The organism is Paenibacillus sp. FSL W8-0194 (assembly GCF_037969745.1).
Lineage (GTDB): Bacteria > Bacillota > Bacilli > Paenibacillales > Paenibacillaceae > Paenibacillus_AQ > Paenibacillus_AQ cookii.
Map to the genome: position 1 here is coordinate 3,294,836 of NZ_CP150205.1, position 57,671 is coordinate 3,352,506.

Sequence of the window (57,671 nt, forward strand, 5' to 3'; positions counted from 1 at the left end):
ATCTTTTCACATACGCGCTGCCGAAAGACCGGGCCTAAAGCCGTTATCTCCCCCGAAAAAGCAAGCGGGGCGAAGCAGTATTTCACCTCTGCTTACGCCCCGGTTATGAAAGCCCTTTTGAATCTTATTGAACCGTTTTTCCGTTGTTCACATTACAACTTCGGCAGCTCGCCGGCCTGTACAGGCGTCAGCGCCCCGTCATAAATGCGAAGGTCGTCGATCAGCCCTTTGAACGGCGCATCCCACCAGTTGACTCCCAGGCTGAACACCGCATCCCCTCCGCTAAATACGTCAGGGAAGTTTGCCCCTTTAAATTTCTGAACCCCGTTCACGTAGAGCGTTAACGTGCCGCGGTCCACGGAAAATGCCAGATGGGTCCATTCCCCAGCCGGAACCGTCATTCCAGCCGGTCCGTCGTACCAGCTCGCGCTGCCGGACCATACCATCGTGTTGTCCTTCACCGGACCGCGCGGCACCAGGCTTACCCAATGCTCGCTGTCTTTGGCGCCGAAGAAGGTCGGGGTATAGGTCGTCAGCTCCTCCGGTTTCACCCAGAGGGAGACGGAATAGGTATTGCTTGCAATGAGCCCTTTCGGCAGCCGGATTCCGGTTTTGCCGTCAAATCGCGCCGCTTGACCGTTTTTACCTTCGGCAAACGTAATGCTGCCCCCGGTCTTGTCGATCCGGTCCCCGGAAACGGTGCCCGCTTCAAAGCGTCCGGCTTCTTCGGACAGGTTTCCGTCAAACCCGTAACGCGCGCTTAGCTCCGCCTTGACGTACGGAAGGACGGTAACGTCAAAACGCTTCGTCAGCTTCTCTTTCCCGCGCGTGATCGTTGCGGTTAGAACCGCCGAAACCGCGGAGCCCTCTTCCGGACGGTGCACTTCCCCTTTGGAGGACACGACGGACGGGTCGGAGCTCTCCCAGGAAATGGCCGTATGCCGCGTACCTTCGGCAGGCAGGGCCAAATCGGAAACGACCTTCGACGTATCCCCGAGGTTCAAATCTTGATAAACGGCCTGGATGATTTGTTTGTCGGTTTGGTCTTCCAGCTTGCTTCCCCATACGGCTACGCCTTCGCTTGAGGTAGCCGTAAACGTCATGACCCGGCGTTCGGACACCGGATCCCATTCCCCGACGAATACGCCCGTATAGGTCTTGCCGCCAATCGTAAGCTCGGCCGCGTTATGCCCCGTCTTTTTCCATGTGCCGGTTGCGTCGCCGGAGACGGTATTGTTTTTCTCCAGCTTGATATATTGCGCCCGCTCAATCGCTGGGTTCGTTTCTTTGCCGTGGTTGATGAATTTGTATTCGCCGATCAGCTCCTGACGGTCAACCTTATCCAAGGTTTCGCCCGTATAACGGTATGGAGCGACGACCGGCCAGCCGTCCGCATTCATGAAAATCTGATGCACCCGCAGCTCATGCGCCTCGCCCATGTTCGGGAAACGGGTATGGAATACCAGAAAGCGCTTGCCGGTTTTTTCGTCGATCATGACGGAGTTGTGTCCGGGAGAAACGTACCCCACGCCGATGCCCGTCCCCGGACGCCTATGTCGCGCTGGAACAGGTAGTTCCCCATCAGTTTGTTCCCGTAAAGCGCGTTGTCGGTATCGCCCGGCAGAACGGCGCTTTGTCCGCCGGCATCCACATAAGGCCCGTCCGGATTTTTCGAACGGAATACGCGCATGTTGTACCCGCCGTCGGCGCCCAGCCATCCGTAGGTCATATACAGGTAATAGTATCCGGTCTCCTTGTCGTAAATGACGTAAGGTCCTTCGCCGGATTTGCCGAATCCGCCGGCGATTTTCGTTCCGAAATACCGGTCGACGAGGCGTCCGTCAGCCGTTTTGCCGTCTTTTCCCGGATATATCGCTTTGCCGGTTTTCTCGTCGATCTCAAGCACGAAAATGCCGCCGGACCACGAGCCGTAACTCATCCAAAGCTTGCCGTCCTTGTCGCGGAACAGGTTCGGATCGATCGCGTTCGGATAGGTGCCGTTGGCGTAAGAACCGTCCGGGTTAAACCAGTGTTCGCTGGCTCCGGACAACGTACCGCCTTCGATCAGCTTTTGGATGTTCGTATTCGTCCATTTTTTGTTGACCTGGCTGTCTTTGTCCTTGGCATCGTCCCGGGTGAATCCGGAGTAGACGAGGGTGCCTGCATCTTTGTACGGGCCTTCGATGTTTTGCGACACTGCAAAACCGATCGCGGACCGGATATACGTCGAGGACGTGCAGTAATAGATCATGTAAGCGCCTTTGGAGCCGTCGGCGTTGATGTAGTTTTCATTCCAGAACACTTCGGGCGCCCAGACCGCAAATCCCCCTTTGCTGTCCGAATCGTTCTCGCCCGCCCAAGCAAATGACTCCGCGAGATTTTTGGACAGATCCCCGTACAGCGCATTCCCCGGCGTCGCATAGCCGTTCGTAAAGCGGGTCCAGTTCTGCAAATCCTTCGATTTGGCCGCCTCGATATGCGAACCGAATACATAATAGGTGTCTCCGTCCTTCACGATCGATGGGTCGTGCACGGATACGTTCGTAAACACGGGTTTGGTTCCTCCCTGGTTTTCCGTTTTCTCCGCTTTGCCGCTGCTGGCAGCAGCTCCTGCCGCATTTTGTCCGAACGCCGACCCCGTTAACGATGCAAACAGCATCAACGCGGCGAGCGCCGATACGCTTTTTCTTTTCATTTATGCCTCTCCTCTCTTGTCCTTGCTTAACTGAACGATTCCTTTCTGCACCGCATTTCCTCTATGTACCCCGGCTGCATCCCCTTTCTTTCATCCCTTTGAATAATGAAACGCTTACAACTAAAGATGCATTTTATTTGAAACTAATTAAAACATTTTAGATAATAGTATATTAAATCAATTTAAAATTCAATACTGCAGCACATATCTTTTTACGACCTATGGTTAGAAATCAAGCTACGATAACCCGAAAAAGAATGCAACTCATGATCGCCTTGGCATTATATTTTTGCACGCCCATAATGACGTTCGTTTTTCATTTAACAAATAACTAAAATAAAAAATGGATGATGCCGCATCACCCCGTTTAAGGAGGATCAACACATCACATTCCGCAGATTTTTATATTGACATTCGATATAACTGATCTTAATATATCGTTATATGATATATCGAAACTCATTATATTCCGGAGGAGAACACCGTTGAAACCACCTCAACAGATGCTGCCGCTGACCGAAGCTTTTTATTATATATTGATTGCCTTGTACAAAGAGCCCGCGCACGGTTACGGGATCATGCAGGATACGGAAAAAATGAGCGGCGGCAGAGTGAAAATCGGCGCGGGAACGCTGTACACAGCGCTGAATACGCTGCTGAAAAAAGGACTGATCGATCATTTTCCTATGCCTGAAGGCTCGGACCCCCGGCGTAAAATGTACCAAATTACATCAGACGGAAAAACCGTCGTCGCTGCGGAAATCGTTCGGCTGAAGGAACTTCTGGCGGCAGGCGAACAGGCAGTAAATGAAACGAAGGAGTGACGAATGCATGGGTGAGCATGTGGAGAAAAGATTCCGCTTCACGACAAGCTGGAATTATGAGAAAGAAGAAGAATGGTTAAATGAATTGTCCGCTCAAGGGCTCCACTTTAAGAAAGCGGAGACATTCAATAGTTTTTTCACGCGCAATCCTTCGGTACGATACACCTACCGTTTGGATTATCAGCCCGGACTCGGGAAAGAGCGACTGCAGGAATACAAGGATCTGTATGAAGACGCCGGATGGGAATATGTATCTTCTTACAAAGGCGCGTGGCATTATTTCCGCACGGAATGGGAATCGGGTGACCTCCCGAAGCTGTATACGGATACCGAATCTTTGACCGAGCATTACAAAAAAATTCAGCGCGTCATCGGAATATTGATGCTTACGAATGTCATCATTTTCTCAACCAATATGGTCAATGTATTGAACCACTACAGCGGGGAGTGGGGAATCATCCTTCCTGTAGCCTGCATTTACGTGCTTTTATTCGGTTTGCTGGGGTACGGTTATGTGAAAACAGGGAAAAAGATCAAAAAAATAACCTCCTAAAGGCGGCGCGTCGTCTATGTACGATGGATGACTTTGGGGCTGAAAATGGCTGCAGCAGAACCTTCTCGGCGTGATGAATACAGGAGAAAGTCTGCTGCGGTTCATCACCGCGAGAAAATGTCTGCGAACTCCTTTCACGGAATACCGAACTTGTACCAAGATTTTGCAAAATCCTTGTATAGCAAAAAACGAATGAAACACTAGGCTTCATCCGTTTTGCCATCATCATGCGTGAGCGCGCTCATCAAAAACTTGTATACTTCCGCTTCGTCGATATGGTCGTCGGCACCGATAATGCGCTGAATCTGCAGTCCATTCTTGAACAACGCCAACATGCGTGAAGCCTTTTTCGCATCGATCGTGGCAGGAATGCCTCCGTGCTGCTGCCCGGCTTCGATCCATTTCGTGGAAGACTCGATGGAAGCTTCGTAATGTCGTTTCAAAATATCCGCCACGGCGGGTTTATCTTTGTTGCTCAGCAAATACATGAAGATCAGGGTGTTTGCGTTGTCTGCCGCCCCGACCCTCCCGATCCGCTGCGACAGCGCGTTCATCGGGCCCTGAAGCCCTTCGTCGCCGCCCGGAGATTTTTCGACGGATTCATAAAAACGCTGGTTCGTTTTTTCCAATCCCGCCTCCAAAATCATGCCGAAAAGCTCATCTTTGCTTTTGACGTAATGATAAATCGCCCCTTTGGTCAATCCGGCCCGGTCCGCGATATCCTGAAGCGTCGTCGCCCGGCAACCTTTTTCCAATATCATCTCCTCCGCAGTGTCTAGCAGCAGTTTTAAGCTTTCATTCATTGTTTTGTCTCTGGACATGATATGGTTAACCTCCCTATTACTGTGTCACGCCGGTATTGCGCGCAGCTTGCTTTTTTATCTTTCTGACATAAGCGATATTCCACCAAATCGTCAAGGCGATGATGCCGTACGTGAAAAACGGCGAGATCGCGAGGAAAGCCGGTACCGACAAACTGTAAACAAGAACCACTTTGACGCATGCCTCCAGCAGCAAGCATATGCCCCAGACTCCGGTCATCAAACGGAACCTGCGCCGATATGCCGGAGATTGGTTCCACTTCTGTTCCATGTTCGGATCATGACCCGCAAATCTGTCGGCAAAATAATAAATGAGCGGCCTTGCAAAACAGAGCGAACCTAAAAACAGGATCCCCATGATCCCGGTCACATAAGATTCGCGCAGCAGGATGAAACGTTCGTCGCCGCCAATGAGAACGGCAATGACCCCGAGAATAAGGCCCAGAAAGACGAAGCTGGAGAATGCATCCACTTTGCGCGATTTGATCAGGCTGTAAATGGAATCGAAAAGCGGAACGACGGAAGCGACGGACAAGGCGACAATGCTGCTAGTATGCGGGATAAGCATGGTGTAAATCAAGTATGGCAGCACAATATTCATAACCAGCGTAACGATGATGGCTCGACGAGTTTTCATAATTATACCCCTTCCTCTTCATTAAATAATTCGTTCGTGTACAAACCGTGAAACCCATACGGAATATGATGCGGGACGACTGCCCTGCCAAGCTCTTCAAACGTAATCGCATCAAGCGCAAGAAGGTATGAGCTTCCGGCATCGCCGTCCAATACGACGGACAAAATGACGCCATCGTCTTCGCTCGAAGCTTCGGGTGAGGCCACAAATACGGGCTCCCCCGGATAATGCCCTTCCTGAAACCAGCTTTTCGCCGTTCCGAAGTGTGTATCCACCTTGACCAACTGATTCTCTATGCTTTCGGGACTATTCCGGTTGGTGCTGGTACCATAGGCGTATCGGTATTCCGACGCATTCGACCAGCGATAATGAATCCCCGGAAATTCCATCGTTTCTACGATTAAGCGTTCAGCGGCCGCCACGGTTTTCCCGGGCGACAATCTGAACCGCAGCATAGCCGGCTGATTCGAGGGGTTATACGCCGGATCGCTCAGATGCCCGGGGTTGATCGAGCCCATGGAGACTTTTTTCATCGCGCACGCATCAATAAAAATGTCGCCTTGCTTTTCGAAAGCATTGATCAGATGGAACGAAAAATAAGAATCGCTTTCGAAAACACGTTCAAGCTTGCCGCTGTTCTTGCCGACCACGAGAAAACGGGTTCCTCTTTCAGGCATCCAGTGCATGCTGTCCGCGATCGATTTCTCGCCTTGCATCAATTCGAGTGGATTGAAGATCAACGGAAATTCCACGAGGACGATATAGTTTTCCGTCATGGCAAAGCTGTGCATATACGCCGGCGCTGTCGTCTCCACCGTGCCGATCCGCTTGCGGCGGCGGGTTCCATCAGGCAACCCGTACACATGGTAGGAACAAGTTCGGCCAAACTGGACGGTGAAATTGAACATGCTTTTCTGGCGAAAATCGTAATGAGGATGAGCCGTTGTGTAATGTGCGGGCAGGTCGTCCTCATAAGGGAGTACGCCGATCGTTCCTAGTGTGCAAGGATTGAAGGCGACGATATCGGGCGATTCGGTCATGGCTGCAAAGTGATGGTCAATCCGGGCAATGCTGACATTGGCGTTATAGCCTTTGGCCCCGGAAGCTGAAGGGGAAGCGAATCCCGATAACGCCTGCCCGTTTGTCATGGCCTGATCGTAGGCCGGCGTACGCAGAAAACGATTCGAGTACGTCACGCAGCCGTGGTCAATCGTAAATTTATGAATCATCGCGAGCCCATCGAACAGATGGCCTTCCATAGACTTGGCCGGTCCGTTCCGGAACAAAGTTCCCGACAGCCATTCCGGGAAAATTCCTTGAATGTGAAGCGGTTCCCGTTCAAGTTCTTGTTTTAAATCGGTAAACAGCCATTTCGATCCGTTGCTCAACCTGGATCATCCTCTCCCACTGATTTTTAAACGTCATTCTAGTCTGCTGCATTGAATTATTCGACTGAAGCCTCAACATACCTTCGGTAGGTATTTCAAATTTAACCTACCTACCGAAGGTATGTCAATGGGTTTTGGAAAGTTTTTTACTACCCGCATTTGGATCGCTTCAAAAAAAAACGAGCTAACCAGGCGCAGGACTTTCGTAGGTAGGTTTGCGCTGGTTAGCTTCAGTTTTGCGGTCGTTCAATTTTTCGCTCACTTCACATTACTTAATAGGAATCGCTCTCGTGACCTTTGCGCTCCGCCTCTTGCACCGCTTCATGCGTGCCGGTCGCCCCTAGCGGGCCGTGATCCTTGCTGGCTCCATGCTGCTTGAGACCTTCGGCGACGCGGCGGCCGTAATTCGGATCGCATTTGGTCAAATGCTCGATCATTTTGTTCTGGATGACCGGTTTGCAGGAAGATAGACCGTTCACAAGGTTGCTGATCAGCTCGTCTTTTTCGAAATCGCTGAACGCCCGGTACGTTTCCCCCGCCTGCTTGTAATCGTTCGTCCGGTCGATGCTCTCGCGCACCAGCTTGCCTTCGACGTGAGGGGTATAATCGGCGCTCGATCGGGATGCTTCCTGCAGCCCATTTAACGAAGATGGCTCGTAATTCACGTGCGGGTTTTGGCCAGGAGCCAGGTCCACATGGTACGTCATCTGCCCGTCGCGCTGGTTGGTCGCCACCCGCTTTTTCGGCGCGTTGATCGGCAGCTGCAAGTAGTTCGCGCCCACGCGGTAACGTTGGGTGTCCGAATAAGATAACGTGCGGCCTTGGAGCATTTTGTCATCGGAAAAATCCAGCCCGTCCACGAGAACGCCGGTTCCGAACGCCGCTTGCTCGACCTCCGCAAAATAATTCTCCGGATTTTTGTTCAGCACCATCCGTCCGACCGGAAGCCACGGAATTTGTTCTTTCGGCCACAGCTTCGTATCGTCCAGCGGATCAAAATCCAGTTCCGGGTGTTCATCGTCGCTCAAAATCTGCACGAACAGCTCCCATTCCGGATAGTCGCCGCGCTCGATCGCTTCATACAAATCCTGCGTGGCATGGTTGAAGTTTTTCGCCTGAATCGCTTCGGCTTCCTTCTGGGTCAAATTTTTGATGCCCTGCTTCGGCTCCCAATGGTATTTGACGAGCACCGCTTCCCCCTTGTCATTCACCCATTTGTAGGTATTCACGCCGGAGCCCTGCATTTGCCGGTAATTCGCCGGGATTCCCCACGGGGAGTAGACAAACGTCACCATATGCATCGTTTCCGGCGAGTTCGAGCAAAAATCGAAAAAACGCTCGTTATCCTGAATGTTCGTCACCGGATCGGGTTTGAAGGCGTGGATCATATCGGGGAATTTGATGGCGTCTCGGATGAAAAAGATTTTCAAATTGTTGCCCACCAGATCCCAGTTCCCGTCTTCCGTATAAAATTTGACCGCAAACCCCCGCGGGTCGCGCAGCGTTTCCGGGGAATGCCCGCCGTGAATCACCGTGGAAAACCGGACAAAAACAGGGGTTCTTTTGCCTTCGCCCTGAAACAATTTGGCCCGGGTATATTTCGAAATCGGCTCGTCGCCTACTTTCCCGTAGGATTCGAAATACCCGTGCGCACCTGCGCCGCGGGCATGCACCACCCGTTCCGGCACGCGTTCCCGGTCGAAATGGGTGATTTTTTCGATGAATTGGTAATTTTCCAGCGTTGCAGGCCCGCGGTTGCCCACGGTCCGGATGCTTTGATTGTTGGTAACCGGATGGCCCTGACGCGTAGTCAACGTCATGTCGTCTTCTCCGGTGCCCATCCGCCGATCCAGCGCATCGCCCGCGCCCGTGACCGAAGTTCCGTGTTCTGATGGTTTTTGTTCGTTCGCCATTAGGTCGTCGCCCTCCATAAAAGCAAAATTTTGCCTTGTATACTCTCGTCTAAGGTAGATTTGCCCAAGGGATTTCTTTTTATACGGAAAGACCCAGGTTCACCAGGCAGCCTCCGGAATAACAACTTCCACGGCTCCGGAATGAACATGCATAAGCTAAAGGGTATTGACATGAATCCCGCAGCAGGGGTCGTCATGACGGACATCTATAGCCAGGGCAGCTTTTGCAATTATATTTTCGCCGATATTAACGGCATTCAAATCGAAGCCGCATAGGAGGTTAAAAATGCGTTTGAACCATTTGAATTCACTATTCTGTTGTACGGCCGAGCGGCCGGCGCTGAAAGCGGGGGAAGGCTGTCGCGGGATCGAGCAAGATGCCCGATATCGGCCTTCTTTTTGTTGGTTTTTGTTTTCCCAAGAAGATGGAATGTCTGATTTTTAACGAAAATGGACGGTTTTTTGCATGTGAATCCAGCCGTGAACGTCCTATCATGTGATTGTGATTCGCTTTTGCCAATTTTTGCATAGGGGGGATGCCCGGTCCGGAATACGTGACGTTTGGGTTTTGTTGATGCGCTCTGGAACCGCATTTTGTTTTGCAAACGCTTTCCATCGATATCGTGCTGTCGCAGACTCTACTAAGAAAGAGGGTATGACCGTAATATGCGAACTTTGTTTTTGAAGCGTCCTTTTTTGACGCTCCTAAGCACCGCCTTGATCCTCATCCCTATGCTTCCTTCGGGCGCCGGGCGCGCCCATGCGGAAGAACCAAGCCCGCAGCATGTGCCGGAAGCGACCGTCACCGATTCCGTCTACGGTCCCTCCTCCCCTTCCCCGCTTGCCGGCGATGGCGAGTGGCGCTTTGACTTCGGTCCCGGGGCTGTCGCGGACGGATACATACAAGTTCAGGCATCCACGGCTTACTCCGCAGAGCTGAAATACGGCTTTGCAGACCCGGCCAAAGTCACCGGCGCTGACAGAGGCATCCCCGATCCGGTCCGGACAGACTTTGTCATGCCGCAGGACACATCGTTTATGGTCGACCTGCCGAACGGAGATTACACGGTGTCGCTGATCGCCGGGGACGAAGCGGAACCGACCGACATCGCGATCAAAGCCGAACGGATGCAAAAGGTCCAGCCCGCCTCGAAGCCGGCCGGCCAATATTTGGAGATGGATTTTGACGTGGCACTGGTCGACGGCCAGCTGAATCTGGAGTTTTCCGGATCAGCCCCGAAAATCAACGCCCTCGTAATCCGCAAGTTGCCTGACCGGCAGCCGGGCGGCGTCCCAACCGCATACATCGCTAGCGATTCCACGGCTCAAACCTATGATCCGTATTGGGATCCTCAAGCGGGATGGGGGCAAATGATCGACCGTTATTTCACGGGGGATGTCCGCTTTGATAACCGGGCCATCGGCGGCCGCAGCTCCAAAACGTTTATTACCGAGGGGCGGCTTGACGAAATTTTGCGGAGCATCGTCCCCGGAGACTATTTGCTGATTCAATTCGGGCACAACGACGCGACGATCAGCCGCCCGGACCGTTACGCGTCTCCGGAGGATTACAAGGGGTATTTAAAAACCTACGTGCTTGGCACGAGGGAACGCGGCGCAACGCCGATCCTGATCACGCCGGTCGGCCGCAGGGATTTTAACGCCGATACGGGCAAATTCAACGTCAGCTTTCCGGAATACGTACAGGCGATGAAGGAAGTCGCGCAAGAGCTCGACGTCAAGCTGGTCGATCTCAGCTCGCTCAGCGTCGCCTATTACGATTCCATCGGTCCGGAGGCCGCTAAATCGGTGTTCCTGTTCGCCGACCCGGGCGTGTACCAGGCGTTCCCGAACGGCGTGACGGACAATACCCACTTTCAGAAATACGGCGCCATCCAAATCGCCCGGCTTGTTGCAGGGGGCGTGAAGGAGCTGGGTTTGCCTCTGTCCGGGTACGTCAAGGAGACCGACATGCCGGAAACCGTTCCCGCCAAACCGGAAGGGCTTACGGCCGGGAGCATCAGCAATGCCGGGGCAGTGCTCAAATGGAATCCGGTGGACGCGGCGGAAATGTATAAAGTCTACCGCAAACTCGCATCCGAGCCGGAAACGTCCTACGCCATGATCGGCACGACGACGGTTCCGACGATGACGATCGGAGGCATGGCGGAAGGCGCGGCATACACCGTCCGCGTAACGGCCGTCAACGGACGCGGCGAATCGCCGGCCTCGGACGAAGTGCGGATCGGGACGAAATCGGCCGAATACCGGTTTGATTTCGGACCTGTCGGCTCCCCGGTCGCTGAAGGTTATACCGAGGTCAACCGCAACGTTTTGTATACTCCGGAACGCGGATACGGATTGACTTCAAGCGCCGGCATGGCCGACCGCGACCGCGGCAGCGTGACGGATGCCCTCCGGAGGGATTTTGTCATTTATTTCGGCGGCAGCTACGAATTCAAAGTCGATCTCCCGAACGGCTCCTACGCCGTCAAAACCTATACCGGGGATTGGATCGGCTCGACGAAAACGAACGTGAACATCGAGGGCAAAGACTACGGAACGGTCTCCTCCGGGAAAGAAAACATCGCCGAAAAAGTGTTCAACCAAATCGCGGTGACCGACGGCCAGATGAATCTCGTTTTCAGCGGCCAAACCGCCCATTTGAACGGGTTGGAGATTACCCCGATCCTGCTTGCGCCCGCGTCGTTGAAGGCCGACGAAGTCGATCTGGCAAACGATCCGGTGACAGTAAAGCTGTCATGGCAGGCCTCGGAAGATGCAGCCAAATACCGCATTTACCGGCAGACGGAGGGTTCCGCGTCTCCCGCGCTGATCGGCGAAACGTCCGATACGGCCTTTGCCGACGCGACGGCCGATGTCGGGCAAACGTATGTTTACACAGTCACTTCCGTTGACGGCGCGGGCTTCGAATCGGTTCCGTCCGCCGGGCTAAAGGTCGCGACGATCGACCCGGGCGTGCCGACGGCAGCCCCGCCGAAAGGGCTGAAAGTCGAAGCCATTCATAAAAACGACGTCACGCTTGTCTGGACGAAAGCCGACGGCGCCCGGTTGTATAACGTATACCGCGCCGATCAAGAAAACGGGGAATATACGTTTGTCGGCCAGACCAAAACGAACGCCTACACGGACGCAACCGTGCTGACCACCATTCCTTATTATTATAAGGTGGCCTCGGTCAACGCGGGCGGCATCTCGCCGATGTCGGAACCGTTGAAGACCGAAGCGGTCACGACGCTCCATCGGGATATGGAATATCTGGACCGCGCCCCCGTTGCCGTGCGCACCGGTAAGGGCAATTACATCGGCTGGCGGATGCTTGGGCTGGATCCGGACGGCATCGCCTTTAACGTCTATCGGGACGGCGTGAAGCTGAACAAACAGCCGATCAAAGACCGCACGAATATGATCGATGCCAAAGGCAAAGCGGACTCGGTTTACAAGCTGACGACGGTCATCCAAGGCAAGGAACAGGCTGCGAGTGCCGAATTCGGCGTATGGCAGCAGCAATACCTTTCGGTTCCGCTGCAAAAGCCGGCCGACGCTTATACGAAAGACGGCCAGCCTTACACGTATGCGGCCGGCGACGCCAGCGTCGGCGACCTCGACGGGGACGGCGCCTACGAAATCGTAATGTTGTGGTCGCCGTCCAATGCGAAGGACAATTCGCAGAGCGGTTATACCGGCATCGTTTACATGGACGCATATAAGCTGGACGGCACGCGGCTGTGGAGAATCAATCTCGGGCCAAACATCCGCGCGGGAGCGCATTATTCCCCGTTTCTCGTCTATGATCTGGACGGCGATGGAAAAGCCGAAGTGGCGCTGAAAACTGCCGACGGCACGGTGGACGGCCAAGGCAAGGTCATCGGAGATCCGAAAGCGGATCACCGGAACAGCTCCGGATACGTGCTGCTCGGCGACGAATTCCTCACGGTGTTTGAAGGGCCGACGGGCAAAGCGCTTTCGACGATCCCGTACGATCCGCCCCGGGGAGACGTCGGGTCTTGGGGCGACGCATACGGAAACCGCGTCGACCGCTTCTTGGCCGGCGTCGCCTATTTGGACGGCGAGCATCCAAGCATCATTTTCAGCCGCGGTTATTATACGCGCACCGTCCTGGCCGCCTACCGCTTCCAGGACGGCAAACTGACGCAGCAATGGCGGTTCGACACGAACGACAAAGGCTACGAAAGCTATGTCGGGCAAGGCAATCATAATCTGTCGATCGGAGACGTCGACCAAGACGGCAAGGATGAGGTGCTCTTCGGCGCCCTTGCAATCGACGATAACGGGAAACCGCTGTACAGCACCCAGCTTGGACATGGCGACGCGATGCACTTCGGCGATCTCGATCCGGAGCGTCCGGGACTTGAAGTGTTCGGCGTACATGAACATAAAGACGCGACGTACGGGATGGAAATGCATGATGCCGCTACCGGAGAAATCCTTTGGGGCGTGTATACCGGCATGGATACAGGCCGGGGTCTGACAGCGGATATCGATCCCCATTATCCGGGCGAGGAAGCTTGGGCTTCCACCATCACGAAAGAACAGCATGTTCCGATTTCGGGGCTCTACAGCGCCAAAGGAGAACTCATCGGCGAAACCCTTCCTTCTTCCACGAATTTCGCGATCTGGTGGGACGGGGACCTGCTGCGCGAGCTGCTGAACCATCAATGGAATAGCGAGCTCGGGGCCGGTCCGGGAACGATCGACAAATGGGATTACGAAAACAAAAAAACGGTCAATCTCCTGACGGCGGACGGCACGCTCTCCAACAATTTCACGAAAGGCAATCCGATGATCCAGGCCGACCTGTTCGGCGATTGGCGCGAAGAAGCCGTTTGGCGCTCCGCCGACAGCACCGAGCTTCGAATCTACACGACGGTCGATCCGACGGAACACCGTCTGAGCACGTTGATGCACGATCCGGTGTACCGGCTTGGCGTGGCCTGGCAGAACGTCGGCTACAACCAGCCGCCCCATCCAAGCTTTTACCTCGGAGCGGGCATGAAGGAGCCTGCGGCGCCGCTGATTCGCTACGTCGGCGGGCCGGAAGATCCTGCGAAGGCGGAAGGCGTGCCCGGCAAGCCGGTCCTGTCCGACGATAACGGTCATGATACCGGCCTTCTGGACGGCGACTACACGATCGTCATGAATATGTGGTGGGGCAACAACGGCACGGAATATAAGCTGTACGAAAACGGAAAGCTGATCGATTCGCAAAAGCTGAAGGACGATTCCCCTGCCGCCCAGGCGGCGTCAACGCCGGTTTCGGGACGTGCGGACGGCATCTACCAATATACCTGCGAGCTCACGAACGCCTTCGGAACGACCGTTTGCGAACCGCATACGGTAACCGTCAAGCATGCCGCCCCGGGCAAGCCGGTGCTGTCGGATGACAATTGGGACGGCGACGGCAGCTATCAGCTGACGATGAATCTTTGGTGGGGAACCAACGGGAACGTTTACCGCCTATACGAAAACGGCGTCCTCATCGACACCCAGACGCTGACGTTCGCCACGCCGCGAGCGCAGACCGCCGTCACCAGGGTCGAAGGGCGGACTCCGGGCGTGTACGAATACCAAGTCGAGCTGGAAAACGGCAGCGGAGTCACCAAGAGCGATATTCTAAAAGTGACTGTCAAATAGAAGGTGAAGCGGTTTTTCATAAAACAAGAGACTCGATCAAAAAACAGGGCTGCAGCCGGATGTCCGGCTGCAGCCTCTTTTAAATCATTTATTGTTTTTTTGGAGGTTGTATCATCATAAATGGCAGCTTTTCAACTCCGACCATCCTTGCATATGTAAACAATTGGCCTTTATGGTGGATTTCGTGGTCCTTTGCTGTTTCCAGCCATAATCTTCCGGTACCGATATAACCGTTAAACTCGAGTTCTTTTTCCAACTGTTCATCCTGGATCGAATTCAAATCTCTACGGGTCACTTCCGTCAATTCCCGGACGATGTTTCCGATTTCTTCCATCGTTTCGCATGGATTGATTTTTGCCGGCGGAGTAAACGTGCCGTTTTTGACCGTTTTTACGAACATGTCCGTTGCAGTGACGATATGTATGATTAAAGAACCCATTGATATGGCATTCTCCCAAGGTTTAAAGCCGATGTGTTCATCGGGAACCAATGCAACCATTTCTTGAAGCACCAAACGATGCCGGAGCCATTCCTCAATATACTTCTCTACCCATGTCATGATCCATTTGCCTCCCTACATTTCGTTGTTGCAACTCGGTCATTGCATATCTCTTTTTCGACGCTGCCTCCCGTAATCCTTGCGGTCTCTCCGCAATACGGCGACAACCCGCCATCATGTACGTACGAACTTTGCGGGCTTGTAGACGCCGCGTGAAATCAAATAAGCCTTGGCCGCTCCATCCTCTTGGAATCGATTCCTTGGGGCATGGCAACGGCTAAGGCTTGATGAGTTGTATGTTTTCTGGGGGAATTTCAGTCCGGGCTTCTTATTTCAAAATGTTCTTGAACGCTTCGGTCTGCTGCTTGATGCCCACCTCCGTCGCAAAACGTTCGATGCTCGACGCTCCGAAAAAGCCCTCGACGCCTTTTGTCCGGGACAGCACGTATTCCGCGTCTTCCGGTTCGGCAATCGGGCCGCCATGGCACAGGACCATGATGTCCGGATTAACCGCCTTGCCCGCGTCGCAAATCGCCTGGATTTTTTCAACGCAATCGTCCAAAGTAAGCGCCGTTTTCGCGCCGATGGTTCCTTTCGTCGTCAATCCCATATGCGCAACCAAAATATCCGCTCCGGCTTCGGCCATTTTTTTCGCTTGTTCCTCGTCAAACACGTATGGCGTGGTCAGCAGATCCAGTTCATGCGCTTTGCGGATCATGTCGACCTCCAGGTCGTACCCCATACCGGTTTCCTCAAGGTTGGCCCGGAACACGCCGTCGATCAGACCGACCGTCGGGAAGTTTTGTACGCCTGCAAAACCTTGTTCTTTCAGCTGTTTCAAGAAAATATCCATGATCCGGAACGGATCGGTTCCGCAGACGCCCGCCAGCACCGGCGTTTCTTTGACGACCGGCAGCACTTCATTCCCCATGTCCACGACGATTTGGTTCGCATCCCCGTAAGCCATCAGTCCGGCAAGCGAACCCCGTCCCGCCATGCGGTACCGGCCGGAGTTATAAATGATGATGAGATCCACGCCGCCGGCTTCGGCGCTTTTCGCCGAAATGCCCGTTCCCGCTCCTGCGCCCAACAGCACGTTGCCTGCAGCAACCTCCGCTTTTAATTTTTTCAAAATTTCAGTTCTGGTTTTCATCGTATGTTTCCTCCTCCATATCGCGTTTGTTTCAGGTGGTTGTCCGGTTCGCTTTTTTCATCAGTTCGATCAATTTCTTCGCCGCCGCCACGGCAAAAGCTTTGTCGTTGATGTCGGTGTCGAGCTCGATCAGCTCTACCGTTTGGCGGTCAATCCGCTGTCTTAACGTGTCAAACAGCATTTCGTCCTCTTGCGTTCCATGGAACGGCTGCCCTTCCACGTCAAGCATGGACACGCCCTTCAGCGGAAGCATGAGCGCCGTCGGCCCCTGCGCCCGGTTTAATTTCTCCGCGATCACTTCGCCAAGCTTCCGGTTTTCCTCCACGGTCGTCCGCATTAAGGTTACCGATGGATTATGTTTGTACAAATTGCGGTTTTTGAACGCAGCCGGCACGGTATCGTACGGCCCGAAGTTGACCATGTCGAGCGCGCCCGTCGATACGACCTGGGGCACTTGGCAGCGGCCTGCCGCCTCAAGGCGATGCGGTCCTGCGGCAAGCACCCCGCCGACAAGCTCGTCGCACCATTCGGTCGTGGTCAGGTCCAGGACGCCGTCGACGAAGCCGCCTTCGATCAGGCTTTCCATCGTTTTGCCGCCGGTACCTGTCGCGTGGAAAACAAGCACCTCATAGCCCTGCTGCTCCAAATATTCTCTGGCATAATTAACGCACGGGGTCGTCACCCCGAACATCGTCGCTGCGACCAGCTGCTTTTTATCCCGCGGCGGAGCCGATTCGAACTGCACCATGCCCGCGATGGCATGCGCCGCGTTCGCAAAGATCGTGGTCGAAAAAGAGTTCAGCCCGGACACGTCCACGATCGACGGAAACATGACGATGTCGCTGGTGCCCACATACGGTTCGGTATGGCCGGAGGCGACGGTCGAAACCATCAGCTTCGGAACGCCGATCGGCAACCCCCTCATGCCTGCGGTAACGATGGACGTGCCGCCGGTGCCGCCGGTGCCGCCGAACGACAGGATGCCGTCGAACTTCCCTTCCGCATAAAGCTGCGGAACGATCCGTTCCATTCCCCTGGCAAGCGTCTCCGTCCCGGCGGACCGGTCCTTCCTTGCGGCAATCTCCCGGATGTCCGCTCCAGCCGCCTGCGCCACTTCAATGTTGGACACGTCGGGCGTAAACATCGGCTCGAATACGCCGCAGTGGATCGTAAACGTGGTTAAGCCAAGGTTTTCAATGACCGATTTCACGTACAAAAACTCTTCGCCTTTCGAATCGAACGTTCCGGCAATCGCAATCGTTTTCATGAAAACAACCTCCTTCACTTGAGCCTCAGGCGGCTACCCGGATCGGGCAGCCGTTCATGCCCTTACAAGTTAAGGATACAGCGCTTTCATCAAAAAAGGATCGTATTCATGTACGATCTTTATGTATATTTGTCTTATGTTTGTCGGCGGTAGGCTTGAGGAGTCATGCCCGTATATTTTTTGAACGTTTTGCTGAAATGGACGTAGTCCGGATATCCTACCGTTTCGGCGATCCGCGAAAGCGGCAGCCTGGTATGCTTGATCACTTCCTGCGCCTTATGGATGCGGTATTTCGCGATGTATTCCGGAAAGCTGCAGCCGACCTCCTTATTGAACAAAGCGCTCAAATGGGTCCGCGATACATGAATCCGTTCCGCCAGCTCGGTGAGCGAAATATTGTTCATGTAATGCTCCGCGACGTATTCTTTGACAAAAGCGACATAGTCGTACGGTTCGCCCGCATGCGACAGCCTGTCCATCAGCTGCTTGTCCTGCTCCAGCTGCCCGGTCAGCTTAAAGCGGTGCGTCGTTTCCACGATCGCTTCTTCCGTCGGAATCCGCTCGAAGCTGGACCCGCCGACATACCCCATTGCCGACGTATTGTCGTACATATATTGCACATCGATGGGAGCATGAACGGGACCGCCGTAGACGAGCTTGACCGGCCGCTTTCCCGAAGCGTCGCAAACGGCGAAAATTTGCCGGGCGAGCTCGGCCCCCTTTTCCAGGGACAGCACTCTTTTCGTGCCCATCCTCCCGCCTCCGGTGACGCCCAAATGAGCGCAGATGCAATCGGCGCCAGCCTTCAGCATCAGCGATGCCTGCTCCGCGTCAAAAACGAAAGCCATCGTAAAAAGCCCCAGCTCGTGCGCCAGCCTGACGGCTTCCACCTCCTGCAGATACGTCATGCCCTCTTCCTCCAGCGCTTCGCGGAACTTCCCGTCGATCAAGCCCACGGTCGGGTAGTTGATGATGCCCGCAAAGCCGCTCTCCTTAATCCGTTTCAAAAAAGCTTCCGTTTCCATCGTCGGGTCCGTCGCGCACAGGCCGAAAATGACCGGCGTTTCTCCCACTACGGATAAAATTTCCCGCGACCCGAATTCCATGACCATGTCGTTGCTGCTTGCAAAAGGCAAAAAGCCGGCGACGGAGCCGAGCCCCATCTGTCTGAAACGCCCCGAATTCAGCGCCAAAATGAGATCCGCTCCGCCTTTGACGGCGTATTTGGCCGAGATGCCTGCCCCTGCCGCCACGCCGATGATATGCTCATCCGCCTGTATTTGCTTGTATAACCGCTGCAATATTTCCTCTCTTTGTGCCGCCAATTCCAAATCCCCTTCGTTCGCATCGCCCGCCGGCCTTGTTTTTTTTCCTGCGGTGTCTTATCTATATATTATAAGGGAATGTTCGGATTATAGGTAATTCAGCCATGGCTCAAGTTCGTTTTTCAGCTGCTCGGAAATCGGCATCAGCGGCAGCCGGAGGCGATCCGTGGCGATTTGGCCCAAGCTCGCCAACAACCACTTGAGCGGAGCGGGGTTCGGTTCCCGGAAAAGGCCTTGGACCAAAGGAATCAGGGCGTCAAAGGTTTGTTTGGCCGCAAGGATCTCCCCCTTTTGAACCAGGTTATATACCTCGATGAAACGCTGCGTGTTTACGTTCGCGGAGGCCAATATTCCCCCGCCTGCCCCGAGTGCCAATTTGGCGAAATAATGCAGGTCGTCCCCGCAAAGGACCGGACCGGCGTTATGCCTCGTCAGTTCCCCGATCAGCTCCAGGCTGTCGGAACTGTCCTTGATGCCGATGACCCCGTCCAATTCCATGATGGCTCTGGCCGTATCCATGCTGAGGCGGATCCCCGTACGGGAAGGAATTTCATAGGCAATGACCGGCACCCCGACCCGGGCCACGGTCCGAAAATGCTCCAGGATCCCTTCCTGCGACGGTTTGCTGTAATAAGGAACGACAACGAGTACCGCATCGGCGCCCATGTTCGCCGCGCTTTCGGTTCGTTCGACGGTCGATGCCGTATCGTTGGTTCCGGTTCCGATGACGACGGGCACCGCCCTTTTTTTATTTTTCAAAAGCGACTGCGTCGCTTCCGTCAGCTGCCGCACCTCTTCCCACCGGACCGTCGGGGCTTCCCCCGTCGTTCCGTCCACGATCAGTCCTGCAATATCCTGCTCTGCCAGCTGCCCGGCATAGTTTTGGTAAGAAGCCAAATCGAGCTCCCCGCCTTGCGTAAACGGCGTAACGACGGGCACGAAAACGCCCCGCAAATCTTCTCTTTTCAACATCAGGATGACCTCCTATCGGTTTGTGCATCCAATTTACCATAGGAATTGCCATCGGTGTTATCTATAATAATCGATGAGTATTATCAATATTATTGATGGAGTTGAAACGGATGGATCTCACTTACCTGAACACGTTTCGCGAGGTCGCCCTCCGCCAAAGCTTTACCCGGGCGGCCGAGGAACTTGGATACGCGCAGTCCAGCGTCACGACGCAAATCCAAAAACTGGAAAAAGCCTACGGCGTCCAGCTTTTCGAGCGCTTCGGCAAAGGGTTGCGCCTCACTTCCGCGGGAGAAGAACTGCTGCGGTTCACGGTCCAAATGCTGGATCTCCACCAACAATCCAAAGAAAAGCTGGGCAATCAAAGCGGGGGCACCCTCTCCATCGGCACCATCGATTCGCTGGCCGCCTATTTCCTCCCCCCTTTCCTGCAGGAAGTCCGGGTGCGCTACGAAGGGCTGTCCGTCCGGCTGCAGACCGGCCGCGAGACGCATATTCTCAAGCAAGTCAAAGAAGGCGAACTGGATCTCGGCCTGATCCTGGACGGCGAGCCTTCCGATCCGTCATTGGCATGGCAAACGATCCGCGACGAACCCCTCTTGCTGCTGGCAAGCCCGGGGCATCCCCTTTGTAGGATGAAGCAAATCGAGTTGGAGCATGTGGCGGGCGCCGAGTGGATCATGCCCGAGGAGAGCTGCAATTACCGGATCATGCTCGAAAACATTTTAAAGAAAAACGGCATCCCCTATGCGATCGGCCTTGAACTCGGCAATCCTGAGTCCATCAAACGGTGCGTGATGAGCGGCTCAGGCATATCGCTCCTGCCGAGGATGGCTGCCGCAGCCGAAATCGGCCGCGGGGAACTGGTCAGCCTCCCGTTTGCGCATCCCGATCTCCGGTTAACTTTGCTGCTGGCCTTGCATCCCAAAAAGTGGATTTCGACCCCGCTTCGCGGTTTCATCGAACGGATCGGGAATGCGGTTAATTAAAAACAGGCCGGGGTTTTCATGCCCGGCCTGCCGATTTTGATTCCATGGATGCCTTATGCGCAGGTTTGCCCGCTTTTTTGCATCCGGGTGTTCGGTTCGCGTTCCTTCAGGAGATACGGCACAAGGGACAAGAGCCCGAGAATCGCCAATACGACCCCTACCCAGAGCGGAGAAGACAGGCCGAAACCTTGGTCAATGGCGAGCCCGCCGAACGTCGATCCGACCACGATGCCGAAGTTGACGATGGAAACGTGGACCGTGCTCACCAGGGAGCCGCTGTTGGACGTCCGCGATACCCGCGTCACCATGGCAGGGTTCATGGGCACTCCGGCAAGGCCGATGACGATCACGGCTGTCATCGCGACGGCCGGATTGCCCGCAAACAAGCCGAAGATGATCAGCGCCGCGGCAAGGACCGTAAGTCCGATCGTCAGGATCGGCATCATGAAGCGGTCAGCAAGCCGCCCCGTGATCAGGTTGCCGACCACCGTCGCCACGCCATAAATGCCGAGAAGAAGCGGAACGAGCTTCGCATCGAAACCGGTCACGTCGGTCAGGATCGGCGAAAAATAACTGAAAGCGGCAAAAGTGGCGCCGATAATCAGCATGCTCGTCAAATAAGCGGCCCACAGGTGCCGGTTTTTAAAGGCGGCCATTTCGCCGCGGAGGCTCACTGACCCGACCGCAGGCGATGCCGGAATGAGACGCTGCGCCATGATTCCGGACAGCAATACGAGTATGGCGACCGCCCAGAAGCTGGAGCGCCAGCCGAAATATTGATCGAACAGCATTGCGATCGGCAGGCCCACGGCCGTGGCGACCATCAATCCGCCGAGCACGATCGAAGCCGCGCGGCCGCTGGATTCCGGCCGGACAAGCGTCAAAGCAATTTCGATGGCAACCCCGAAGCAGGCCGAAGAGGCAATGCCCGTGATGATCCTTGCCGCCATCATCAGCTCATAGTTCGGAGCCAATGCACCCAAGGTCTGGCCGGCAAGAAAAATGAACGCCAAGCTCATGAAGGCGGTTTTTCGCGGAAGCTTGAGAAGCCCGATCGTCAGCAGCGGTCCCCCGACGATCATCCCGGCGGCATAAGCGGAAATCAGATAACCGATCGCCGCGATCGATACCCCGAAATCCGAAGCAAGCGAGGGCATAATCCCCGCGACCATAAATTCGGACGTCGTCATGGAAAAAATCATCAGTCCCAGTACGTAAATAGCCAATGGCATAAACATCACTCCCGGATTTTCAATATTGTAATGAACAGTACAAAACTAAGGCTAAAAAAGCGTCCCTTCGTTCAAAAGGGATGTTCTGCAAAATTCAGAAGACACTTTTGTACATCCCAGTACAAAATCAATCGAAAAAAGGTTCCTCGGGCAGCAGCCTATCCGCCTCTTGCCCGCTCCATCGCAGCCGCGGCCGGCGTTCGCGCTTCCCAAACCCGGAAAGCGCATGCCGTGCCTAAACTAGCGACGATAACGTTCCTTCAATGATGCGTTCCGCCAAGCTTCGGTTCAACGTCGCGGGATAAATGACGCCAAGACCGTATAGGCTGCTGAGAAACATGTCAGCCAGTTCGGAAGCTTTATGGTTCTGCGTAATTTCCCCCGCCTCCTGACCTTGGATGATCGCTTTTTCGATCGCGTTCTCCAGCAGGTCGACGTGTTTTTTGAAAATGCGTTCGACGGCCGGATCGGTTTTGGCCCGCTCCGCAGCGGCATTAATCAAAAGGCATCCCCTGTTGTTGGCCCTGGAATCGCCCCGAATTTGCCACTCCAATAATGCCCTCAAGCGATCTTTTACCGGAACCTCCCTCTCCAGAATTTCCATCTGCTCCTGGATTCCCAGCTCATGATATCTCCGAAGGGCCTGTTCATACAGCTCGTGTTTGCTGCCGAATGCATTGTACAGGCTTCCCCGGCCGAGGCCGGTTTTATTGCACAGCGCTTCGGTCGAGCATGCTTCATAGCCGTTGTCCCAGAACACTTCCATCGCGGCGTCGATCACGGCGTTATCCTTAAACTCGCGCGGTCTTCCGCTTTTGCTCATCTGGCCTAAACTCCTTTCGGAAAATATTGGTGGTATTAGCATACTTATTTTGTACTGATCTGTCAAATATTATTGAGGTGTCCCTCCGGTTTGATTCCCCCCAAACGCAAAACAGGCCCGTGCGAAACATCCTCGCACAGGCCCTCAAAACGGTTGTTATTACAGCGTCAATCCGCCATCGACCGGAACGATCGAGCCGGTCATGTAGCTGTTTTTCGGCGAAGCGAGGAACGTAACTACTTCCGCCAGCTCCTCCGGTTTGGCGTAACGTCCGATTCGCATGTTCGGCAGTTCCTCAGGAACGTATCCGGATTCCTGCATCATGGACGGAACGGCTTGGGTCAAGGACGTATCCACGCCGCCGGGGCAGATCGCGTTTACGCGGATTCCTTTTTTCACGTATTCAAGCGCCGCGGATTTCGTAAGCGCAACGACGGCATGTTTGCTTGCCGAATACACCGCAAGGCTGTGCTCGCTCCGCAGTCCCGCGGTCGAAGCGGTGTTGATGATGACGCCGTGTCCCTGCTTTTCCATCACTTTCAGCATATATTTCATGCCGAGGAAAACCCCTTTGACATTGACGGAGAAAATCCGGTCAAACTCGGAGTCCTCGATATCCGCAAACAAGGAGAATTTTTGCAGGACGCCGGCATTGTTAAAAAAGACGTCGACGCGTCCGTAGGTTTCCACGGCTTTGTTCACATAGTTTTGGACGTCCTCGCTGTTTGCGACGTTAGCCTGCACGAAGATGCCTTCTCCGCCTTGCTCTTTCACGAGCTTCAACGTTTCTTCGCCCGTTTCCCGGTTAAAGTCGACAAGCACGACCTTGGCGCCGCCTGCTGCAAATTTCAAACTTGTCGCGCGGCCTATTCCGCTTCCCGCACCGGTAATGACAACAACTTGATGGTTTTCAGACATAAGGATCGACTCCTTTAGGATTTAGAATATAGAATAAAATCAAGTAATGATAGTTAAAGTATCTACGTGATAGTGTCACTATCATTACACCGATCATTATACGCCTGTCGCAGGCGAATGACAACCGTTTCATCCTGCAGGCGGCGCGGACTTTTCCCGCTTGATCCGGTTGACAGCCCTCCGGCCATTTGTTATGATCACGAAACAAAAAAACGAACCGTTTGGAAGGAACGTGGACAATTTGAATTCAAAAACCAGATGGGACCGGGAACGTACGGAAGCCAAGCAGCAGCGGGTAGCGCTCATGCTGGAAGCAGCCCAAAAGGTGTTCAACCGGAAAGGCCTCGACAAAGCGACGATGCAGGATGTCGCAACGGAAGCCCATATGGGGGTCGCGACGGTGTTCCGTCACTTTCCGAAAAAAGACAAACTGATCGTCGCCGTTGCAATCAAAATCATCGAATCGCAGACCGAAACGTTCGAGGAAATCCTCCGTCGGCCCGGCACTTGCTATGAGCGCCTGGAGCAAATGCTCGACGTATTCATCGGGTTTATCGGCGAAGAACATAGCGAAAACACCAAATTGATTGAAGCGTTCGAAAGCTACGCCGCCCAATCCCGCGAGCCGCTCGAGGATTTGCCTGCGTACCACGCCGCCGTCGGCCGCATTCAAACGTCGTTGTCCCAAATTCTAAAAGACGGCGTCAACGACGGTTCCCTCCGGGCCGATGTGCCTTTGGAGGAGACGATTGCGACCGTTACGAACGCGTTTGGCCAGTTTGCCAAAAAATTGTCGCTGCAGAGCAGCATTCCGATGCTCGAATCGAATATCGAACCGGTAAAGCAGCTCGAAATCCTGAAAGCCATGATTCTCGATTATTTAAAAGCGACTTAAACGCAACGCGTTGCGATAAAATAAAAAAGAGCTTCAGACGAAGTCTGAAGCTCTTTTTTGCCGTTTTCCCCCGTTGACCGGGCCGATAAACATCAAACGCACGGAACGAATAGCGTGAGCGCCCCTTTTCATGCGTTGTCATGCTTTTGCTTTCGGTTCATGATTTGCGCATCTCAAAAAATTGGCATTCCCCGCGGGAATGGTATGTCACGTCGCTGACATCCGACTGGGTAATGACGGTGCTTTCGGTAAATCGGATGATGTACGTCAAGGAGTCGATCAAATGGTCGTCGCGGAATACGCGGATCGGCAGCCTCTTTTCTTCGGCCTCCCGAAAATCCGCTTCCGTCAACAGCTCGCGGACTGTCGCCATAACACGGCAGCCTCCTTTTTTTATGTTTTGGGTCAAGGCATCCGGGTTTCAGTGGGTTATCGATCCTGCAGGGGCTGCGGTTCTATCGCGTGAATTCCCGCTTTGGCGGCAGCTTGTCCCTCCGGGGTCCAATCCGGTAGAATGTAGCCTAAAAGAATATCAGTCCAGCTTGCCCGGCAATGCCAGGATCGTCCCGTAAGTGATTGTAACATACTTTAAAGGAGCGAAAAACGATGGAACCGAAAGTAACGCCGTTTTTAATGTTTGAAGGGCAGGCCGAAGAGGCGATGAATTTTTACGTCTCGGTATTCAGCCCGGCCGAAGTCCTGCGCGTGACGCGTTACGGGCCCAACGAATCGGGAACGGAAGGGTCGGTCATGCAGGCAGCCTTTTCCGTTAAAGGACAAACCATCCTGTGCATCGACAGCAGCGTCCATCACGCCTTTACGTTTACGCCCGCGATTTCGCTGTTCGTCGACTGCGAGTCCGAAGAGGAAATCGTCGAAACCTTCGCCAAGCTATCCGAGGGCGGTGCCGTCCTGATGGCGCTTGCGGCCTATCCGTTTGCCAAAAAATTCGCTTGGGTTCAGGACCGTTTCGGGGTGTCTTGGCAATTGAGCTTAAATTAAGGGGACCTCGTACGCGGAAGCTGGCAGCCCGGAAAAAGAAACGGTTGACCGTTCATCAACGGCCAACCGTTTTTTTGCAATCCCGGCCTGGAATCGCTTTCGGACATTTTGGATTACATATCTAACTTTAATCTCACATGGAAATTACAGATATAATCATTTTTTTCATTTTCTTAGTATTTATAATTTCCAGCCTGATCGCCAAGATGGATCACATCACATTCAAACGAAAAAAAAACCGGCCGTTTCCTCTCCAAGGAACGGTCGGTCTTGCTTGTGTAGACCGGGTTGCCTAGCTCGCCTTCCCGCCTGGCCGTTTTCCGCGGAACTTGGCAAAGGACCAAACGATTAACAGCAGCAGAACGGCAAGACAAATCCCGATGCTTAAACGGTTTTGCCGGTCCACCACAAAAAATACGGCGATGACCGCCAAACATAACGCGGCGATTCCGGTAACATACGGGTATCCCCACACCTTAAACGACGGTTTCACCGGATACCTTTTGCGCAGCTTCATTTGCGACAACGCTATGCAAATCCATACCAGCAATACGACGAATCCCGGCACGGCCATGAGCACCCTGAACAGCTGATCCTGCGCGAAAAAGCCAAGCATGGCGCCCGCAAGCAGGATGACCGCGCATAACAGCAGCGTGTTGACCGGACTTCCCTTGCGGTTCGTTTTGGACAACGCCTTCGGCGCCTCCCCGGCCGCAGCCATCGAATACAGCATCCGCGACGCGCCGTAAATGCCGGAGTTCGCAGCCGACAGCACCGCCGTGACCAGAATGAAATTCATTATGTGAGCCGCGCCCGCAAGCCCCGTCGCCGACAGCACCTGCACGAACGGGCTGCTTTCCTGCCCGACTTCGTTCCACGGAATCATGCCGCAAATGACGAGGATCGGCAGCGTAAAAAACAAAATGATCCTTAAAATGAAATTGCCGACGACCTTGGGCAAAATGCGCTCGGCGTTTTCCGTCTCGGTGAGCGTCAAGCCGATCAGCTCGGAGCCGCCGTAGGAGAACATGACGACCAGCATCGCCGAGAAAACGGATGTCCAGCCCCCGGGGAAAAAGCCGCCGGCACCGGAAAAATTGCTCAAATACGGCGTATTGCCGCTTGGAATGATTCCGAAAATGAGGCAAGTGCCCAGCACGATAAATACGATGATCATGGCGATTTTGATGCCCGCCAGCCAAAATTCGAATTCCCCGAGCGTCCCTACGCTCAGCAAATTGATCAGGATAATCAATGCCGCGGAAGCCAGGCTCAGCACCCATAACGGCACCCCCGGCAGCCAATACTGCAAGAAACTGCCCGCGGCAATGATTTCGATGACGCATACCGAAAGCCACATAAAGCAGTACATCCATCCCAAAATGAAGGACACCTTTTCGCCGAATGCTTCCCTCACGAAATCCTTCATATTCCTGCCCTTGTATACCGTGGCCATTTCGGCCATCGCCGCCATCACAACCAGCAGCAGCAGCCCGGCAAACACGTACGTGACGATGACGCCCGGTCCCGCCAGCCCGATCGTTTCCGCGCTGCCTTTAAAAATGCCTGTTCCGATGACGCCGCCCATAGCCATAAAACTGATATGTCTAGGCTTTAGTTTTTTCTGCAACGATCCTTCAGGTTGTCCCATCCATATCCTCCTGATGCACTCATACATGAATGACGATGAATTTAATTAAACGTATAGTCCAGTATAAACGATTTTGCGTTTTTGTGAAATTAAAGCATTTTAAAGATGGCTGCAGGAAAATTTAAACTTAATTTAATCGAGAAGAAGGCCCGATTATGTTATGATCATTACCGGCTGTCTTTCCACGGCGGCCTTGATTAAACATTGGCGGTGATCGTGTGCTTCAATCCTATCTGTTTCCCATTTCTTACGCCTTTATGTCTTTTCCGTTTGCGGCGTTGTTGTTCACGCTTCCGTTCCTAATCGTGCAATACCGCAAATACGGTTATATCAATAAAGTACGGGCGTTTGTATTGTACCTGTTTTTGCTTTACTTAATGAATGCGTTTTTTCTTGTGATCCTTCCGCTGCCGTCGTCGCGGCATAACCCCGCGCTGGCGTCGGGAGCCATGCAGCTAGTGCCGCTGAACTTCATTTTCGATATTCTAAAAGAGACTTCGGTCATCGGATCGGCTCCCTCCACTTACTGGCATTTGCTGAAGGAACGGGCGTTCCTGCAGGTCGTCTTCAACATCATTCTGACGGTGCCATTCGGGATGGTGCTCCGTTATTACTTCCGTACGGGCTGGATCCGGTCCATCCTGTTTTCGTTCCTGCTCTCACTCTTTTTCGAGGTGACCCAGCTGACGGGCATTTACGGAATATATGACCATGCATACCGCGTATTCGACGTCGATGATCTCATCATGAACACTCTTGGAGGCATTTGCGGGTATGTGGCGGCCGAATGGTTGTCCGGGCTCCTGCCAAGGATCGAAAAACTCGATGAAAACGTGGATTTATCCGCCAAAAGAGTCACATACACCCGCCGTGCCGTCGCGTTTTTGATCGATTCGGTCATCTGGCCGATATTGATGGCGATCTGTTTCGTTCTTCATGTCAAGGCGGCGTTTTGGGTGGCCACGGGGATTTATTTCATTCTGGTTCCATGGCTGACGCATGGGGTGACTCCGGGAAAATGGCTGGTCCGCATCAAGCTGACGAACATGGGAGAACCCATTACGCTCGCGGCGCTCCTCAAACGTTACGGTCTGCTTTACTGGGTATTTTTCGGGCTTAACCGCCTGTTGGCGGGATCGCTCGACAATGTGCCGGACGTCGGCCGGCTCATCCTCGGCATGGTCGTCTTCCTCATGGACGCCTGGTTTTTTATCCATGTCCTCATCCGCCTGTTTCGAAAAGATCCCCAACTTTTTTACGAGAAACTCAGCAAGACGAAACATGTCATCCTGTGGAACAAACCTGCGGTAACGGTCAAAGAAGAAAAAGAGTCCGATTAACGGGCTCTTTTTCCGTATTCATTCGTATCTCAGCGCTTCGATCGGGTCCAGCTTGGCCGCTTTTCTTGCCGGGAACACCCCGAAGACCATGCCGATGCAGCCCGAAAAAATGACCGCCAGCAGCACGGAGTTAAGCGATACCGCGGTTTGGATGCTCATGAAATGGCCGACCAGCTTGGAACCGCCGAAGCCGAGCAAAACGCCGGCGATGCCGCCGAGAACGGCAAGCGTGACGGATTCGACGAGAAACTGGGACAAAATCGCGCCTTCCCGCGCCCCGATCGCTTTGCGGGTTCCGATCTCCCGGGTACGCTCCGTAACGGACACCAGCATGATGTTCATGATGCCGATCCCGCCGACAAGCAGCGAGATGGCCGCGATGCCGCCCAGAAACAGCGTCAGCGTCTTCGTCACGCTTTCGGCCGAGGACAAGACGTCTTCCTGGCTCTGAACCTTAAAGTCATCTTCCGCGCTTCCCAGCTTATGGCTCTGGCGCATCGTGTATTCGATCAGCGCGATCGTGCTTTGCATCGCATCCGGAGATTTGGCTTCCACCAAAATTTGACGAAGGCCGTTTCTGGAACTGCCGGACATGAAGCGGGACTGCACGGTCGAAATCGGCGCGATGGCCGTATCGTCCTGGTCTAAGGAGCCGGACGAACCTTTCGTTTTCAGCACGCCGATGACGCGAAACGGGACGTTGTTGATGTTGACGATGCTGCCGATCGCGTCAAAACCCGCCTTTCCGAACAGGTTTTCGGCCGTCGTGGCCCCCAAAACGACCACCTTGGCTTTATCCGTGACTTCGTCCTCCGTAAAAAAGCGGCCGATATCCGTTTCCCAGGATTTGATGTCCGCGTAGCTCGGGGTCGTTCCGATCACGCTGGTTGACGTAACATTTTTTCCGTTTTTGAACTGAGCGCTTGCCTGCGTGACGGGCGCTACGTATTGGACCGTATCGATTCGGGAGAGCGGGTCGGCGTCCGTCAGCTTCAGCATGCCGCTCCCCGATCCCACGCTGCCGGATGATCCGGCCGAGGAGGCGGTTATCGTGATCAGGTTGGAGCCCAAGCTTTGGATTTGGCTTGCCACCTGTGCGTTGGTTCCCTGCCCGATCGAAATCATGGCGATGACGGTCGCAACCCCGATCATCATGCCGAGCATCGTCAAAAAGGAACGGAGCAGGTTGCTTTGCAAACTTCGAAAAGAAAGCTTGAACAATTCTCCCATTTTCATCCGGACACACGCTCCACGTTCAGCCGGTCGGATTCGATTCGCCCGTCCCGGAACCAGATGATTCGTTTCGTATGCGCCGCGATTTCCGGCTCGTGCGTCACGAGGACGATCGTGTTGCCGCCGTCGTTCAACCGCTTGAATATGTCCATGATTTCCTCGGAGGATGCCGTATCCAGGTTGCCCGTCGGTTCGTCGGCCAAAATAATGGCAGGTTCGTTCGAGAGCGCCCGGGCGATGGCAACCCGCTGCTGCTGTCCGCCGGACAGCTCGTTCGGCTTATGGCGCATCCGGTCCTTCAGGCCCACCAGCTCCAGACAATATTCCGCCCGTTCGCGCCGCTCCTTTTTGTTTTTCCCGGCGTACAACAGCGGCAGTTCCACGTTTTCGACCGCCGAGGTCCGCTTGAGGAGGTTGAAATTTTGAAAAACGAAGCCGATTTTTTGATTGCGGATCGCCGCCAGCTGCTTGGGCGAAGCCGAACCGATATCGACGCCGTCCAACGTATACGTGCCGGAGCTTGGTTTATCCAAACAGCCGATGACATTCATCATCGTGGATTTCCCGGACCCCGACGGGCCCATGATGGACACGAATTCGCGCGGCTCGATCTGCAGCGACACGCCTTTTAACGCATGGACCTTCATCTCGCCGGCGGCGTAGATTTTATCGACATGCTCAAACGTGATCATTGGCCGCCACCTCCGCCGGAACCGGCTGGACGCGAGCCGCCGCTCCGGCCCGACTGCTGGAACTGCTGCCTTCCTCCGCCCGTTTCGCCGCCGAACCCGCCAAAACCGCCGAATCCGCCTTGCATCATTGAAGCGTTGGATTTGGCAGAGGAAGACGTCGTCATCGTGATCGTTACCTTGTCGCCTTCCGAGAGGCCGGAGACAACCTCCGAGCTTGCGCCGTCGTCCAGCCCAGTCGTGATTTCCTTTTGCTCCGTTTTGCCGCCCGTTTCAACCATGACGATTTTTTTGCCGCCGAACGACTTGATCGCCGCATCCGGAACGGTCAGCACGTCCTTTTTCCCGTCGGTAACGATCGCCACCGTAGCGCTGAGACCGGGAATAAGCTTATCGGCGTTGTCCTGGCCCGGTGTGATTTCGACGGTTACCGGGAACGTGACCAGCCCGCTGCTTTGGACTTCGCCAAGAACGGCCTTGTTCGTGACCTTCCCTTTTAACGCCACGCCCGTCAACGCGTCGAACGTAATTCGCACCTCTTGCCCGACTTTGACGTCGGTAATGTCGGTATCGTCGATGGAGGCGGAAATTTTGTAATTGCCTTCGGTTGAAAACATCGAAATCGCCGCAGCCGCATCCCCGGAAGGATACTCGCCCGCTTTGATGTTGACCGCGGACACGACTCCGTTAAACGGAGCGAAAATTTTGGCGCCCGTCAGATTCGCCTTGGCGTCGTTTACGTTCGCCTCCGCCTGCGCCACGCTCGCTTTGGCCATGGCCAGCTCGCTTTCCTCCGGCCCTTTTTGCAGTTTGTTCAACTGCTGCACAGCCTGATCGTACGCCCGTTTTGCGCTTTCGACTTTGCTCTCCGCCGTTTTGACCGACGACTGGGAAGCATCCGCTCCGCTTTGCCGGGAAGCTGCCTGCTTGTACGCGTTTTGGGCGTTCTCCAGCGCCACCTGGGCGAACAGGACCTGCGACTGATCCGGTCCCTGTTTCGCCAGATCCAGTTTTGCCTGGGCGATCTCCACCGTCTTTTTTGCCTTGTCCAGCTGCTGCTGGATATACGTCGGATCGGCCTGCTTTTTGGCCTCCGCCAGTTCGCTTTGCGCATTTTCCAAATCCGCCTTGGCTTTGGAAACCTCGTATTTCTGGTTCGCGATCGTATCCGCGTCCGTTCCTTCCTGCAGGCTTTTCAGCTTGGCGGCCGCGTTTTCGTAATTCGCCTGCGCGGACAGCAGCGCGTTTTGCAGCGCCGTGGCATCCATCTCGGCAAGCAGCTGGCCCTTGGACACCTTATCGCCGGGGCTCACGTGCACTTTGGTCACTTTGGATTTTCCGCTGAAGGCCAGATTGACCGAATCCGAGGCTTCCACATTGCCCGAAGAGGTCACCGTCTTGGAAAGATCCCCTTTCTTGACTTCGTATGTAATCGTCGCCGTTTCCGTCCTCGGCGTGGCCGCGCTTTTCTGGACAACATAAGTCCCTCCCGCTCCGATCACGACGACGCAGCCGCAGATGATCAATACGTTCCTAGCCACCTTGTTCATGCCTTCTCTTCTCCCTTCCCTTGAATGAACATGATGGTAGCACCGCCAGCTTAAAGAAAACTTAACTGCGTCTGCGATCGCACCGATGTGTCCCGGCTAAAAACCAAAAAACGGCTTCAGGAGCATCCCCTCAGCCGTTTTTGCCTGCATCATAACTTCGTCTGCATCGTGCCCTTTATCAGAACTTTAAGGGCTGATGGGGCCGGCGCAGCCGCGAACCTAGCTTTTTTTTCGGTCGCCCAACACAATGTACACCCCGGAATCGTCGGTTTCCACCGGATAGCCCCGCAGTTTGGCATCGCTGCCGGCCGCCAGGTGGCGGCCGCTTTTCAGGTCGAACTCCCAGCCGTGCCACGGACAGCGAAGCACTTGTTCCTCCATCCCGTAACGGTAATCGTATACGCCCGAAGGGAGACGGGTTCCCCGAATCGGACCCGCGCAGACCGGCGCCGCCGCATGCGGACAAACGTTAAGCCACGCATAGTAGCCGTCTCCGATCCGAAACAAGCCGATTTCCATCCCCTTCACGTTCACGATCAGCTTGCCCCCGCTAGGAAGCGCATCCGGCTCCGCCACTTTCACTCTCATGCGCGATCCGCCCCCTTATGCTCCGCCGGGATCGGAAAGCCGTACAGCTCCGCGGCGTTATATCCGAGAATACGCTCTTTCAGCTTCTGGGGAAGGCCCCGGAACACGACCTTCGGATTGTCGAAGTCCCAATGCGGGTAATCGGACGAAAACATGGCGATCTGTTCGGCATGCATCATCTGGAAGATTTGCAGCAGATGCTCCGGCATCCGCGGTTCCTCGATCGGCTGCGTCGTGAGCCGCACATGCTCCACGATATACTCCGAGGGGAGCCGCTTGAGCCACGGCGCGGTATCGCGCAGCGCTTTGTAGTTTTTGTCCATGCGCCACATCAAATGGGGCAGCCAGCCTATGCCGCCTTCGATCGCTACGAATTTGAGCTTCGGATATTTTTCGAACACCCCTTCGCATACGAGGCTGTTGATATGGGTCATGAAATTCGCCGGCAAAATATTATGCCATTCCATATACCGGGTCGGGTATCCGGCAGGCGTCGGCGGGCCGGCGATCCCCTTCCCTTCGGTGCCCGGATGAATCGCGACCGGCAGGCCGTTCCGTTCCGCCGCTTCGTAGATCGGATGGTAGAAGCGGTTGCCGTACGGCATGCGCGCCCCGCTTCCCATCACGATCTGCACCATGCCCGGATGCGCCCCCATTCTGTCGATCTCTTTGGCCGCTTCGGCCGGATCGGAGTGGTTGATCTGAATCGAACCTTTGAATTTCGGACTGACGCCGAGCCAACGGTCCGCGAGCCAATCGTTGAAGGCGGCGGCCACGGCATTCGCATAGTCCGGATCGGCGTGAAGGGAGAGGCCTTGCTCTCCCCCGCCGGTCAGTATCGCATAGTCGATGCCGAACGGTTCCATGTAATGCTGCAGAACAAAATGAGGATCGCTCCCGGGAAGCCCGCCGTCGCCCGGCCGGGCGTCTTGGCGTAGCACGCCTACGGGCGAATAATACTGGCCATGCACGCCGATCCCGCTTTCCAGCCATTGCTGATGCCATGCTTTCGGCAAATAGGGCAGCAGGTCCTCGGGCCTCCCGATCGCATTGTGGACGTCGGCATCGACGATAAACGGTGCGGATCGCATTTCATGCCCTCCTTTGATTTGCATCGTGCCGCTTATTTCGAGCCGTACGTGCGCTTATACGCGGTGTTGTACATGTCCAGCAGCTCATCCGCGCCAAGCTTCTTCAATTGCTCCAAAAACTGCTGGTAGTTTGCGTCCGTAATCGGCGTCTTGCCCGTGACGAATTCCGTAATTTTCTGCTCCAAAAACTTGGTAAGCGGGGTCAGCTTCGCTTTTTCCAGATCAAGCTCTTCGGTCGTTTTCACGATCGCTTTCGGCGCGGGGATAATGAACTTTTCATAGCTTTTGTTGATTTCTTTGCTCTTGTCGTCGAGGCCTCTCTCCCACGTTTCGCGCGCCAGCGCGTTGTTCAGCGAAATGTTGTCGTACCAGACGCCAAAATCGCGTCGCAGCGGCACGTAAGGGCTGGCTCCGAACTCTTTCATGTAGACGGGTTTTCCGTTCTCAAGCGTATACGATTTGCCTTCGATGCCAAGCGATAAATATTTCGTCCCTTCTTCGCTCACCAGATAGTCAAGGAATTTGACGGCTCTTTCCTTATCCTTGACTTTTGCCGAAATGGCCCGCCCTGACGATCCGACCACCGGACGGGAAAACTGGTAGCTCTGAACGCCGTCCGCCGCAAACTCGGGCAGCGCATCCAGATTGTAGTCCGGGATGCCGGACTGCTTCGCTTTTTCAATCATCGGGTTCACTTCGGCCTTCCAATAATACGTTACGGACGACTTGCCTTTTAATAACCGCTCTTCCCACTGCTCCGGCGTCAACAAATAGAACTCGGGGTCGAGCAGCTGCTCCGCGTACAACTTATTCATGAAAATAAGCGCATCTTTATACTTGCTGTTATACGGCGCAAACTCGTATTGTTCACCCGTCGGGCTTTGATTGAAAAACCCTGAAATCCCCGTGAATATTTTGCCGAATACGGTATACATGCCGGTATCGCCCGTGACCGGGGCATTGAAGCTGAGCGGGAAACTGTCCGGCTCTTTGGCCTTCAAATCTTTCAGGAAACGGTAGAACTCATCGAGATTGGTTGGGGCTGTCAATTGGTATTTATCCATCAAATCTTTGCGTGCCATCCAAATATAGTTGAAGCCTTTCCCCGCCGGGTCGCCTTCGAGCACGGGAACGTCGTAGAGGCCGCCGTCCGCGCCGGTCGCCACGGCTTTTGCTTCGGGATACGTTTCGTAGAACTTTTTGAGATTGGGCGCGATATCCAAATAGTCCTTCAAATTCAGAAACACTTTTTCCGGCCCGTTCTCCCTGGCCTCCTGATTCGTCGGCTGACTGAAATCGGTGACCGAGTTCGTGGCGATCATAATCTGCCGCTTCTCCGTCAACCCTTCCTGGCTGACGACCTGCCAATTCACCTTGACTCCTGTTTTTGCTTCGATCTCTTTGAAAATCTCCCAATCATCCCTTACCTTTCCTTCCGGACGGTCGTAGACGAGCCAGGAGAACTTCGCCGGCTTTTGCGAGCCCGCTTCCCCTCCGGTTGCCCCTTCCTGCGTGCCGCCCTTTCCGCTGCAGCCCGCGGTCAAACCGCCCAGCATCGCGGCAGCAAGCATGACAGCCATCATTTTTTTGCTCATACGTTTGCCCCCTCCTTATATTGACTTCGGATATAGGAATAGTTTCCGGCGGTATCCATGGCTACCCTTTGATTCCGCCGATCATGGCGCCCTGCACGAAATATTTTTGGACGAACGGATATACGCATAAAATCGGCACCGTTGCGATCATGATCATGGCGTATTTTAGCGTTTCTATGTAGTCCGTGTTGCCTTCGCCCTGGACGTTGGAGCCGGCGATAATAATGTTGCGCAGCATGATCTGCAAAGGGTACATGCTCCGATCGTTCAAATAGAGCAGCGCATCGAAAAACGAGTTCCATTGATTGACGGCGGTAAACAAGCCGATGGAGACCAGCACCGGCAGAGAAAGCGGCAGGACGATCCGCAGGAATACCTGCATCGTGCCGCAGCCGTCCATCGTGGCGGCATCCTCAAGCTCTTCCGGCAATGCCTCGAAAAAGGTGCGCATAATAAACAAATACCAGGTGCTCACTAGCGTCGGCAGGACGATCGCCCACATCGTATCGAGCAGCCCGAGTTTCTGCACGACCAGGAAGGTCGGGATCATCCCTCCTCCGAACATGAGCGTAAAGGCGGCCAAAAGCAGGATCAGCCGTCGGCCGGGGAGCCATCTTTTGGCCAGCGGGTAAGCCATGGCGGATGTGACGGCAAGCGACAAGAAGGTTTGAACGGCGGTATAACGAATCGTGTTCCAATAGCTGATCCACAGGTCCGGATTGCCGACGAGCCGTTCGTAGGCGGCCAGGGTGACCGCCTTCGGCCAGAGGACAACCCGCCCGCTCATCACCATGGCGTTGTCGCTGATGGAAGCTGAGAATACATAGACGAGCGGATACACCATGACAATAACGAGGACGATCATAAGGAAGATATTGACGGCGTCAAACAGCCGCGAGCCGAAGCTTTCTTTGATTTTCATTTCCCGGCCCCCTTCACCAGAGACTTGTGTCCGAAAATTTCTTGACGACCCGGTTCGCGGCCACAACCAGCACGAATCCGATCACCGATTGGAACAATCCGACCGCCGTAGCGAAGCTGAAGTCGGCGGATAGGATGCCGCGCCGATAAATGAACGTATTCAGGACGTCCGCGGTTTCGTAAGTCATCGGATTGTACAACAGGATGATTTTTTGAAAGCCGATTTCCATGAAATGGCCGAGCGTCAGGACGAACAGAATGATCATCACCGGAATCATGCCGACCAACGTCACATGGCGCATTTGTTGAAACCGGTTGGCCCCGTCGATTTTGGCAGCCTCGTACAAGGTCGGATCGACGCCTGCGATCGCCGCCAGGTACAGAATCGTGCCCCAGCCGACCGTCTGCCATATTTCCGAACCCACGTAGATCGTGCGGAACCATTCCGGCTGACCGAGGAACAGGATTCGTTCGAATCCGAGCCAGCTGAGCAAATGATTGACGATGCCGGTCTGCTGCGACAAAAAGGTGACCATAATGCCGGCGATCACGACGGTCGATAAAAAATGCGGCAAGTAGCTGACGCTCTGCACGAACCTTTTAAACGTGCGGCTTCGAATTTCGTGAAACAGCAAGGCCAGGATGATCGGCGCCGGAAAACGAAACAGCAGGTCGTACACATTCAGCATGACCGTGTTTCGGATCAGCTTCCAGGCATCCGGCGTGTTCACGAAAAAATCGGTAAAATGCTGGAGGCCGACAAACTTGCTGCCCAAGATGCCGCGGCCGATCGAAAAATTCTGAAACGCGATGATCAGCCCGTACATCGGCACGTATTTGAAAAGGATGTAATACAGGATGCCGGGCAGCATCAATAAATACAATGTTTTGTGCTTCTTCAGCATCATTCCGAGAGAAGCCCTCTTCCTCCGATGCCCGCGGGCAGGCGCTCGGACGCTCGCCGCATCGCTTCGATCCAATGACAACGCTTTCACCCCCTTTGGTAGGTGTTTGCACACCAACGTTTTGCTGAATGTTTGCCCTGACTATACGTCTTGGGCATGCCGCGGGTAAAGCGCCGTGTTTTTACGGATGTCTCCGTTTTTGCATCCCGCGGTACGGTTGAATTTCCGTGACCGGCCGACGAAAAAAATGAGTCTTCCCAAAAAAAAGAACCCTCTCAAGATTGATGCATGGTACGGTATTTAGCCGGGGTAATGCCTTCGTATCTTCGAAAATTGCGGATGAACGAATTCCTTCCCCAATAGCCGATCCGTTCCGCGATCTCGTCGATTTTCAAATCCGTTTCGAGCAAAAATTGCTTCGCTTTCGATATCCGGTATTTGGCGATGTATTCCACGTACTTTTCGCCGACCTCTTCCTTGAACATGCGGCTGAAATGGCCGGCGGACATGTTCATTTGCTCCGCGAAATATTCTATGGAGAGCTCTTCGTTATAATGGTCTTGAATATAGGCCAAAATGTCGGCAAACTGCCGTTTGCGATCCGACGGTTCGATCGTCCGGAACAGCACGCCATGGATGTCCCGGAACGTCTGCTTCAGCTCATCCCAGGTCACGCAGCGGTTGATGGCGGCAAAAAACTCGGAATAGACCGAAATGTCAAAATCGTTCCGCTCGCTCTCGACGGCGCGGGTCCACGTATTCAGCACATCGACGGCCAAGTTTTTGACCTGTCGGGCGTTGGCATGGCTTCTCATTCCGTCGTCCAGCAGGTCGAACGCCGATTGGAGCAGGCTTTTGCTGTCGCCGGCTTTATACATATTGAGGATGCGGTTCACTTCGAGCGCAGACAAGAAGCTGTCGCCTGGCAATCGTCCCTTCCACGCCTTTTGCTCGCTGCAAATTTCGGCGCCGGAATGCAGACTCTTATACTTGAGCATCGAATGGGCATGTTTGTAAGACTGATGGAGGGCGGCCATGGAATGGACCGTTTTCCCGATGCCGATGGAAGCTTTGTAATACGGCTGCTGCAGAAGCTGCTTGATGGCATCAGCCGTTTCCACGGGGTCGTCAAGCCCGTTCTCGTCATGGTGCAGCACGCACGCCAGTTGATCGGAACGCGTCTGGCAAACCCAGATCATGGCGGGGGACAGTTTACGGATGTTCTCCTTCAGTTCGGCCAGCATGAACGATTTGGACGTCTCGGACAATTGGTCCGCAAACGACGCGTAGAATTGGATTTCAATGCAAAGCACGGTGGCCGTCGCAACCGGATTGCAATGGAAGGATATTTCTTTCGCGTAATATCCGACCGACAAGCTGTCGCGGTATTCGCCGAACAATACCCTGACGATAAATTGCTCTTGGACGATCGGGTACATGCCGTTTACCGTCTGTGCCAGCTCCTTGTTCTTCGAGATCAGCAAACGGGAAAACCGTTTGATCATGTCGAACTCGTTGCCGCCGTGCAAATCGGGTGCATCGTCCAGCTGCTGCGATTCAAGCCCCGTTTTGATTTCGCGGATCGGGTTGTACAGCCTCCGGCTCAACACATACGAGACCAGGCCGCCGACGACGATAAACATGCCGAGCAGCGCAAGCGTCATCATGCGGATCGTGCGGGCCGGCTTCAATAAGGTTGGCAGGTCGATCATGCTTACGTAATACCACCCGTCATTGAACCGGGATTTTACATATGAAAGCGCTTTCTGTCCATCGTTCAAAAATAATTCCTGCTCCGGCATCGTGCCGATCATCGCCGCAAACGCATCGCGCTGCAGCTCGGAGAAGCCGCTTGCGATCAGGGCGGAACCTTCCGAGTTGACGAGCGCCGTATCCATCACCCACTTCTCGGGCATGCCCAATCGTTCACGAAGCTTATCCAGATCCAAATTCACGACCAAGTAGACGTCGGGACGGCCGCTGTTGAACGGATAGCTCATCAACACGGCGATGTTCTTATGGGCCTGAACGATGTCCCGCGTGTACGGCGGCCGTTCATATACGGTATGCGGTTTGGTAAAAACCATCGGCTTTTTGCCGGTAAAATTGCCGAAGTAGGAAGGCATATCCGCTTCTTTTACCGGATACCTTTCCCGGAAATACTCGTCTTTGCCATTGTACGTTTTGCCGTCAATGACAAGGTCTTCGTCCGCAAAATACAGGAACGATTGATACACCAGAGGTTCCGAATCCAGTGTAATCATTTGCTGCATGAGCGTGTGGATCGATTCATAACGCTGCGTCAGTTCGGCGGGATTGCCGGACGTTCGCGGAACGCTTTTGAAGCTTGCCGTCGACAGCATGTTCACCATATCGCTTTCGAGCGCGGCGAAGGTGTCGTCGATTTGCTCCGAAAAATGCCGCATGACGGTATTGTTCAATGTCTCCGCATCACGCTCGATCAACCGGACGACGAAGAAATGGGTCAATACGCTGGCTACGATGACCGGAATGAGAATCAGCGCGAAATAGTTGGCAAAAAAACGACAGAACAGCACCGTGCGATACGTTTGCCAGACACGTTTCACCTGGATGACCTCCTAATAAAAAATATCACGGAACAAACTGGGCAATGAAATATTATTTCACCCTATTCTAAACTATTTTGCTGCGTTTGTATTTAAACTTCTATGTTTTCGGCGGAACATCAACCCCAGATTTTGGCATTGACATCTCTTCTTGATCTGCTAAAATCGGTAATGCCGATAATTCAAAGCGTCTTACTTGTATTTACACAAAAAAACAGCATGATTTTTTTATTAGGAGGGGATCTCATATGATGTTAACGGGCTTGTTATGCGGAGCCTTGCTGGGATTTGTAATGCAGCGCGGCCGCTTCTGCCTGACGGGCGGTTTCCGGGACATGTACTTAACCAAAGATAACCGCATGTTCTACGCCCTGCTGATCGCCATTTCGATTCAAAGCATCGGCGTCTTTGCCCTCATTCAGGCGGGGCTGATCGAATTCAGCGCAGGCGCATTTCCATGGGTTGCCACGATCCTCGGCTCTTTTATATTCGGGATCGGCATTATCCTTGCCGGCGGCTGTGCGACAGGAACATGGTACCGCGCCGGCGAAGGTCTGATCGGCAGCTGGATCGCCCTTTTTGGATATATGGCCATGAGTGCGACCATGAAGACTGGTGCGCTGGCCCCGGTTAACAACGGAATCAAGAAATTGGACGCGCCGGTCAATTCGATTCCGGAAACGTTCGGGCTTTCCGTATGGCCATTCATTGCTATTCTTGTAGTCCTTACGGCATTTTTGGCCATCCGCCAGCTGCGCAAACCGAAGGTGGCCATTCCGGCCATGAAAGCAAAACGTTCCGGTCTGAACCACCTGTTGTTCGAAAAGCGGTGGCATCCGTTTTTCACGGCCGTCTTGGTCGGATTGATCGCGCTTCTGGCTTGGCCGCTCAGCGAAGCGACGGGCCGGATGTCCGGACTGGGCATTACCACGCCTTCCGCGAATCTTTTGCAGTATCTCGTTACGGGGGACAGCGATAAATTCGTGAACTGGGGCATGTTTCTCGTGCTCGGCATTTTCGTGGGATCTTTTATCGCAGCGAAAGGCAGCCGCGAATTCCGTTTCAGAGCTCCGGACGCCAAAACGGCAGTCTCCAGCTTCATCGGCGGCATTCTCATGGGCTTTGGCGCCAGCTGGGCCGGCGGCTGCTCGATCGGCAACGGGCTGGTGATGACGGCGATGATGACCTGGCAGGGCTGGGTTTCCCTTGCCTTTATGATTCTGGGTACCTGGACAGCGTCATACTTCGTCTATGTCCGTCCGCGTGCCAAAACCAAAGCGAATCCGAGTGCGGCGCTGCGCACATCAACGACATAAGGGAGGATCAGATCATGAAACAACAAAAGCTGGAAGTCCTTGGAATGGTATGCCCGTTCCCGTTAATTGAAGCCAAGCAGGCCATCGAAGCGCTGGACAGCGGCGATGAGCTGGTGATCGATTTTGACTGCACCCAAGCGACGGAAGCCATTCCGCGCTGGGCTGCCGAAGCCGGCCACTCCGTCACGAACTTCGAACAAATCGATGATGCGTCCTGGACGATTACCGTTCAGAAGAAATAAACGTATTTTTGATATGCCCTGTAAACAGAGGTGCCGTCCATTGCTGGACGGCCCTTTTTTTTGAATATATCGCCAAATCATGCATGATCGATAAAAAACAACACGTTTCCATAATGCTTCTTAAACCTTTGATAATCCGCCGTTTCCTTTAACACGATGATGGTCGGGAATGCATTTACTTTGCGGCGTTTTAATGCGGCTAACATTTCTTTTTGCTCGATGCAATAAAATCGGCCTTCTTCATATTGAATCAGGAGAGGCGGAAGGTCCGCCGCGTGATCATCCGGTTCATTCTCTTCATCCGCTCCAGTTGCTTGTTCCCCATCTACCTGGATGAGACGCAAGGGAAACTTTACGACGCCAAAATAGACATGCTTTTCTTCCATGAAATCATAGAATCCGGGACCGGATTTTAGAGTCAGTTGCAAAAAACACTGGATCCATTCTTCGAGCATTCCGATATTGGCATATGCTACGGCCGATCGTACGGTTGGAGCATACGTCATATGTCCGTCGTTTTTCTTCGAATAAATGATTTTTTTGATCGAATCCAGGGATAAAAAATATTCGTCCGCAAGCTCCGAAACGGTCATTCCCCCGGCATATTTATTGCGAATCATTCTATTCCGCTTCTGCAATCGGTCCCGGTAGCCGGACGTTTCGCCCCAACCCTTCTTTTCCTTTCCGATCGGAATGTATAACAGTTTACCGGCCGCGTATTTTTGGATTTCTTTCAATAACTTCTCGGGTATGACTTCGCCGGCGTTTTCATATTTCATGACGATCATCCTTTATAAGGCGTAAATTCGGTCCTTCAGCTGACGGATCGATTCCATGATGGACGTGCATGATTCCGTGTCATCGATCGACGCATGCCAACGCAAGGTATTGATCCCTTTATAATAGGCCATGCATAAAAATCTTTCTTTAAAATCCGGAATGACGATGCCCCTTTTGCCGCAATACTCGAACAGCAATTCAGGAATGCGCAAATAAGGCTTGTTTAAGTCCATAATGGCAAAATCCAACAGGAAGTCGCAGATGCCGGAACGGCTCCAATCCGGGAAACCGACCGTTGTTTTTCCATCCGTAATCATAATTTCGAAAAACGTATTATTATTGACCAAATACCGCCTGCCCTCGCAATAATCGATTCTGGCTTCCATTTCCTTTAAATACGTTTCGACAAAGCCGCGGTCCAGCATCGTCGTATCGTAGAGTTCCTTCCAGTGGAACCAATATCCTTCTTTCTCTTCCGCAAAAGTGTCGATCAGAAATTCCCTGCAGGTAGCATACTCCGTCTTGCAATCCTCGTTGAACTCGCCGTAGCCCTGTACGCCGGTGATATCCGATGCGCTAATTTCCAAGATCTTGTCAAAAAAAAGCTCGTAACAATCGGCAAATTGAGCGGGGCTTAAGTGATCTGCGAGAAATCCGTTCGGCGTCATGCTGACCTGGCCGGACAGCATCGACTTAATGATATGGTCTTTGCTCATGTTATATCTCCTTTTGATTAAAAAATGGCAAAACCGGTTGCGCGCACCCGTGATGTGCTCATCATAACATCAGCCTTGTTAAGGAGATAGGCAGCAAATAAGTTTAGTCAACTTTACACGCCTGAGCATGAGTTCCAGCCCCATGTAACATGCTGCAATCAAAAGAACAAGCCGCCCAGGCTGTCGCCGGGACGGCTTTGCATATAAATGGAGAACCTGTCGGCTCAGTCTGCATTTGGAACGGCCGCCCGCAAATGCGGCCCAAACTCGATCCAACCTTCAGCTCTTGACCGCGCCCGCGGCGATGTCCGAAATGAACTGCTTGCTGACGAACAGGAACAAGATGATGAGCGGCACGACCGCGAGCAGCGTCCCGGCAATGACCATCGAATAGTCCGTGGTGTAAATGCCGTTAAGCGAAGATAAGGCCACCTGCAGCGTAAATTTGCTTTCGTCGTTCAAAATGATGAGCGGCCACAGGTAATCGTTCCACGCGCCGATGAACGTAAACGCCCCCAAAAAGGACAAGGCCGGCCGCAAAATCGGCAGCGCCACGTTCCAATACAGCCGGAAAAAGCCGCAGCCGTCGATCCGCCCCGCGTCCAAGAGCTCGGAGGGCACGGATTCCTCGGCATACTGCCGAATCCAGAAAATGCCGAACGCGTTCGCCATGCCCGGAATAATCAGCGCCTTGAAGGTGCCGACCCAGCCGAATTTGGCCATGATGACGAAGGACGGCACGAGCGAAAGCTGCGCCGGGGCCATCATCGTCGCCAGGAGCAGAACGAACAGCCATTTTTTGCCCGGAAACTTGAATTTCGCAAACGTGTAGCCTGCCAGCGAATCGAAGAACAACACGAGCACGGTGCTGCAGGAAGCCACAAACAACGTATTCAGGAACGCCCCGAAAAAATCGATGTTTTGCAGCACCCGGGAAATGTTGTCGATCAGGTGGGTCCCGAACCAGAACTTGGGCGGGAAGCTGTAAATCTCCGCGGTCGTGCGCGTAGCCATGACCACCAGCCAATAAAATGGAAAGACGGATAGGATCAGTCCAACGATCAGACCGAAATAAAGCAGGATCGATTTTCGGATAGCCATTCGATGCACCCCCGTTTATTCGTCTTTGGCGCCGCCGCCCTGAACGACCCGCCAATTGAAGATCGAAAACAAAGCGATCAGGATGAACATGCCCCAGCCGACGGCCGAGCCGTAACCAAAATAGTTGTTCACGAAAGCTTCGCGGTACAGATACAGGACGATGGTCAAGCCGCCTCCGCTGACGCCGCCGTCATTGCCGACCAGCACCTGGGATTCGGTGAAAATCTGCATGCCGCCGATCGTCGACGTGATGACCGTAAACAAAATGATCGGCCGCAAATTCGGGATCGTGATGCGGAAAAAAGCCTGGACGCCCGTGGCGCCGTCGATTTTGGCCGCTTCGTACAATACGGTCGGAATGCTTTGCAGGCCGGCAAGGTAAATGATCGCGTTGTAGCCGACCCAGCGCCAGATGACCATGACGGAGACGGCCAGCTGGATGCCCCATGTTTTGTTCAGCCATTCGACGGGCGAAATGCCAAGCAGCGAAAGCAAGTAGTTCAGCAAGCCGTAGTTGTTGGAAAACAGCGTGCTGAATACAATCGCTACGGCGACAAGCGAGGTGACGTTCGGCAGGAAATAGCCGATCCGGAAGAAGGTCCGGAATCTGACGAAGGACGCGTTCAGCAAGAAAGCGACGATCAGCGCGAAAAACAGCATCGGAATCGTGGAATAGATCCCGATCAGCAGCGTGTTGCCGACCGCTTTCCAAAATTCCGGATCGGTGACCATGAACTGATAGTTGTTCAGGCCGTTAAAGGTCATTTCGCCGATGCCGTCCCATTTCTGGAAGGAAAGATACATCGAAAACAGGATCGGGAACAGGCCGAAAACGGCAAACAAAATATAAAACGGAGATATCGCAAGGTACTCTTTCCGGTGCTTCCAGATTTCGGACGCCAATCCCGCCTTTCGCCCCGCCGGCGGCGCGGAACTGCCCGGATCGAAATGAGTTCGCTTCTGTAAGGGTGCTCCCATAAGACTCAACCTCCATTGTCGATGATGGTCTAACCGTTTTACCGCAGCAGCTCCTTTTTGACCCTGGAGAGCGCGTCTTCCCAAGCCTTCTCCGGATTTTTGCCTTGAATAGCGACCGATGACAGCTCCCGGCCGACGATGCCGTTTAAATTGGCATATTTCGTGCCGTAATAGGCCGGTTTTACGTTGCGGGCAGACTCCGAAAAGATTTCGCCCGTGACCTGGCCGCCGAAAAACGCTTCTTTTTGCTTCATGACGTCGGAATCAAGCGCCTTTTTGGCGGATGGGAACAGATTGATTTCTTTAAAGCTGGTTACCTGGTTCTCCGGATTTTGCAGCCATTGGATGACATCGAACGCTTCCTGCGGATGTTTGCTTGTTTTCATGATGGCCAGGAACGATCCGCCGTTGTTGCCGTCCCCGCCCGGCGCCCTTGCAACGCGCCACTTCCCTGAAGTGTCGGGCGCCGCCTGCATCAGAATTTCCTTGCACCAGACCGCGCCGACGAAGGACGCGATTTTCCCGTTGTTCGCCGCGGCGTTCCACTCGGAGGAAAACGTGCTCGCATTGGCCAGCAGCCCCATTTGGGAGGCCTTGACGGCGAGGTCCCATGCTTTTTTCATGGAAGAAGAAGGATCTTCCCCTATGAAATTTTCGTTTTTGTCAAAATAGATTTTGTCCGACTGGGCGTTCACTTGGGTGTATATGTTGCCGATGTTGTCCGTGAGCTTGACCTTGCCGCCTAACGCTTCCTGCAGCTTTTGGCCTGCGGCGAAATAGTCGTCCCAGGTCCCCATCAGCTTATGGACCTCTTCCGGATCGCTCGGAAGCCCGGCCTGCTCGAACAGGTCCGCCCGGTAAAACAAGGCGGTAGGTCCGGTATCCATCGGCAGCGCGATCATTTTTCCTTCCGGCGTTACGCCCAGCTTCCATTTCCAGTCGAGGTAATCCTGCTCGATGTCTCCCGCGCCGAGATCGTACAAATCGTAGAAACGGTCGGCGCTCGGGAACAGCTCCGTCACCCAGTCGTTAAAGGCTACGATGTCCGGTCCGCCGGAGCCCGCAGCCAGCGTCGTTTTCAATTTGGATTTGAAATCGCCGCCGATTTTTTGGGCATTGATGCGGATTCCGGGAAACTGCTTCTGGACCGATTGAATCAGGTTGTCGTCGATACTTCGGTTCCAGTACCACAAAGTAAGCGTTTTCACATTTTCGTTGGAAGATCCGCTTGAACACCCGCTAATCATGAGAACGACAAGCAATAAACACGTAAACGCCATGCGCATTTTTTTCAATCGCTTCAGCCTCCCACCGTTAGCTTATGGTACTGCCGTTTTTGCCGTCACTCCTCTGGACAAAGCTTTTATTATTGAATATGTATGAAACATAATAAACATTTAATATCGTTTTTGAAACAGTATGGAAAAATATTAAATCTACAAAGTCCAAGATTCTTCTCGGGCCTGACGCGATCACCCGAGAAGGACCCCTATATGACGCGTTTTGTACCCGAACCTTCGTTGTTTTAGACCAGCGACAAAAGGGCGATATTCGCCCCTCCATCCACCCGATAGCCCCATCAAAGCGCGCTTTCCCTCTCGCCGGTTACCCCGGCATCCTTCACTCTTCCACTTCCCGCCGAAAATTTATGCGGTCTCGAACTTCTGCATTGTGATTACGGCCCCCGTCTTCCCTGCCATCCGCACCTGATCCAACACCTCGTGTATCGCAAGCGCAGTTCGGAAATCCGGGGTTTCGTGTGTTCCATTCGTCAAATCTTGCTGGATTTGCTGGTAAATGCCCGCCACATTGTAAGCAGCGGTTCCGATCAGCTCGGCAGGAGGCTGGAGGATATAATCGGGCAGCGGCAGCTCCTTCAGCTCCCCGCTGCCCTGCGTACCAAACACGGTTAACTCGTCGATTTGGAACATAAAGTTTTGCCGTGAGCGGATCTGCAAATCCCCTTTCGTGCCATTGACCTCGATCAAGAAGCTCCCGGCATGCGCGTTGCGAATTTGGGTGTTGAATACGGCCTGCCCTGGCAGCATACCGCTGACCACGACATGATCCGGCGCCGACGCGTAGATGAGTTCACCCGTCTCTTCTACAGGCACCTGCTGTGCTTGCGTTTTTAACATGGCCGAAATTTCGGAGAAGGGGCCAAAGAGATGCATGATCCCGTCCAGGAGATGCCCGCCGGTGATCGTCAGTTGGTTGGCGCCGTTCGCATCGTCCAGCAAATAAGCGTGACCTAGATCGATCTGTTTGGAACGGATCGGATAAGTCGGCACGGCGTAATTGACATGAACGGCAAATACGTCCCCGACGTAACGGTCTGCCAGAAGCTCCCGGACATAACGAATGACGGGATTGGCTCGTGACTGCAGCCCGACGAAATGGCGCACTCCTTGTTCCTCGGCCGCCTGCAACAATTTTGCCGATTCCGCGGTCGTGCGGCCGAGCGGGAACTCGCTGTACACATGTTTGCCGGCTTGAAGCGCCGCTCGAATCAGACGGTCATGTTCGGGAACCCGGACGGATACGGTAACCAAATCGACCTCCGGATGCAGAGCAAGCTCAAACGGATCGGAAAAGGCATGTTGTACGCCAAAATGATCGGCGCTCGCTTCCGCGCTGGACTGCCGAGACGCACCGACGGCCGTTACTTTAAACTCGGGCAGCGCTTGTAGTGCCGGAATATGCGCTATTCCTCCCCATGCGCCGTTCAAACCGGCACCGATGACTCCGACACGAATGGGTTGATGATTTTTATTCATAAGAAAACCTCCTTGAAGTTCATAGCGGATCCACCCGTTTCTCTGACAATTTTTGCGGGGAATTTCCGGGTTGGTAGACATAGATTAATACAGTCAGTACAATGTGAAAAGAAGGCACTTTTTAGTTCGTCACGAACCCGAAGGTGCGTCAGGAGGTGAATGATGGAAAAGATCAAAGCAGCGGAACCCGCATTTTCGGTAACTTCATGCACGGCTCGGCGCGTACTGGAAATCGTTTCGAATAAATGGGCGGTCCTCATCATTTTTGTTTTGGAGAAAGGCACCAAACGTTATGGTCAGCTTCAGCGAAGCATCGCGGACATTTCCCAAAAAATGCTGACCCAGACGCTCCGCCAGCTGGAACGGGACGGACTTATTGAGCGCAGTGTCTTTCCGGAGGTTCCGCCCATCGTGGAATACACTCTGACTCCACTGGGAGAGAGCTTGATCCCCTACATGCGCCATCTAAACCATTGGTTGAACGAGTATTATCCTCAAATCGAACAAGCCCGAAAAGCTTACGATACGAGAGAAAAATTCCGGGATGACAAAAGCACGCCGACCTAAACGGTCCGCGTGCTTTTTTTAAGAAGCAGAAATGATCTTCATACCATATGAGGTCATCGCGCCCATGCCGATTATTGACCGGAGTCAAGCCAATAGGGCCCACGGGCGGACTTTTCCATTTTATTCAGCAGCTCTTCCTTTGATCGGGCTGACGTCATCTTGTCCGAACACATTAAACCTGTGGTCGATCACAATGGACTCTTCTTCGAACTTTACCTCCATCGTGATGGCAAAAGGCGTTTCGATGCCGCGGATCGTCAACAAAAGCGTATCCGGCGATTTCCACGTAAAACTGGATGACGTAAGAGTGTCCCTTCCCTCAAACACCGGCGATAGCTCCGTGACCCAGCGCTGGCGTCCTAACGTGATGAGTTCGTCACCCTCTTCTTTTTTGAACGTCAGGCAAGCTGATTCTTCGGTAAAATCGATGCGAAAACTTTGCAGCGAATACCGATTTTCCTCCAGGTCGTAGCTTTTGCCCCCGATTTGAGCCTCCAGCTCCGAACGGGGTTCGAACCGGGGAAGGTCCAGGCTTAGCTTCGCAAGTCTTTCCTTCAGCTCGGAAGACCATTCGTCCCCGTCCGCCGGTTCCGGCAAAAATGCGTCCAGCAGATGATCCCATACACAATTGAGCACGCCTTGAAGGTCCCCCGTTCCGGCCGTGATCGCGATCACCCCATCCTGCTCCGGCATAACGATGCAGAATTGCCCGAAAGCCCCGTCTCCGCGGTAAACGCCATGGCGGCAGCGCCAGAATTGGTATCCGTAACCCTGCGCCCAGTCGCTGTCTCCGCCGTCCCCGTTGGAAATCCGCTTGCCTGTGGCCTCCTCGATCCAAGCTTCTTCGATGAGCCTTTTTCCTTGCCATACTCCTTTTTGCAAGTACAACTGCCCGAACTTCGCGATATCTTCAGTGGTTACGTTCAAGCCGAATCCCCCGGTATGTATGCCGCGCGGACAGGTTTGCCAGGTTGGATTTACAATGCCCAGCGGTTCAAACAGCCGGCTTTGCAAATAATCGAGCAAGCGCTGTCCCGAGGCCTTCTGCAGAATCGCGGAAAGCATATAAGTCGCGCCCGTGTTGTACAGGAAATGAGTGCCCGGTTCATGCGGAACCGGCAGCGCAAGAAACGCTTTGGCCCAGTTGCCGTCCTCCGCCTGATGGAGCGCGTCCATCGTGTCCTCGTCGTGGCCCGTCCCCATCATCAGCAAATGACGGATTTGCATGGCTGCAAGATGTTCCGATACTTCGGCAGGCAAATCTTCCGGAAAAAACGAGACGACCGGATCGTCAAGCGTTAGGATGCCCTCCTGAACCGCCATGCCGATGGCCGTCGAAGTAAAGCTTTTGCTTAGCGAAAACAGCATGTGCGGAAGCTCCGGCGCATAAGGAGCCCACCAGCCCTCGGCGGCCACATGGCCGTGCCGGAGAAGCATAAAGCTGTGAATTTCAAGTCCCCGTTCCTTTAAGCCATCGAGGAATCCGATCACCTTTTGCGGGGATATCCCGAGTTTCTCCGGGCTTTTTCTTGGCAGCGACGTTTCCGTTTTCTGCATACATCCACTCTCCCTTATATTGAAGTGGCATTGCTTGGGGTTTTCCCTTTTCCATTATACACCAATGGGGGGACTCTTTTGGCCAAACCAAAGCGAATCGCCGATTTTCGGGTTATAATAGGGATTGCATCTTCAGAGAATCATGCCAATGAAAGAGATTTTCAACGAAACCGGAGGACAAATCGCCATGAAAGACTTCAATCGCATGCTGGAAAAATACGCGGAACTGGTCATTAAGGTAGGGGTGAACATTCAGCCCGGCCAGGTGCTGCTCGTGCAGGCTCCACTGGAGACGGCCGAGTTTGCCCGCCATGTCGTATCCAAAGCTTACGAAGCCGGCGCCAAATACGTGCAGGTGGATTGGGACGACGAAAAAATAACGCGCATCCGTTATGAAAAAGCTCCGGACGATTCGTTCGGCTATTATCCGAAATGGACGGCCGACATGATGGAGCAGCTTGCCGAAGGCGGCGGAGCCGTATTACATATCAAAGTTCCCGACCCCGAGCTGTTCCGCGGCATCGACGGCTCCAAGGTAGCCACGGCCGTCAAAGCCGCCGCCGTCGCCCGCGAGAAATATCAGGCTTATGTGCGCAGCAATAAAGTAACCTGGTCGCTGATCAAAGCCCCGACGAAGGCCTGGGCGGACAAAGTATTCGCCGACCTTCCGGAGGAAAAGCGCGTTCCCGCCATGTGGGAAGCCGTGTTCCAAATGAACCGCGTCACCGAAGACAACGATCCGATCGCCGCCTGGAAGGACCATATCTGGACGCTGAAGGAAAAACAGGAGTACATGAACAACAAGCGGTACAAAGCGTTGCATTACCGGGCGCCGGGGACGGATCTGCGCGTCGAGATGCCCGAAGGCTACCTGTGGCTGGGCGGGGGCGATTACAACGAGGCCGGCCATTATTTCGTCGCCAACATGCCGACGGAGGAAATTTACACGATGCCGCATCGGACCGGCGTTAACGGCACCGTCACGAGTACTCTCCCCCTAAACCTGAACGGCCGCCTGGTCGAAGGCATCAAGCTGACGTTCAAGGACGGCAAAGTCGTGGAATACGATGCGGTCTCCGGCCGCGAGCATTTGACGTCGCTGTTCGAAACGGATGAAGGCGCGTCCTACCTCGGCGAAATGGCCCTCGTGCCGAACGACTCGCCGATTTCGAAGATGAAGCGGGTATTCTTCAACACCGGGATCGACGAAAACGCCTCCTGCCATTTCGCTCTCGGCAGCTCCTATCCCGTGAACATCGAAGGCGGCACGAAGCTGAGCAAGGAGGAACTGCTTGCCCGGGGCGCCAACGTCAGCCTGACGCACGTCGATTTCATGGTCGGCTCCGAGGCGCTTGAAATCGACGGCGTGCTGCCGGACGGGACGACCGAGCCGGTATTCCGGAACGGGGTCTGGGTATAACCCGGCACGCCCTCCTATTAAACAGCTGGATGATACGTTAGAAAAACAACCACCCTTCGGCACGCGCCGCAGGGTGGTTGTTGGCGTTAGATCGCCGCGCCGGCTCTCGCTGCCCGGCTTTTGCGGATTTGCATCGCCATCACCGATGCGATAAAGCATAAGAAGCCGGCAACCACGAAAGCCTGCGAATAGCTGCCAAGCCAGTCGCGCAGCGCGCCTGCGCCGTAAGCCGCCGCCGAAGCGCCGATTTGGTGGGCGACGACAACCCAGCCAAAAATCATGCCGGATCTCTCCTTCCCGAACGCTTCTCCCGCCAGCTTGGCGGTAGGCGGTACGGTGGCGATCCAGTCCAGGCCGTAAAACACGGAGAAAGCGACAAGCATGTACGGGGAGGCGCTGCTCAGTGCATAGGGCAGAAACAGCAAGGACAAGCCGCGGAACCCGTAATATACGAACAGCAGTTTGCGGCTGTCGAAACGATCCGACAACCAGCCGGAAATCGTCGTGCCGAACAAATCGAATACCCCCATCATCGCAAGCAGCCCGGCGGCCGCCACCTCCATGATGCCGTGATCCCCGCAAGCCGCAATAAGGTGGGTGCCGATGAGGCCGTTCGTGGACAAACCGCAAAAAAAGAAGGTCCCGGCCAACAGCCAAAAGGTGGCGCTGCTTAACGCCTGCCGCAAGTTTTGCAGCGGAGCCAGAAATATATTCCCTTCGAAAGGCGTCGGTTTGACCAATTCATCGGAACCGTACGGCGCCGCGCCGACGTCATGCGGGTGGTTGCGCATCCAGATCGCAACGGCCGCCAATACGAGGACGATGCTGAATACCGCGATATAAACCGCATATTTCCAGCCGAAATCGGACGTCAATTTGGCATACAGCGGCAAAAAGAGAAGCTGGCCGGTTGCGGCGCTGGCCGTCAGCAGCCCGACGACAAGTCCTTTGCGCTTCACGAACCACTGATTGCTGACGGTTACGCCGAGCACGTTCGCCATCATCCCTGTCGCCAGCCCCGAGACGATGCCCCAGAGCAGCTCGAACTGCCACAAGGACCGGATCCACGGCGTCACGGCCAGGCTTAGCCCCAACACGGCAAGGGAAGCGACGATCACTTTGCGGAATCCGAATTTCAGCAGCAGCGCCGCCGAAAACGGGCCGACCAAGCCGTAAAGAAAGATGCCGACCGAAATGACGCTCGAAATGCTGGCGCGGCTCCAGCCGAAATCTTCCTGAAACGGAACGATCAGAACGCTGGGCAGCGAACGAATGCCCGCCGACACGAGCAGCGTGGCAAAGGTAAGCAAAACGATAATCCAACCATAATAAAAACGCGATTTAGGCCTGATTTGAACTTGTTCGTCCCTCATGCTCATCGTATGGTTCACCCTCTAAACTTTTATTTTGTTTGTACATACAAAATAATTAACGACCAAGCGCAACAAAGTTTTCCGTCGTAAAGGACGAAATTTGCGCTTCGGTTCACCAGGGTCAAGCTTTGCGTTATTGCTCCAACAGCTCGCTCGCGGACTCCTGCATCCGGGTCAGCGCATCGGCCAGCTCCTTGCCGAGTTTCGCCTCATAGGCGGCTTTCAGCTTTTTGGAAGCTTCGTGGAGCGTTTCCTTCATGGCCGTCCCTTTTACGGTCGGATACACCAGCACGGTTTTCCCTTGAACCTGACGCTCTACGAGCTGTTTCCCCTCGAGCTTGTCGATGAAACGTGTCAGTGTGGAAGGCGTAATATACAGCTTCTCGGAAAGCTCCTTTTGGGTAATGCCCGGATTGGCGATAACCAGCCGAACCAGATAACCGTAGGCCGGGGCCAGCCCCGTCATCGCAAACGCCTCGTCGGCAAGGCGCGTAATCGCCCGGCTTAACCGGTTGGTGGTGAAGTACATGCAGGCGTGCAAAAACGCTCCGTCTTGTTCAGAGGATGGCTCTGTTTTATTGTTGGGTTCATCCGACATGATCGTTCCTCCTTCCTTTGATCGGATCGGCATCATCAAATCAATTTTGTATGTACAACAAAAATAAAGGGTCTGGATGATTATGTCAAGCGTTTTTTACCATTGCCCGGCCCACGTCTCCCCCTAAACCAACAAGCAGTCCCGCTGCATACGCGGCAGAACTGCTTGTTTCTCCATCAAATTTTCATCTGTTCAGGGTCTAGCCCGGTTGGCTTAGGAACCGATTTCGGCCAGTTTGGCCTCGTCAAGCTCCAAAATGATCGGGCAGTGATCGCTGCCCATAATTTCCGCATCAATCCGCGCATCCGTCAACGCAGGGACAAGCCTCTCCGATACGAGGAAATAATCGATCCGCCAGCCGATATTCCGCTCCCTGACCTTCGGCATAAAAGACCACCACGTAAAGGCGTCATCCCGGTCAGGATAAAAATGCCGGAAGCTGTCCACAAAGCCGGCCGCCAGCAATTCGGTCATTTTGCCGCGTTCTTCGTCCGTAAATCCCGAATTGCCCATGTTCGATTTCCAATTTTTCAGATCGATCTCCTGATGGGCAACGTTCAGGTCGCCGCAGATGATGACCGGTTTCTTGGCATCGAGTGCGGACACGTAACTGCGGAAACGCTCCTCCCATTCCAGGCGCAGCGGCAGCCTCGACAGGTCCCTTCTGGCATTAGGCGTATATACGTTGACCAGATAAAAATGCTCGAACTCGAGCGTGACGAGACGACCTTCCGCTTCCGCGTTTTCTTCCATGCCGTAATAGACGGACCATGGTTTTAATTTCGAAAACACCGCGGTTCCGGAATACCCCTTTTTCTCGGCATAGTTCCAGTACTGCCCATATTCCTCGCCGTAATCAAGGCATATCTGCCCTTCCTGGAGCTTCGTTTCCTGCACGCAAAACAAATCGGCGTCGCATGCCGCAAAATAATCGTTGAATCCTTTATTGACGCAGGCCCGCAGGCCGTTCACATTCCAAGATACCAGTTTCATCGTCGTTCTCCTTATGGCTATCAATCTATCGATATCATTTGATAGTGTACCATAAAAAGAAAATGACATGGGATTTTCCCGCGACGCCTGCCATATAAAAAACATGCGCAATTTGGTCTGCCCCATGTCCGCCACTTATGTTAAAATAGCAGAACTGCCGATTCGTTCGACGATAGGTTGCAGAAAAAACTTCATTTTGTGGAAAAGGACAGAAAAACATGAGATCTTCGTTTACGGTTAAATCATTCAATTTTCTTTTCTTTGCGCTGTTATCGATGTTTATTCCGTTTTTGCCCCTCTATTTCAGCGAGCAGGGGTTAAACGAGACGCAAATCGGCTCGATCGTTGGCATAGGCGGGTTCATCACGCTCATTGCGCAGCCGCTTTGGGGCATGATCAGCGACCGGACGCGGACCATCCGAAAGGTTCTCCTGATTTTGGTGCTTTGTTCGACGGTGACGGGATTCATGATTTACAGCACAAACCACTATGCCTTGATTTTGCTGTTCGTCATGCTGACCTACTTTTTCCTGATGCCGGTCGATCCTTTGACGGAAAGCCTCAATTTCCGCGTCGCGGAACAAGCCGGCATCAGCTATGGGTCCTTGCGGACGTTCGGCGCGCTGGGATATGCGGTCATGTCGCTGGCCGCCGGGTACTTGATGACCCAGTTCGGCTCCCGCAGCCTGGGGTATACGTTTGCCGGGCTTGGCGTAATCAGTCTGGTCGTGACCTATCTCATGCCGGATGCGCCCGTCTCCGGGAAACCCGTGACCATGAAAAGTTTGAAAAACTTTTTGAGCAACAAGGAAACGCTGCTGTTCCTGATCCTCGTGTTTATCAGCTCGATTCCGGCCCGAATGAATGATACCTTTTTGGGCCTGTATATCAAGGATTTGGGCGGGAAGCCGGATTTGCTCGGCCTTGCATGGTTTCTGGCCGCGGGCAGCGAAATTCTCGTGTTTTCCTTGAGTTTCTGGTGGCTTCGCAAAAACAAGGAGCTTGCCATCATCTCTTTTGCCGGGGCGTTTTACTTTTTGCGGTTTTTTATTTCGGCCTGGATCAAGGACCCGAACTGGCTCGCCTACATCCAGCTCTTGCAGCTGCTAACGTTTCCGGTATTCTACACGGCTGCAATCCAGTATTTGTACAGCATCGTGCCCGTGGAATGGAGAGCTACCGGACAAACCGTACTGGCGCTGTTGTTCTTTGGGGTCTCGGGCATTTTGTCGTCCTTTGCGGGCGGCGCGTTATACCAGGCTTTCGGCGGCCGGACGATGTATTTGACGATATCTTGCATGTCCTTCATCGGCATGCTGTTCGGAATTGTGCTGTACCGCATTTACGGGCGGAAAAAGTCGGGCGAGGGCGATGCAGCCTCATGATAACGGCGTCATCGTGAAACGATCGTGCCTGAAGCGTCTTCCCATTTCTCAAACACTATGAAAATTGTCCAATCCTTTCGGGGCTGAGCATTCGCGATTTTGACCATTTTATTTTCGGGCAGGACGCGGCATCGCTGATCTCCAGCGACACAGCCCCCTGACGGTTGAGGAAATTCTCCGCATCTCGGCTACGGGCCGGCTTCCCGAAGGTTTCAGAGTGATCTAACCCTGAGTGATTACCGTTCATGCGTCATAACAAGTCAACGTTAAAGCAAAAACAGCCGCCCTGGGATCGAAACCGGGTGGCTGTTTTTTACTGAATTCTTTCCGCAACATGAAAATGGCGTTGTTCGAAATGTTTTTTATGCCATGATTGATCTATACGCTCTGGGAGGCTTTTCCCTGGGTTACGCTCTGCACCTCGTACATATTGGCCTTCGTGCTGATGACGTATTCCGGGGGTTCCTGCCCTTTTTTCTCGCGATGCCCCTGAAGATGCGCGTCGCTTTTCTCCCAGTTTTTCCAATCGTCGCGGGAACGCCAACGGATCATGACGGCGACTTCTTCCTCTTCCTTGCTGATTTTGGTCGTCATGACCGTTTTATCGATCAACCCTTCCATGGCGTCGATCGGGCTTTCCTTGCTGAACCGGGCCACGACCTGATCGGCGTTTCCCGCCTTGACCGTGATTCTCCGAACCTGAATGAACATATAAGCCGCCTCCTAAGATTAGATATCGGTGATTTCCGCAAAACCTGCATATGTATGCTGCAATAACCGGTTGAACCTTCTTTCCTATTTTAGTTGATAATGATTATCATCGTCAAATATATTTTGCTAAACGTTAATTAATTCCCTTTTGCTTGCGATCCTGGTTGGTCGTTTCCTCAAAAATTGATACAATAGGATGGAGTATGTCCAAAACGTCTCAACATTCGTTGTATTTTCATTTGGAAGAGAGGAAAAGCCTAACATGATCATTAAACCGAGAACACGCGGATTCATCTGCACCACTTCACATCCGGCAGGCTGCGCGGCACAGGTTCAAAAACAAATCGATTACGTCCAGTCGAAACCTGCGATCGAAGGGCCGAAAAACGTGCTGGTCATCGGCGCGTCCACGGGCTACGGCCTGGCGGCCCGGATTACGGCGGCTTTCGGCGCGCAAGCGAACACGGTCGGCGTCTATCGTCCGAGCAGCGGCTCCGAAAAACGCACCGCTTCTGCAGGCTGGTATAATTCCGCCGCCTTCGAGCAAGCAGCCCAGGACGCAGGCTTGAAGTCATACAGCGTAACCGGCGACGCTTTCGCCAAAGAAACGAAGGATAAAACGATTGAGCTCATCAAGGAAAAAATCGGCAAGGTCGACCTCGTCATTTATAGCGTGGCTTCCGCCCGCAAGACGGATCCGGCAACGGGAGAAACGTTCAACTCCGTGCTCAAGCCGATCGGCAAGCCATTCTCGAATAAAACCGTCAATTTCCATACGGGCGAAGTGACGGACATCACGATTGAACCGGCAACTGAAAAGGAAATCCAAGAAACGGTAGCCGTCATGGGCGGCGACGACTGGGAAGCATGGATCGAGGCGCTTCGCGCCGCGGAAGTGCTGAGCGAAGACGTAACGACCATTTCGTTCTCCTACATCGGCTCCGAGATCACGAAAGCCGTCTATCGCGACGGTTCGATCGGTCGGGCCAAGGACCATCTGGAGGCGACGGCCCTGAAGTTAAACGATCAGCTCAAAACGAACGGCGGACGGGCCTACGTAGTGGTGAGCAAAGGTCTCGTGACGCAATCCAGCTCCGCGATTCCGATCGTTCCGCTGTACATTTCCTCCCTGTACAAAATCATGAAGGAAAAGGGCATCCATGAAGGCTGCATCGAGCAAACCTATCGCCTGTTCAAGGATCGCCTGTATGCCGGAGGGGAGCCGCAGGTCGACGAAGCCGGACGCATCCGCATCGACGATTGGGAGCTGCGCGAGGACGTGCAGGCCGAAGTGGTGAACATTTGGGATCAAGTCACAAGCGACAATATTTATGATCTGACGGACCTGGAAGGATACCGCAAGGAATTTTTCCAACTGTTCGGGTTTGAAACCGAAGGCGTGGATTATGAAGCCGACGTCAATC

Annotated in this window: 47 protein-coding genes and 1 pseudogene (1 of these 48 cut by a window edge); 13 read left to right on the top strand and 35 right to left on the bottom strand. The window is 53.9% G+C overall.

Features of this window, described 5'->3' with window-relative positions; all coding sequences use genetic code 11:
- Positions 1–152 precede the first annotated feature (152 nt).
- Positions 153–2,695, bottom strand: a pseudogene (locus MKY58_RS14860) (LamG-like jellyroll fold domain-containing protein).
- A gap of 503 nt (positions 2,696–3,198) precedes the next feature.
- Here MKY58_RS14860 and MKY58_RS14865 point away from each other — a divergent pair.
- Both MKY58_RS14865 and MKY58_RS14870 read left to right on the top strand, forming a co-directional pair.
- Positions 3,199–3,519 carry a PadR family transcriptional regulator gene (locus tag MKY58_RS14865; protein ID WP_339325160.1) on the top strand — a complete coding sequence of 107 codons (321 nt, stop codon included), beginning with the start codon at positions 3,199–3,201 and terminating at the stop codon, positions 3,517–3,519.
- A gap of 7 nt (positions 3,520–3,526) precedes the next feature.
- A complete protein-coding gene (locus MKY58_RS14870; RefSeq protein ID WP_339320966.1) occupies positions 3,527–4,072 on the top strand; it encodes a DUF2812 domain-containing protein in 546 nt (181 codons plus the stop codon).
- Positions 4,073–4,272: 200 nt separating this feature from the next.
- Here the strand turns inward: MKY58_RS14870 and MKY58_RS14875 are convergent, their stop codons facing one another.
- From MKY58_RS14875 to MKY58_RS14890, 4 genes are all read right to left on the bottom strand, one after another.
- On the bottom strand, positions 4,273–4,893 hold the full coding sequence (locus MKY58_RS14875) for a TetR/AcrR family transcriptional regulator (RefSeq protein WP_339320967.1): 621 nt from the start codon (positions 4,891–4,893) through the stop codon (positions 4,273–4,275).
- A 19-nt stretch (positions 4,894–4,912) separates the two neighbouring features.
- Positions 4,913–5,530, bottom strand: coding sequence for a VC0807 family protein (locus tag MKY58_RS14880; RefSeq protein WP_339320968.1), 618 nt, complete (start codon positions 5,528–5,530; stop codon positions 4,913–4,915).
- A gap of 2 nt (positions 5,531–5,532) precedes the next feature.
- Positions 5,533–6,918, bottom strand: coding sequence for a carotenoid oxygenase family protein (locus tag MKY58_RS14885; RefSeq protein ID WP_339320969.1), 1,386 nt, complete (start codon positions 6,916–6,918; stop codon positions 5,533–5,535).
- A 272-nt stretch (positions 6,919–7,190) separates the two neighbouring features.
- Positions 7,191–8,759 (bottom strand): catalase, encoded by a 1,569-nt coding sequence (locus MKY58_RS14890; RefSeq protein ID WP_339325161.1) that lies wholly within the window; start codon positions 8,757–8,759, stop codon positions 7,191–7,193.
- Between the two features lie 738 nt (positions 8,760–9,497).
- On the opposite strand from MKY58_RS14890, the gene MKY58_RS14895 reads away from it, so the two are divergent.
- On the top strand, positions 9,498–14,507 hold the full coding sequence (locus MKY58_RS14895) for a fibronectin type III domain-containing protein (RefSeq protein ID WP_339320970.1): 5,010 nt from the start codon (positions 9,498–9,500) through the stop codon (positions 14,505–14,507).
- Between the two features lie 88 nt (positions 14,508–14,595).
- Here MKY58_RS14895 and MKY58_RS14900 read toward each other — a convergent pair whose 3' ends face one another.
- The 5 genes from MKY58_RS14900 to dapA all read right to left on the bottom strand — a co-directional run bounded on the left by MKY58_RS14900 (position 14,596) and on the right by dapA (position 19,723).
- Positions 14,596–15,066, bottom strand: a complete 471-nt coding sequence (locus tag MKY58_RS14900; RefSeq protein ID WP_339320971.1) for a DinB family protein — start codon at positions 15,064–15,066, stop codon at positions 14,596–14,598.
- Positions 15,067–15,334: 268 nt separating this feature from the next.
- Positions 15,335–16,159: a phosphoenolpyruvate hydrolase family protein gene (locus MKY58_RS14905; RefSeq protein ID WP_036714086.1), complete on the bottom strand. Its 825-nt coding sequence runs from the start codon at positions 16,157–16,159 to the stop codon at positions 15,335–15,337.
- A gap of 31 nt (positions 16,160–16,190) precedes the next feature.
- Positions 16,191–17,426, bottom strand: a complete 1,236-nt coding sequence (locus MKY58_RS14910) for a Tm-1-like ATP-binding domain-containing protein (RefSeq protein WP_339320972.1) — start codon at positions 17,424–17,426, stop codon at positions 16,191–16,193.
- 134 nt (positions 17,427–17,560) lie between these two features.
- Positions 17,561–18,751: a phosphoenolpyruvate hydrolase family protein gene (locus MKY58_RS14915; RefSeq protein WP_339320973.1), complete on the bottom strand. Its 1,191-nt coding sequence runs from the start codon at positions 18,749–18,751 to the stop codon at positions 17,561–17,563.
- A gap of 87 nt (positions 18,752–18,838) precedes the next feature.
- The gene (gene dapA, locus MKY58_RS14920; protein WP_339320974.1) at positions 18,839–19,723 is read right to left on the bottom strand and encodes a 4-hydroxy-tetrahydrodipicolinate synthase; all 885 of its coding nucleotides are present in this window, start codon (positions 19,721–19,723) and stop codon (positions 18,839–18,841) included.
- Positions 19,724–19,833: 110 nt separating this feature from the next.
- Between dapA and MKY58_RS14925 the strand changes: the two genes are divergently transcribed.
- Positions 19,834–20,712, top strand: coding sequence for a LysR family transcriptional regulator (locus MKY58_RS14925; RefSeq protein WP_339320975.1), 879 nt, complete (start codon positions 19,834–19,836; stop codon positions 20,710–20,712).
- Positions 20,713–20,765: 53 nt separating this feature from the next.
- Here the strand turns inward: MKY58_RS14925 and MKY58_RS14930 are convergent, their stop codons facing one another.
- The 3 genes from MKY58_RS14930 to MKY58_RS14940 all read right to left on the bottom strand — a co-directional run bounded on the left by MKY58_RS14930 (position 20,766) and on the right by MKY58_RS14940 (position 23,685).
- Entirely contained in the window at positions 20,766–21,944 is a 1,179-nt protein-coding gene (locus tag MKY58_RS14930; protein ID WP_339320976.1) for an MFS transporter, read from the bottom strand.
- 235 nt (positions 21,945–22,179) lie between these two features.
- Positions 22,180–22,767 (bottom strand): TetR/AcrR family transcriptional regulator, encoded by a 588-nt coding sequence (locus MKY58_RS14935; RefSeq protein WP_339320977.1) that lies wholly within the window; start codon positions 22,765–22,767, stop codon positions 22,180–22,182.
- Between the two features lie 159 nt (positions 22,768–22,926).
- Positions 22,927–23,685 (bottom strand): glucose 1-dehydrogenase, encoded by a 759-nt coding sequence (locus MKY58_RS14940; protein ID WP_339320978.1) that lies wholly within the window; start codon positions 23,683–23,685, stop codon positions 22,927–22,929.
- Between the two features lie 232 nt (positions 23,686–23,917).
- Here MKY58_RS14940 and MKY58_RS14945 point away from each other — a divergent pair, with 232 nt between their 5' ends.
- A complete protein-coding gene (locus MKY58_RS14945) occupies positions 23,918–24,580 on the top strand; it encodes a helix-turn-helix domain-containing protein (RefSeq protein WP_339320979.1) in 663 nt (220 codons plus the stop codon).
- Positions 24,581–24,737: 157 nt separating this feature from the next.
- Here the strand turns inward: MKY58_RS14945 and MKY58_RS14950 are convergent, their stop codons facing one another.
- On the bottom strand, positions 24,738–24,953 hold the full coding sequence (locus tag MKY58_RS14950) for a hypothetical protein (RefSeq protein ID WP_339320980.1): 216 nt from the start codon (positions 24,951–24,953) through the stop codon (positions 24,738–24,740).
- 233 nt (positions 24,954–25,186) lie between these two features.
- On the opposite strand from MKY58_RS14950, the gene MKY58_RS14955 reads away from it, so the two are divergent.
- Complete coding sequence (locus tag MKY58_RS14955) at positions 25,187–25,582, top strand: VOC family protein (protein ID WP_339320981.1); 396 nt, start codon at positions 25,187–25,189, stop codon at positions 25,580–25,582.
- A 292-nt stretch (positions 25,583–25,874) separates the two neighbouring features.
- On the opposite strand, the gene MKY58_RS14960 is transcribed toward MKY58_RS14955, so the two are convergent.
- A complete protein-coding gene (locus MKY58_RS14960) occupies positions 25,875–27,233 on the bottom strand; it encodes an amino acid permease (protein WP_339320982.1) in 1,359 nt (452 codons plus the stop codon).
- A gap of 218 nt (positions 27,234–27,451) precedes the next feature.
- On the opposite strand from MKY58_RS14960, the gene MKY58_RS14965 reads away from it, so the two are divergent.
- Positions 27,452–28,573, top strand: coding sequence for a VanZ family protein (locus MKY58_RS14965; RefSeq protein ID WP_339320983.1), 1,122 nt, complete (start codon positions 27,452–27,454; stop codon positions 28,571–28,573).
- Positions 28,574–28,591: 18 nt separating this feature from the next.
- Here MKY58_RS14965 and MKY58_RS14970 read toward each other — a convergent pair whose 3' ends face one another.
- The 9 genes from MKY58_RS14970 to MKY58_RS15010 all read right to left on the bottom strand — a co-directional run bounded on the left by MKY58_RS14970 (position 28,592) and on the right by MKY58_RS15010 (position 39,733).
- A complete protein-coding gene (locus MKY58_RS14970) occupies positions 28,592–29,809 on the bottom strand; it encodes an ABC transporter permease (protein WP_339320984.1) in 1,218 nt (405 codons plus the stop codon).
- On the bottom strand, positions 29,806–30,498 hold the full coding sequence (locus tag MKY58_RS14975; RefSeq protein WP_339320985.1) for an ABC transporter ATP-binding protein: 693 nt from the start codon (positions 30,496–30,498) through the stop codon (positions 29,806–29,808). The genes MKY58_RS14970 and MKY58_RS14975 overlap by 4 nt, the downstream gene beginning before the upstream one ends.
- Positions 30,495–32,045, bottom strand: a complete 1,551-nt coding sequence (locus MKY58_RS14980) for an efflux RND transporter periplasmic adaptor subunit (RefSeq protein WP_339320986.1) — start codon at positions 32,043–32,045, stop codon at positions 30,495–30,497. The genes MKY58_RS14975 and MKY58_RS14980 overlap by 4 nt, the downstream gene beginning before the upstream one ends.
- Before the next feature lie 219 nt (positions 32,046–32,264).
- Entirely contained in the window at positions 32,265–32,633 is a 369-nt protein-coding gene (locus MKY58_RS14985) for a Rieske (2Fe-2S) protein (protein WP_212947710.1), read from the bottom strand.
- Positions 32,630–33,724, bottom strand: coding sequence for an amidohydrolase family protein (locus MKY58_RS14990; protein WP_339320987.1), 1,095 nt, complete (start codon positions 33,722–33,724; stop codon positions 32,630–32,632). Before MKY58_RS14990 ends, MKY58_RS14985 begins: the two co-directional genes overlap by 4 nt.
- 32 nt (positions 33,725–33,756) lie before the next feature.
- Positions 33,757–35,319, bottom strand: coding sequence for an extracellular solute-binding protein (locus MKY58_RS14995; RefSeq protein WP_339320988.1), 1,563 nt, complete (start codon positions 35,317–35,319; stop codon positions 33,757–33,759).
- Between the two features lie 61 nt (positions 35,320–35,380).
- Positions 35,381–36,241 (bottom strand): carbohydrate ABC transporter permease, encoded by an 861-nt coding sequence (locus MKY58_RS15000; protein WP_339320989.1) that lies wholly within the window; start codon positions 36,239–36,241, stop codon positions 35,381–35,383.
- A 13-nt stretch (positions 36,242–36,254) separates the two neighbouring features.
- On the bottom strand, positions 36,255–37,112 hold the full coding sequence (locus MKY58_RS15005) for an ABC transporter permease subunit (RefSeq protein ID WP_339325162.1): 858 nt from the start codon (positions 37,110–37,112) through the stop codon (positions 36,255–36,257).
- Positions 37,113–37,420: 308 nt separating this feature from the next.
- Positions 37,421–39,733, bottom strand: coding sequence for a helix-turn-helix domain-containing protein (locus MKY58_RS15010; RefSeq protein WP_339320990.1), 2,313 nt, complete (start codon positions 39,731–39,733; stop codon positions 37,421–37,423).
- Positions 39,734–39,981: 248 nt separating this feature from the next.
- On the opposite strand from MKY58_RS15010, the gene MKY58_RS15015 reads away from it, so the two are divergent.
- Together MKY58_RS15015 and MKY58_RS15020 are read left to right on the top strand one after the other, a co-directional pair.
- Entirely contained in the window at positions 39,982–41,049 is a 1,068-nt protein-coding gene (locus tag MKY58_RS15015) for a YeeE/YedE family protein (RefSeq protein WP_339320991.1), read from the top strand.
- A 14-nt stretch (positions 41,050–41,063) separates the two neighbouring features.
- Positions 41,064–41,291 carry a sulfurtransferase TusA family protein gene (locus tag MKY58_RS15020; protein WP_036714716.1) on the top strand — a complete coding sequence of 76 codons (228 nt, stop codon included), beginning with the start codon at positions 41,064–41,066 and terminating at the stop codon, positions 41,289–41,291.
- A gap of 77 nt (positions 41,292–41,368) precedes the next feature.
- Here MKY58_RS15020 and MKY58_RS15025 read toward each other — a convergent pair whose 3' ends face one another.
- The 6 genes from MKY58_RS15025 to MKY58_RS15050 all read right to left on the bottom strand — a co-directional run bounded on the left by MKY58_RS15025 (position 41,369) and on the right by MKY58_RS15050 (position 47,643).
- Positions 41,369–42,070, bottom strand: a complete 702-nt coding sequence (locus tag MKY58_RS15025) for a CD3324 family protein (protein ID WP_339320992.1) — start codon at positions 42,068–42,070, stop codon at positions 41,369–41,371.
- A 12-nt stretch (positions 42,071–42,082) separates the two neighbouring features.
- The gene (locus MKY58_RS15030; RefSeq protein ID WP_339320993.1) at positions 42,083–42,787 is read right to left on the bottom strand and encodes a hypothetical protein; all 705 of its coding nucleotides are present in this window, start codon (positions 42,785–42,787) and stop codon (positions 42,083–42,085) included.
- 279 nt (positions 42,788–43,066) lie between these two features.
- The gene (locus MKY58_RS15035; protein ID WP_339320994.1) at positions 43,067–43,888 is read right to left on the bottom strand and encodes a carbohydrate ABC transporter permease; all 822 of its coding nucleotides are present in this window, start codon (positions 43,886–43,888) and stop codon (positions 43,067–43,069) included.
- A gap of 15 nt (positions 43,889–43,903) precedes the next feature.
- The gene (locus MKY58_RS15040; RefSeq protein WP_339325163.1) at positions 43,904–44,791 is read right to left on the bottom strand and encodes a sugar ABC transporter permease; all 888 of its coding nucleotides are present in this window, start codon (positions 44,789–44,791) and stop codon (positions 43,904–43,906) included.
- A 113-nt stretch (positions 44,792–44,904) separates the two neighbouring features.
- Positions 44,905–46,152, bottom strand: a complete 1,248-nt coding sequence (locus MKY58_RS15045) for an ABC transporter substrate-binding protein (RefSeq protein WP_339325164.1) — start codon at positions 46,150–46,152, stop codon at positions 44,905–44,907.
- 360 nt (positions 46,153–46,512) lie between these two features.
- Entirely contained in the window at positions 46,513–47,643 is a 1,131-nt protein-coding gene (locus tag MKY58_RS15050) for a Gfo/Idh/MocA family oxidoreductase (protein WP_339320995.1), read from the bottom strand.
- A 162-nt stretch (positions 47,644–47,805) separates the two neighbouring features.
- Between MKY58_RS15050 and MKY58_RS15055 the strand changes: the two genes are divergently transcribed.
- A complete protein-coding gene (locus tag MKY58_RS15055; protein WP_339320996.1) occupies positions 47,806–48,210 on the top strand; it encodes a helix-turn-helix domain-containing protein in 405 nt (134 codons plus the stop codon).
- A gap of 120 nt (positions 48,211–48,330) precedes the next feature.
- On the opposite strand, the gene MKY58_RS15060 is transcribed toward MKY58_RS15055, so the two are convergent.
- Positions 48,331–49,767, bottom strand: coding sequence for a serine hydrolase (locus tag MKY58_RS15060; RefSeq protein ID WP_339320997.1), 1,437 nt, complete (start codon positions 49,765–49,767; stop codon positions 48,331–48,333).
- Between the two features lie 187 nt (positions 49,768–49,954).
- Here MKY58_RS15060 and MKY58_RS15065 point away from each other — a divergent pair, with 187 nt between their 5' ends.
- Complete coding sequence (locus tag MKY58_RS15065; protein ID WP_339320998.1) at positions 49,955–51,187, top strand: aminopeptidase; 1,233 nt, start codon at positions 49,955–49,957, stop codon at positions 51,185–51,187.
- An 86-nt stretch (positions 51,188–51,273) separates the two neighbouring features.
- Here MKY58_RS15065 and MKY58_RS15070 read toward each other — a convergent pair whose 3' ends face one another.
- From MKY58_RS15070 to MKY58_RS15080, 3 genes are all read right to left on the bottom strand, one after another.
- Positions 51,274–52,566, bottom strand: coding sequence for an MFS transporter (locus MKY58_RS15070; RefSeq protein ID WP_339320999.1), 1,293 nt, complete (start codon positions 52,564–52,566; stop codon positions 51,274–51,276).
- Between the two features lie 127 nt (positions 52,567–52,693).
- Positions 52,694–53,158, bottom strand: coding sequence for a MarR family winged helix-turn-helix transcriptional regulator (locus MKY58_RS15075; RefSeq protein ID WP_339321000.1), 465 nt, complete (start codon positions 53,156–53,158; stop codon positions 52,694–52,696).
- A gap of 213 nt (positions 53,159–53,371) precedes the next feature.
- Positions 53,372–54,151, bottom strand: a complete 780-nt coding sequence (locus MKY58_RS15080) for an exodeoxyribonuclease III (protein ID WP_339321001.1) — start codon at positions 54,149–54,151, stop codon at positions 53,372–53,374.
- A 218-nt stretch (positions 54,152–54,369) separates the two neighbouring features.
- On the opposite strand from MKY58_RS15080, the gene MKY58_RS15085 reads away from it, so the two are divergent.
- Positions 54,370–55,536: an MFS transporter gene (locus MKY58_RS15085; RefSeq protein WP_339321002.1), complete on the top strand. Its 1,167-nt coding sequence runs from the start codon at positions 54,370–54,372 to the stop codon at positions 55,534–55,536.
- Positions 55,537–55,914: 378 nt separating this feature from the next.
- Here MKY58_RS15085 and MKY58_RS15090 read toward each other — a convergent pair whose 3' ends face one another.
- A complete protein-coding gene (locus MKY58_RS15090; RefSeq protein WP_339321003.1) occupies positions 55,915–56,247 on the bottom strand; it encodes an antibiotic biosynthesis monooxygenase in 333 nt (110 codons plus the stop codon).
- A 262-nt stretch (positions 56,248–56,509) separates the two neighbouring features.
- Here MKY58_RS15090 and fabV point away from each other — a divergent pair, with 262 nt between their 5' ends.
- Positions 56,510–57,671 carry the 5' portion of an enoyl-ACP reductase FabV gene (gene fabV, locus MKY58_RS15095; RefSeq protein ID WP_339321004.1) on the top strand. Its footprint extends 29 nt past the window's final position, so the window shows 1,162 of its 1,191 coding nt (coding positions 1–1,162); it begins with the start codon at positions 56,510–56,512; its stop codon lies off the right edge, out of view.

Coding starts and splice junctions, on each gene's coding strand:
- MKY58_RS14995 (WP_339320988.1), bottom strand. CDS start 35,319: ATGAGCAAAAAAATGATGGCTGTCATGCTTGCTGCCGCGATGCTGGGC.
- MKY58_RS15085 (WP_339321002.1), top strand. CDS start 54,370: ATGAGATCTTCGTTTACGGTTAAATCATTCAATTTTCTTTTCTTTGCG.
- dapA (WP_339320974.1), bottom strand. CDS start 19,723: ATGTTGAAAAGAGAAGATTTGCGGGGCGTTTTCGTGCCCGTCGTTACG.
- MKY58_RS15090 (WP_339321003.1), bottom strand. CDS start 56,247: ATGTTCATTCAGGTTCGGAGAATCACGGTCAAGGCGGGAAACGCCGAT.
- MKY58_RS15020 (WP_036714716.1), top strand. CDS start 41,064: ATGAAACAACAAAAGCTGGAAGTCCTTGGAATGGTATGCCCGTTCCCG.
- MKY58_RS14970 (WP_339320984.1), bottom strand. CDS start 29,809: ATGAAAATGGGAGAATTGTTCAAGCTTTCTTTTCGAAGTTTGCAAAGC.
- MKY58_RS14980 (WP_339320986.1), bottom strand. CDS start 32,045: ATGAACAAGGTGGCTAGGAACGTATTGATCATCTGCGGCTGCGTCGTC.
- MKY58_RS14890 (WP_339325161.1), bottom strand. CDS start 8,759: ATGGGCACCGGAGAAGACGACATGACGTTGACTACGCGTCAGGGCCAT.
- MKY58_RS14870 (WP_339320966.1), top strand. CDS start 3,527: ATGGGTGAGCATGTGGAGAAAAGATTCCGCTTCACGACAAGCTGGAAT.
- MKY58_RS15045 (WP_339325164.1), bottom strand. CDS start 46,152: ATGCGCATGGCGTTTACGTGTTTATTGCTTGTCGTTCTCATGATTAGC.
- MKY58_RS15030 (WP_339320993.1), bottom strand. CDS start 42,787: ATGAGCAAAGACCATATCATTAAGTCGATGCTGTCCGGCCAGGTCAGC.
- MKY58_RS15065 (WP_339320998.1), top strand. CDS start 49,955: ATGAAAGACTTCAATCGCATGCTGGAAAAATACGCGGAACTGGTCATT.
- MKY58_RS15015 (WP_339320991.1), top strand. CDS start 39,982: ATGATGTTAACGGGCTTGTTATGCGGAGCCTTGCTGGGATTTGTAATG.
- MKY58_RS14950 (WP_339320980.1), bottom strand. CDS start 24,953: ATGGCGACAGTCCGCGAGCTGTTGACGGAAGCGGATTTTCGGGAGGCC.
- MKY58_RS15075 (WP_339321000.1), bottom strand. CDS start 53,158: ATGTCGGATGAACCCAACAATAAAACAGAGCCATCCTCTGAACAAGAC.
- MKY58_RS15050 (WP_339320995.1), bottom strand. CDS start 47,643: ATGAATAAAAATCATCAACCCATTCGTGTCGGAGTCATCGGTGCCGGT.
- MKY58_RS14880 (WP_339320968.1), bottom strand. CDS start 5,530: ATGAAAACTCGTCGAGCCATCATCGTTACGCTGGTTATGAATATTGTG.
- MKY58_RS14940 (WP_339320978.1), bottom strand. CDS start 23,685: ATGTCTGAAAACCATCAAGTTGTTGTCATTACCGGTGCGGGAAGCGGA.
- MKY58_RS14930 (WP_339320976.1), bottom strand. CDS start 21,944: ATGCCATTGGCTATTTACGTACTGGGACTGATGATTTTTTCCATGACG.
- MKY58_RS14875 (WP_339320967.1), bottom strand. CDS start 4,893: ATGTCCAGAGACAAAACAATGAATGAAAGCTTAAAACTGCTGCTAGAC.
- MKY58_RS15025 (WP_339320992.1), bottom strand. CDS start 42,070: ATGAAATATGAAAACGCCGGCGAAGTCATACCCGAGAAGTTATTGAAA.
- MKY58_RS15005 (WP_339325162.1), bottom strand. CDS start 37,112: ATGCTGCCCGGCATCCTGTATTACATCCTTTTCAAATACGTGCCGATG.
- MKY58_RS14895 (WP_339320970.1), top strand. CDS start 9,498: ATGCGAACTTTGTTTTTGAAGCGTCCTTTTTTGACGCTCCTAAGCACC.
- MKY58_RS14905 (WP_036714086.1), bottom strand. CDS start 16,159: ATGAAAACCAGAACTGAAATTTTGAAAAAATTAAAAGCGGAGGTTGCT.
- MKY58_RS15070 (WP_339320999.1), bottom strand. CDS start 52,566: ATGAGCATGAGGGACGAACAAGTTCAAATCAGGCCTAAATCGCGTTTT.
- MKY58_RS14955 (WP_339320981.1), top strand. CDS start 25,187: ATGGAACCGAAAGTAACGCCGTTTTTAATGTTTGAAGGGCAGGCCGAA.
- MKY58_RS14990 (WP_339320987.1), bottom strand. CDS start 33,724: ATGCGATCCGCACCGTTTATCGTCGATGCCGACGTCCACAATGCGATC.
- MKY58_RS14910 (WP_339320972.1), bottom strand. CDS start 17,426: ATGAAAACGATTGCGATTGCCGGAACGTTCGATTCGAAAGGCGAAGAG.
- MKY58_RS15000 (WP_339320989.1), bottom strand. CDS start 36,241: ATGAAAATCAAAGAAAGCTTCGGCTCGCGGCTGTTTGACGCCGTCAAT.
- MKY58_RS15080 (WP_339321001.1), bottom strand. CDS start 54,151: ATGAAACTGGTATCTTGGAATGTGAACGGCCTGCGGGCCTGCGTCAAT.
- MKY58_RS14935 (WP_339320977.1), bottom strand. CDS start 22,767: ATGAGCAAAAGCGGAAGACCGCGCGAGTTTAAGGATAACGCCGTGATC.
- MKY58_RS15035 (WP_339320994.1), bottom strand. CDS start 43,888: ATGGCTATCCGAAAATCGATCCTGCTTTATTTCGGTCTGATCGTTGGA.
- MKY58_RS14985 (WP_212947710.1), bottom strand. CDS start 32,633: ATGAGAGTGAAAGTGGCGGAGCCGGATGCGCTTCCTAGCGGGGGCAAG.
- MKY58_RS14865 (WP_339325160.1), top strand. CDS start 3,199: ATGCTGCCGCTGACCGAAGCTTTTTATTATATATTGATTGCCTTGTAC.
- MKY58_RS14925 (WP_339320975.1), top strand. CDS start 19,834: ATGGATCTCACTTACCTGAACACGTTTCGCGAGGTCGCCCTCCGCCAA.
- MKY58_RS14900 (WP_339320971.1), bottom strand. CDS start 15,066: ATGACATGGGTAGAGAAGTATATTGAGGAATGGCTCCGGCATCGTTTG.
- MKY58_RS15055 (WP_339320996.1), top strand. CDS start 47,806: ATGGAAAAGATCAAAGCAGCGGAACCCGCATTTTCGGTAACTTCATGC.
- MKY58_RS15060 (WP_339320997.1), bottom strand. CDS start 49,767: ATGCAGAAAACGGAAACGTCGCTGCCAAGAAAAAGCCCGGAGAAACTC.
- MKY58_RS14960 (WP_339320982.1), bottom strand. CDS start 27,233: ATGGGACAACCTGAAGGATCGTTGCAGAAAAAACTAAAGCCTAGACAT.
- MKY58_RS14975 (WP_339320985.1), bottom strand. CDS start 30,498: ATGATCACGTTTGAGCATGTCGATAAAATCTACGCCGCCGGCGAGATG.